Below are 56,179 nucleotides of genomic sequence, written 5' to 3'. Positions count from 1 at the left end.
GCTGGCCGGACGGCTCGGACTCGCGACCCGGATCGGCCTGGAGGACACGCTCCTCCTGCCGGACGGCCGGCGGGCTCTTTCCAACGGGCAGTTGGTGGCCGAGGCGCTGCGCCGGGACGAGCCCGGTCCATAGCAGGCGGAAATCCGCTGGCTCCACCCGTTTCGGGTCCGGACAGTGGGGGGCGATGAGACCCGTCTGAGACACCGGAAACCACCGGGGAGCCGCCATGTCGACGCTGCGCGTCACCGCCGAAGTGCTGACCGTCCACGAACACCCGAACGCCGACGCCCTCGAACTGGCCCAGGTGGGCCTGTACCGGGCCGTCGTCGCCAAGGGCGCCTACCGCACCGGCGAGGCCGCCGTGTACATCCCCGAGCAGGCCGTGCTCCCGGCCGCGCTGATCGAGGAGTTGGGGCTGACCGGCCGGCTCGCGGGCGGCAATGCCGACCGGGTCAGGGCGGTCCGGCTGCGCGGTGAGCTGTCGCAGGGCATCGTGTGCCGGCCGACGGCCCTCACGGACGTGGACCTGGCGCGGGCCGCGGCCGACGGCACCGACTTCGCGGGGCGGCTGGGCATCGTCAAGTGGGTGCCGCCGGTGCCGCCCACGATGAACGGTGAGGTCGAGTCCGCCCCCGATCTGCTGCCCTGGGTCGACATCGAGAACATCCAGCGCTATCCGGACATCTTCACTCCGGGCGAGCCGGTCGTGCTCACCGAGAAGCTGCACGGGTCGGCCTGTCTGCTGACCTACCACGCCGAGGAGGGCCGCGCGTACGTCTCCTCCAAGGGCTTCGGCGCCCGGTCGCTGGCCCTGAAGGAGGACCCGCGCAACCTGTACTGGCGGGCCGTGCGCGGCCACGGCGTCGCCGAGGCCTCGGCCCGCATCGCCGAACGGCTGGGCGCCCGCCGGGTGGGCGTCTTCGGCGAGGTGTACGGAGCGGGTGTGCAGGATCTGGCGTACGGCGCGAACGGCCGCGGCGACACACTGGGTTACGCGGCCTTCGACGTGTCCGCGGAGATCGACGGCGTGGTGCGCTGGCTGGACACGGCGGACCTGCTCGACGGGGAACTGCCCCTGGTTCCGCGGCTGTTCGAGGGGCCGTACGAGATCGGGCGGGTGCTGGAGGTGGCGAGCGGACGGGAGACCGTCTCGGGGCGCGCGCTGCATCTGCGGGAAGGGGTGGTGATCCGCCCGGTCACCGAGCGGCACAGCCCCGTGACCGGCGGACGGGCGATCGCCAAGGCGGTGAGCCCGGCGTACCTGACCCGCAAGGGAGGCACCGAGTACGAGTGAGGGGCGCGGGGCGGGTTCAGCGGCAGGCGTCCGGCCGCTGGACCCCCTTCGGGGAGGGCCGTTCCACCATCAGGCGCGAGCCCGCCCGCCGTTCGCCGAACGCGTCGTCCGGGTTGGACAGGACGCAGGACTCCAGGGAGAGACAGCCGCAGCCGATGCAGTCGGTGAGGTGGTCGCGCAGCCGGTTGAGCTGCCTGATCCGCTCGTCGAGTTCGGAGCGCCAGGTCTCGGAGAGGCGGGCCCAGTCCTCCCGGGTGGGGGTGCGTTCCTCCGGGAGTTCGGCGAGGGCCTCGCGGATCGTGGCCAGCGGGATGCCGACCCGCTGGGCGGCCCGGACGAAGGCGACCCGGCGCAGCGCGTCCCGGGTGTAGCGGCGCTGGTTGCCCGCGGTACGGCGGCTGCTGATCAGACCCTTGGACTCGTAGAAGTGCAGTGCGGAGACGGCGGCGCCGCTGCGGGCGGCGAGCTGGCCGACCGTGAGTTCATGGATCTTCTCGGGAATCTGGGGCACCTCTCGAAGCCTACCCATCCGGTCGCCGCGGCGGTCCGTTGACAGGGGCCTCCGACCCGAGCATGCTAAGCAGTTGCTTAGACATAAGCGCGAACATATCGCGACGCGAGAGGCCGGGACATGGCAGAGCCGAGGATCTTCACGTCAGCCGACGAGCTGAAGGCGGCGGTGGGCGAGCAACTGGGCTACACCGACTGGGTGGAGGTCGACCAGAAGCGTATCGACCTCTTCGCCGAGGCCACCGGTGACCACCAGTGGATCCACGTCGACCCGGAGCGGGCGGCCGCGGGACCCTTCGGCGCCACCATCGCGCACGGCTACATGACCCTCTCGCTGCTGCCGCTGTTCGGGCCGCAGCTGATCTCGGTCGAGCGCGTGAAGATGGGCCTCAACTACGGGACGAACAAGGTCCGTTTCCCCTCCCCGGTCCCCGTCGGCTCCCGGCTGCGCGCCACCGCCACCATCACCGGGGTCGACGACGTGCCCGGCGGTGTGCAGGTCTCCATCGCCTTCACCGTGGAGCGCGAGGGCGGCGACAAGCCGGCCTGCGTGGCCGAGTCGGTGTCGCGCTACTACCTCTGAGCCGCCGGGGGCTACTTCGCCCCCACCATCCGCAGCACGAGGTCGGCGTAGAGCGCGCCGACCTCGTCGGGGGTGCGGGGGCCGTCGACGTTGAACCAGCGGGCGACGTCGATGCACAGGGAGAGCACCGCGAGGGTGGTGCCCCGAACGTCCGGCACGTCGAACTCGCCGGTGGCCACGCCCTCTTCGATGATCCCGCGCACCTGGGCGTCGACCAGGCGGCGCAGGGCGAGGATCTCGGCGCGGGCGTCGGGGCCGAGCGAGTCCAGTTCGTACTGCACGACCCGGGCGGTGGTGCGTCCGCCGGCGTGCCAGCGCACGAAGGAGCTCACGGCGTCGGCGAGCCGCTCCGTGGCGCTGCCCTCGCCACGGGCCGCCGTGCGCAGGATCTCCAGCGCCTTGTCGTGGCCGATCCGGCTGATCCGGTGGAGGAGTTCTTCCTTGGTCTTGTAGTGGATGTAGAGGGCGGCCGGGCTCATCCCCGCGCGGCCCGCGATGTCGCGGGTCGTCGTCGCGTGGTAGCCGCGCTCGGCGAAGGCCTCCACGGCGGCCACCAGCAGCCGCCGGGCCGCGTCAGGCGTGACCTCGCCCCACGCCTCGGCCTCGCCGCCGGTCGTGTCCTCCGCCGTACTCATCGCTGGTTCGCCCCTCTCGGTACCGGAGGTACACCATACCGCCGAAGGTGAGCAACCGCTTAGCGTCGCCGCTCAGCGCTTTCGAAGGGGCTGTACATGCCGCCGGACGCGTCCTGCCGGTCCCGGATCACCTTGGCCAGCGTGAAGGCCGAGGTGACCAGATACAGGACGGCGATGGCCAGGAAGGCCCGCACCCAGGCGTCGGCGTTCAGTTTGAAGATGCCGATCGCGGTGGCCGCCATGGCGACGGCGAAGGACGCGACGGCCTGACCGTAGAAGGCGGCCGTGTTCTGCTTGACGGGTGTCTCGCTCATGGGACGAGCATCGGCGGACGCGGCCCGTGCCGCATCCGCCGACGTACTCAGGAACCCGCGGCAGGGATACTCAGAACGCCGAGACCCCCGTCAGCGCCCGGCCGATGACCAGCTTCTGGATCTGGCTGGTGCCCTCGTAGAGGGTCATCACGCGGGCGTCGCGCAGCAGCTTGCCGGCCGGGTACTCGTCGATGTAGCCGTAGCCGCCGAAGACCTGGAGGGCGTTGTTCGCGGCGCGCACGGCCGCCTCGGAGGCGAACAGCTTGGCCTTGGAGGACTCGGTGGCGAACGGCAGCCCGCGGTCGACCAGGTCGGCGACCCGCCAGGTCAGCAGCCGGGCCGCGTCCACGTCCACGGCGATGTCGCTGATCAGCTCCTGGACGAGCTGGTGGTGGGCGATGGTCCTGCCGAACTGCTCACGCTCGCCCGCGTGGCGCACCGCCACGTCCAGCGCCGCCTGGGCGATGCCCACGCAGCCCGCCGCGACCGACATCCGGCCCTTGGCGAGCGCGGACATGGCGACCGAGAAGCCCTTGCCCTCGGGCGCGAGCATCGCGGAGGCGGGGACACGGACGTTCTCCAGCACCAGTTCGGCGGTGGCCTGGCCGCGCAGGCCGAGCTTGCCGTGGATGGTGCGCCGGGTCAGCCCGGGGGTGTCGGTGGGCACCAGGAAGGCGGAGACGCCCCGGTGGCCGGGGGCGTCGGTGGAGCGGGCGAAGAGGAGCACGACATCGGCCCAGGTGCCGTTCGTGATGAACATCTTGGTGCCGTCGAGGACGTAGTCGTCGCCGTCGCGGACCGCGCGCGTGGTGAGGTTGCCCGCGTCGGAGCCGGTGCCGGGCTCGGTGAGGCCGAAGCAGCCGATGTACTCGCCGGAGGTGAGGCCGGGCAGCCAGCGCCGCTTCTGCTCCTCCGTGCCCCAGGCCGCGATCGACTTGGCGACCAGGCCCAGCGAGACCGAGACGATGCCGCGCACCGAGGAGTCACCACGGCCGAGCTCCTCGGTCACCAGGCAGTACGCGAGGTGGTCGCCGCCGGAGCCGCCGTACTCCTCGTCGACGGTCAGGCCCAGGAAGCCGACCTCGCCGAGCTTCTTCACGATGCCCCGGTCGACCTCCTCGGCCCGGTCCCAGGCGATGACGTGGGGGGCGATCTCGCGCTCCACGAAGTCCCGGGCGAGCTGTCGGACGGCGGTCTGCTCCTCGCTGAGCCCCAGGTTCATGCCGAGTCACTCCACATCACACGCGACGGATACGTCTCACCGGCCGGACCATGAGAGTCGGCCGTGAGAGCCGACCATGAGAGCCGTACCTTTAAATTAGCACTGCTAGTTTCTGGACGCAGCCCTACTATGTGCGCCATGGCCCGACCGCGCAAGCCCCTCCTGAGCACCGACCGGATCGTCGGAACGGCACGCACGCTGGTGGACGCGGAGGGCCTGGCGGCCGTCTCCACCCGCCGGCTCGCCGCCGAGCTGGGGGTGAGCGGACCCTCGCTGTACAACCACTTCCGCACGAAGGACGAGATCCTGGAGGCGGTCGCCGACTCGGTGAGCGCCCAGGTCGACCTGTCGATGTTCGAGGACGGCCGGGACTGGCGGACGGCGCTGCACGACTGGGCCGTCTCCTACCGGGCCGCCCTGCGCGCACACCCCCACATCGTCCCGGTGCTCGCCCACGGCCCCGGCCGCCGCCCGGCCGGCCTGCGGCTCGCGGACGCGGTCTACGGCGCGATGGTCGCGGCGGGCTGGCCGCCCCCGACGGCCACCTCGATCGGCGCGCTGATGCGGTACTTCGTCATGGGCTCCGCGCTCGGCTCGTTCGCCGGCGGGTTCGTGGACGACGCGAGCGCCTACGACCCCGCCGACTACCCCCACCTCGGACAGGCCCATCTCCTCGCCGAACAGCAGGAGAAGATCGACGAGCGGGCGTTCGAGACCGGGCTGACGGCGCTGCTGGACGGACTGGCGCAGCAGTACGTGCAGGTCCGGCGGAGCGCGTAGCGACACTTCGGTGGGCGCCGAACCGTCCGTGTCCCATGCTGGGACGCATGACCACCAGGGACCCCCGGGCCGCGCGGCTGGCCCGGCTCACCGCGCTGATCGCCGACGAGACCCGGGCCGCCTGTCTGCTGGCGCTGCTCGACGGGCGGGCGTGGACCGCCGGTGAGCTGGCGCGGCACGCGGGCGTCGCCGCGTCCACCCTGAGCGAGCACCTGAGCAGGCTCGTCGCGGGCGGGATGCTCACCGAGGAACGGCAGGGCAGGCACCGTTACGTGCGGCTGGCCGACCCGCGGGTGGCGCAGCTGGTGGAGGACCTGGCGGCCCAGATCGGCCCGGAGGAGACCGGGCGCCCGCGCACCCTGCGGGAGGCGAGCGCCGGGTCCGCGCTGGCCCGCGGGCGCACCTGCTACGACCATCTCGCCGGCCGCCTCGGCATCGCGGTCACCGACGCGCTGACCGCGCGTGGGCTGCTGCGTCAGGACACCGGGTTCGCGCTCACCGACGCGGGGGTGCGGTGGTTCGACGACGTGGGCATCGCGCTCGCCCCGCGGGGGCGGCGGCCGCTGGCCCGCGGCTGCCTCGACTGGACCGAGCGCCGCCCGCATCTCGCGGGCGTCGCGGGCGCGGCACTGTGCCGGCACGCCCTGGACGCGGGCTGGTGCGTACGCATCGGCTCCGAGCGGGCCGTGAAGGTGACGGCGACGGGCGAACGCGCCCTGTCCGAACTGCTCGGCGTCGAGACGGGGTCGCTGCGCTGAGCGGCGGCCACGGCGTCGGTGTACGGTCCGGAATCCGCCGGCGGCGGCCGGTCCTCCCTTTCTACGCTCAGGAGCATGATGAACACCTCGCCGTCCCGTCGTACGGGGCTGCTCGCGGCCGGTGCGACCGTCGTCACCGTCGTACTGTGGGCCTCCGCCTTCGTCTCGATCCGCAGCGCGGGCTCCGCGTACTCGCCCGGCGCGCTGGCGCTCGGCCGGCTGCTCGCCGGCACGGTGGCCCTCGGGGTGATCTGGGCGGTGCGGCGGGAGGGACTGCCGCCGCGGGCCGCCTGGCGCGGGACGGCGGTGTCCGGGGTGCTGTGGTTCGGCTTCTACATGGTGGTGCTCAACTGGGGCGAGCAGCAGGTCGACGCCGGTACGGCGGCCCTCGTCGTGAACATCGGGCCGCTCCTGATCGCGCTGCTCGGCGCCCGGCTGCTCGGCGACGTGATGCCGCCGCGGCTGCTGGCCGGGATGGCGGTGTCGTTCGCGGGCGCGGTGACCGTGGGGCTGTCGATGTCGGGCGGCGGCGGTTCCTCGCCACTCGGGGTGGCGCTCTGTCTGCTGGCCGCGGTCGCCTACGCCGCGGGGGTGGTGGCGCAGAAGCCGGCCCTGGGCCGGGCGAGCGCGCTCCAGGTGACGACGTTCGGGTGTCTCATCGGTACCGTGCTCTGTCTGCCGTTCGCCGGGCAACTGGTGCGGGAGGCGGGCGAGGCACCGCTGTCCGCCACGCTCAACATGGTCTACCTGGGTCTGTTCCCGACCGCGCTGGCCTTCACGACCTGGGCGTACGCCCTGGCCCGTACGACGGCCGGCCGCATGGGCGCGACGACGTACGCGGTCCCCGCCCTGGTGGTCCTGATGTCCTGGCTGGCGCTGGGCGAGGTGCCGGGGGCGTTCACGCTGGCGGGCGGCGCGCTGTGTCTGGCGGGGGTGGCGGTGTCGCGGTCCCGGTCACGCAGACCGGCCGTGCCCGCTCCGGCCGCCGCGCCACGGCCGGAGCAGGTCTCCTGAGGCTCAGAACACCACCAGTGCCCGTCCGCCCTTCCCCGCCAGCATGTTCTCGAAGGCGGCCGGGATGCCGTCCAGGGCGATCCGCTCCGTCACCAGGGCGCCCAGGTCCAGGCGGCCCGCCCGCACGTGGTCGGCCAGGACCGGCAGGTCCCGCGCCGGGACCGAGTCGCCGTAGACGCAGCCGGAGAGGGTGCGGCCCCAGTGGAAGAGTTCCAGTGCGTTGAAGGTGACCTGCTGGTCTTTGCCGCCGATGCCGACGACCGTGGTGCGGCCGCCGCGCCGGGTGGACTCCCAGGCCGCGCGGATGGTGACCGCGCGGCCCACGCACTCGACGGCGACGTCCACGCCCTGCTTGCCGGTGAGGGCGCGGATCTCGCGGGCGGTGGTGTCGGAGGCGACGACGTAGTCGGTGGCGCCCGCCGTGCGCGCCAGTTCCTCCTTCGCCGGGGAGACGTCGACGGCCACGATCCGGGAGGCGCCGGCGATGCGCGCCGCCTGGAGGGCGGCCAGGCCCACTCCCCCGGCGCCGAACACCGCCACCGTCTCGCCCTGGCGGACCCGCGCCGAGTGGTGGACGGCTCCGTATCCGGTGAGCACCGCGCAGCCGAGGAGGGCCGCGTCGGTGAGCGGGATGCCAGGCGGGGCCGGCAGGACGCAGGCCGCGGGCACCACCGTCTCCTCGGCGAACGCGGCGACGTTGAGGCCGGGGTGGAGGTCGGTGCCGTCCACGGTCCTGGCGTACACGTCGGCCGCGCCGTTGAGCGCGTTGGCGCACAGCCAGACCTCGCCGAGCGAGCAGGCGTGGCAGCTTCCGCAGGAGGGCGCCCAGTTGAGGACGACCTCGTCGCCGGCCGCGAGGCCGGACACCCCTTCGCCGACGGCCACCACCGTGCCCGCGCCCTCGTGGCCGAGGACCGCGGGCACCGGTACCCGCATGGTGCCGTCGGACAGGGACAGATCGGAGTGGCAGACCCCGGCCGCGGCGAGCCGGACACGGACCCGGCCGGGGCCGGGCTCCGGCAGGTCGATCTCGGTGATCTCCAGGGCGGAGCCGATGGCGGGCAGGACGGCGGCACGGACGGCCATGATGGACGACTCCCCTAGTACTGGAGGGACTTGGTCTGGAGGTACTCGGACAGGCCGTGCGCGCCGAGTTCGCGTCCCACGCCCGACTGCTTGTAACCGCCGAAGGGGGCGAGCGGGTTGAACCGGCCGCCGTTGATGTCGACCTGGCCGGTGTCCATCCGGCGGGCGAAGGCCGCCGCCTCCGCCGGATCCCCGGCCCAGACGGCGCCCGCGAGGCCGTACACCGTGCCGTTGGCGATGCGCAGCGCCTCCTCCTCGTCCTCGTAGCGCAGGATCGACAGGACCGGGCCGAAGATCTCCTCCTGGGCGATCGTCATGTCGGGGGTGACATCGGCGAAGACCGTGGGGGCGACGAAGTAGCCCTGCTCGCGGGGGGATTCGGGGCCGCCCGCGACGAGCCGCGCGCCCTCCGCCACTCCCTTGTCGATGTAACTCAGCACGCGAGCCCGCTGCTTGGCGTTGACCAGCGGTCCGATGCGGTCGCCGTACTTCGCGGCGGCCTCCGCGGCGAGGGCGACCGCCTCCTCGTAGCGCGTGGCGGGCACCAGCATGCGGGTCCAGGCACTGCACGTCTGGCCGGAGTTGGACATCACGTTGGCGACGCCGACGTTCACGGCCCTCGCGAGGTCGGCGCTCGGCAGGATGACGTTGGCGGACTTGCCGCCGAGCTCCAGGGCGACCTTCTTGACGGCGGCGCCGGCCGTGGCGCCGATCTGCCTGCCGACGGCCGTGGAGCCGGTGAAGGACACGAGGTCGACGCCGGGGTGCTCGGCGAGGGCCTGCCCGGCCACCGGGCCGAGACCGGTGACGAGGTTGAAGACGCCCGCGGGCAGCCCGGCCTCGTGCACCGCCTCGGCGAACAGCTGGGCGGTCAGCGGGGTGTCCTCGGCGGGCTTCAGGACGACCGTGCAGCCCGCCGCGAGGGCCGGGGCGACCTTGGCGACGATCTGGTGGAGGGGGTAGTTCCAGGGCGTGATCGCGCCGACCACGCCGATCGGCTCCTGGTGGACGACGGAGTTGCCGACCTTCTCCTCGAAGGGGTGGGTCGCGGCGAGTTCGGCGTACGAGCCCGCCACCGCGACGGGCAGGCCCGCGTGGACGGCCCGCGAGAACTCCGGTGGCGCGCCGAGTTCCGCGGTGACCGTGGCGGCGATCTCGTCCTTACGGGCGGCGAGGACGTCCCGCAGCGCGCCCAGGCGCGCGGCCCGCTCGGCCGGGGCGGTCGCGGCCCAGGCGGCGAGGGCGGCACGGGCGGCCCGCACGGCGGTGTCGACGTCCAGGGCGGTGCCCGCCGGGACCTGGGCGATGACCTGTTCGTCGGCCGGATTCACGACCTCGATCACGTCCTGGCCGGCGGCGGGGCGCCAGGCGCCGTCGATGTACATGCCGTCGTGTGCCTTCATCGTGCTTCCTCCCGGGCGGGGCCGCGACTCTGCGTCTTCCGGCTCACAAACTAGCGGTGTTAGTTTTTGCGCGCCAGACACTCCTCACCCTAGAAGTCCGGGCCGCCTCACTCCTCCAGGTCGGGCAGGCGGTCCGGTGCCGGGCAGATGCGGTCACCTTGTTGGTCGAACACGAACAGATGGGCCAGGTCGACGAGGAGGGGGATCTGCATGCCGTGCCGGAGGTCGAAGTCCGGGGTGGTCCGCACCACGAGATCGCCGGGGAGGCGGCCCTCGGGCGGGGCGGGTGCGGCGGGCGCCGCGTCGTCCAGGACGACCACCGGCCCGGCGCGCAGGGATCCCGCCCGGCCCCGCAGCCGGTCCAGGACCGTAACCTCGCGGCGCCTGCGGCGGACCGGCCGGGCGGCGAGGCGCGGGGCCTCCAGGTCCGGTACGACGGCCGGCCGCGAGCCGGTGTCGAAGTGGACCAGCACCTCGTGCCCCTGGAACTCCACGTGCTCCACCAGGCCGGTGAGCACCACCTCGCCGGGCCGGGCGTCGGCCCGCGCGGCGATGCGGACCGCCTCCGAACGCAGTCCGACGATCACCTCGCGGCCCTGCTGCACCCGCAGCAACTGGTGGTCCAGGCAGAGGGGTTCGGGCAGCCGGAGGTACTGCTTGCCCAGGCTGATGGTCATCGCCCCGTCGAGCGGGGCGCGGATCAGGCCGCGCAGCAGGTTGATGCGCGGGGTGCCGATGAAGGCGGCGACGAAGACGTTGCGGGGCAGCGCGTAGACCGAGCGCGGGGTGTCGACCTGCTGGAGCACCCCGCCGCGCAGCACGGCGACCCGGTCGCCGAGCGACATGGCCTCGGCCTGGTCGTGGGTGACGTACACCGTGGTGACGCCCAACTCCCGGGTGAGCCGGGAGATCTCGGCCCGTAAGTGGTTGCGGAGCTTGGCGTCGAGGTTGGACAGCGGTTCGTCCATGAGGAACGCGGACGGGTGCCGGGCGATGGCCCGGCCCATGGCGACGCGCTGGCGTTCGCCGCCGGAGAGCTGGCTGGGGAAGCGGTCGAGCAGGTCCTCGATGCCCAGCATGCGGGCGGTGGCGTCCACACGCGGGCGGGGGTCCGCGCCGGGTGTCTCGATCCGCAGCGGGAAGCCGATGTTGTCCCGGCTCGTCATGCTCGGGTAGAGGGCGAAGTTCTGGAAGACCATGGCGATGTCCCGCTGGGACGGCGGCAGGTCGTTGCCGTACTCGCCGTCGAACAGCAGCACACCGTCGTCGATGTCCTCCAGGCCGGCGATCATTCTGAGCACCGTGGACTTGCCGCAGCCGGAGGGTCCGAGCAGGACCAGGAACTCGCCGGGCGTGATGTCCAGCGAGAGCCGGTCCACCACGCGGACGCCTCGTGCGTAGGCCTTGCTGACGTCGTGCAGGGAGATGGCGCGTGTCATGAAAGTGTCCCCGGGGGCTCACTAGGGCGCTGGTGCTCCGCGGTCGATTGTCCCGTGCGGGTCGTACGGGGCTGTGAGTCACGGAAGTTAACGGACCGTGCGCGGCCTGGGGAAGACACCGGACGGGATCGTAGGGGTCCGGTCCACCGGCCGAGAAAACGGACGCCCAGGTTCAGGCCGAAGCCGGGCGACCGTCGGCCATCGTCACCGGCCCCTCCGGCGCCCATGGCCCGTCCGGGGTCACCGCACCGGCCCGATCACCGCCCTTCGCCATGCTCGGTCACGGGCCAGGTCACGAGCCTCCCGTGCGGGCGGTGACGGTCACGGGCACTCCGTTGAGGACCGCGTTGCCCGACAGCGGGTCGAGCAGGCTGCCGTCGAGGAGCTGGTTGACGTTGACGCCCGGAGCGGCGGCGGCGTGGCTCAGGCGGGTGCCGGGGCGGTCGTGGCCCCAGCCGTGCGGCAGGCTCACCACACCCGGCCGGACGCCGTCCGTGACCTCGGCGGGGGCGACCACCTCTCCCCCGGCGCCCTTCAGCCGTACGTCCGCCCCGTCACGCACCCCCAGCCGCTCCGCGTCCTCGGGATGGATGTGCACGGTGCAGCGGTTGGTGCCGCCGGTGAGGGCGGGCACGTTGTGCATCCAGCTGTTGTTGGAGCGCAGATGCCGGCGGCCGACCAGGACGAGCCCGTCGGGACGCTCCCGCAGGGCCTGCCGCAGCCGTGGCAGGTCGGCGGCGATCGGCTGCGGCAGCAGCTCGACCCGGCCGCTGCCGGTCTTCAGCGGCTGCGGCAGCCGGGGGCGCAGCGGGCCGAGATCGATGCCGTGCGGGTGGGCGAGCAGCCTGTCCAGGCTCAGCCCGTCGGGCCGTACGCCGAAGCCGTCGCCGTAGGGGCCAAGGCGCAGCATCATGTCCAGCCGCCGCTCGGGGCCGTTGACTCCGTTCAGCCGCGCGGCGAGTTCGCGCGGGTCGCGGCCGTGCACGGGCGAGTGCTCCTCGCGGACGGCCTTGCCGAGGGTCTGGTCGATCACCGTCGCGTCGACCGCGGACGGGTCGGCGCCGTGCAGTCCGGTCGCGGCGAGGATCAGCCGGGCCAGGATCTCGGTCTCGGCCATCCGGCCGGGTTCGAGCGGGACGGCGGGGCGGGTGTAGCGGACCTGGTTGCGTACGGCGAGCGTGTTGAAGGCGAAGTCGTGGTGCGGGCTCTGCGCGGGCGGGGGCGGCGGCAGCACGACGTCGGCGTGGCGGGCGGTCTCGTTGAGGTAGGGGTCGACGCTGACCATGAAGTCCAGTGATTCCAGCGCCTTGTCCAGCCGGTCGCCGTCGGGTGCGGACAGCACGGGGTTGGCGGCGACGGCCACGAGGGCGCGGATCGGCACGCCCTCCGGGGTGGCGGTGTCGATCTCCTCGGCGAGCGCGGAGAGCGGCAACTCCCCCTTCGCCTCGGGGTGCCGGCTGACGCGGGAGTGCCAGCGGCCGAGCGCGAAGCCGTGCCCGGGGCCGGCCGGGCGGGGGGTGCGGTCGGTGGCGGCCTGCGGGAAGAGGGCGCCGCCGGGGCGGTCGAGGTTGCCGGTGAGGATGTTGAGGACGTCGACGAGCCAGCTGGCGAGGGTGCCGTGCGGGACCGTGCAGCTGCCGATACGGCCGTACACGGCCGCGGTCGGGGCGGCGGCGAGCTCGCGGGCCAGGGCGCGGATCACGGGCGCCTCGACGTCGCAGGGTCCGGCGGCCGCCTCGGGCGTGAAGTCACCCAGGGCCGACCGGAGTTCCGCCACTCCCTGGACGTGCGGCGCGAGCTCCCCGAGGTCGGCCAGGCCCTCCTCGAACAGGGTGTGCGCCAGCGCGGCGAGCAACAGGGCGTCGGTGCCGGGCCGGATCGCGATGTGCCGGTCGGCGAGCGCGGCGGTGCGGGTGCGGCGGGGGTCGACGACGGTGAGGGTGCCGCCACGGGCCTTCAGTGCCTTGAGCCTGCCGGGGAAGTCCGGGGCGGTGCACAGACTCCCGTTGGACTCCATCGGGTTGGCGCCCAGGAGCAGCAGGTGGTCGGTGCGGTCCAGGTCGGGCACGGGGATGGCGTTGGCGTCGCCGTACAGCAGTCCGCTGGAGACGTGCTTGGGCATCTGGTCGACCGTGGAGGCGGTGAACAGGCTGCGGGTGCCGAGACCGGCGATCAGGACCGGCGGGTAGAGGGCGCCGGCCATGGTGTGGACGTTGGGGTTGCCGAGGACGACGCCGACGGCGTGCGGCCCGTACCGCTCGGCCACGGGCCGGAGGCCGGCGGCGACCGCGTCGAACGCCTCCTCCCAGCCGGCCTCGCGCAACTCCCCGTCCCGGCGCACCAGGGGGGTGCGCAGCCGGTCCGGGTCGCCGTCGACCGCGCCGAAGGCGGCGCCCTTGGGGCAGATGAACCCGCGGCTGAAGACGTCCTCACGGTCGCCTCGGGCCCCGGTCACCCGGGTCCCCTCGATGGTCAGGGTCAGGCCGCAGGTGGCCTCGCACAGGGGGCAGATACGCAGGGCGGTGCGGGACACGGGTCCTCCCGGGAGGGTGGCGGCGACGGACGCGTACGCGCCGAGCATACCGACCGGTATGAACGGAGGGGAGGGGCCGAGCGCATCGATCGGGGACCGGGGGCCGCCCCGACCCCCGTCAGTCCAACACCCGTACCAGATAGGCCCGGAGCATCTCCCGCGCCTCGCGGATGATCCTCTCGTCGCCTGCCGGGTCCACCCGGAAGGCGAGGTGGACGAGGGTGTCGGCGGTCTCCACGGCGACCAGGAAGACGCGGCGCAGGTCGTCGTCGGGGGTGCGGCCGAGGTAGCCCGAGAGCAGGTCGGTCAGGCGGTCGGCGACGCGGTGGTTGGGTTCGGCGTGGCGGGCGCCGACCGGTATCTGGTTGCCGAAGTCGACGAGGGAGAACCCGGGCGCGGTCCGCTTCATGGCCAGGTACTCGTCGAGTACGGCGTCCATGGCCGCGCGCCAGTCACCCCGCCGCGCCGCCTTCAGCCGCTCGACGATCCGCTCGGAGTACCGCTCGAGGTTGCGCTGGGCCAAGGCGTCGACCATCTGCCGCTTGTTGCCGAAGAAGCGGTAGACGGAGCCGATGGGGACGCCGGCGCGCACGGCGACGGCACGGGTGCTCAGGTCGTCGTAGCCGACCTCGTCGAGGAGGGCCGCGCAGGCGTCGAGGATCCTGGTCAGCCGTTCGGCACTGCGCCGCTGCACGGGGGCACGGCGAAGCGATGTCGCGTGGGGCACGGGCTTCATGATGCCTCTCCGCCGCGGTCCGGTGAACCTCGCCCCCCGGCACGCTGCCCGCCGCCCCCCGCGCTCCCCGTGGCGGAGCCGCTCACCCCGGGTGCCACCCCGGACGCCGACGCGGGCGCCGCCCCGGACGCCGACCTCGGCGCCGCCCCGGGCGCCGCTCCGGATGTCGCCCCGGACGCCGACCCGGATGTCGCCCGGGACGCCGACGCGGTGATGTCCGCCGTGCTCTCGACCGGCTCGCCGTCGACGGCCCAGACCGTGCCGTCGTCGGCGCAGAGGCGGGCGGTGACCTGGTGGGTGCCGTGCGGGAGGTAGCCGGCCGCGAGGCGGTGGCGGGGGCCGCGCAGGACGGCGACGGGCCGCCGGTCCACGAGCAGCAGGGCGACACCGCGCCCGGGGACGGCGCTCGGCCGCGTCCCGGCCGGCGAGAAGCGGAAGTCGCGCACGGTCAGGCGGACGTCCCAGCCGCCGCCGTCGTCGGGTTCCACCTCGATGCCGACCCGGGGTGCGCCCTTCTTCTCCACCTCACGGTAGTGCCGCCCTTCCTCGTCGGTGTCATCGAGGAGTCTGCCCGCCGGCGCGGCGGACTCACCTCTGTCCGGGCCCTTCTGCTCCCGCGCACCGCCGGTGCCGCAGCCCGCCGGTCCGGCCAGCAGCAGCACACAGACCGCGAGCGCGCCGAGAAGGCTGCGCGTCCACGACATGCCCGGGAGCGTAGAACAACGGTCCGCTTCCCGGATCCCCCTGAAGTCGGGTTCCCGCCGTCCGTGAACCGTCCTGACGACTACATCCGCAGATCCTCTTGCGCCGACGTGAACGCAATCCTACGGTGATGCATAGGAATGAGCTGCGAGGGAGCGATCATGAGCGGGGACGCACGGAAGACCGCCGAAGGGCTGTCCTATCTCTCCGGATTCGGCAACGAGCACAGCTCGGAGGCCGTACCGGGCACACTGCCCGAGGGCCGCAACTCGCCCCAGCGAGCACCCCTGGGCCTGTACGCGGAACAGCTCAGCGGCACGGCGTTCACCGAGCCCAGAGCCCACAATCGCCGCTCGTGGCTGTACCGGATCCACCCCTCGGCCGCCCACCCGGCGTTCACCCGCACCGACAACGGCGCGCTGCGCACCGGCCCCTTCACCGAGACCCCGCCCGACCCCAACCGGCTGCGCTGGGACCCGCTGCCCGAGCCCGCGGCCGGGACCGACTTCCTGGCGGGCCTGTGGACCCTGGGCGGCAACGGCGACGCGACCCAGCGCGCCGGCATGGCGGTGCACCTGTACCACGCCCGCTCCTCCATGGACCGCGTCTTCAGCGACGCCGACGGGGAACTGCTGATCGTCCCGGAGGACGGCGGACTGCTGCTGCACACGGAGTTCGGCATGCTGCACGCCGAGCCCGGACACGTGGCGCTGATCCCGCGCGGTGTCCGCTTCCGGGTGGAACTGCTGGACGCCTCCGCCCGGGGCTACGTCTGCGAGAACTACGGCGCTCCCTTCCGCCTCCCCGACCTGGGCCCCATCGGCGCCAACGGGCTCGCCAACGCCCGTGACTTCCGCGCGCCGACCGCCGCGTACGAGGAGGCCGAGGGGCCCGTGGAGGTGGTGAACAAGTTCTGCGGCAACCTGTGGACCGCCTCCTACGACCACTCCCCGCTCGACGTCGTCGCCTGGCACGGCAACCACGTGCCCTACGTCTACGACCTGCGCCGCTTCAATGTGATCGGCACGATCTCGTACGACCATCCCGACCCGTCGATCTTCACGGTGCTGACGTCGCCGTCGGACACCCCGGGCCTGGCGGGCGTCGACTTCGTGGTCTTCGCGCCGCGCTGGCTGGTGGGCGAGGACACCTTCCGGCCGCCGTACTTCCACCGGAACGTGATGAGCGAGTACATGGGCCTGATCGAGGGCGCCTACGACGCGAAGACGGCCGGGAAGGGGGGCTTCGTGCCGGGCGGCGGCTCGCTGCACAACATGATGTCGGCGCACGGTCCCGACCGGGAGACGTTCGACCGGGCCAGCGCCGCCGAACTGCGGCCGCAGAAGATCGACGACGGGCTGGCGTTCATGTTCGAGACCCGCTGGCCGGTGACGCTCACCCCGCACGCGGCGCGGGCGGAACACCTCCAGCGGCGCTACGACGACGTCTGGCAGGGCCTCGAACGTCACTTCCGCCCGTTGCACTGATCCTTCCCGACAGGTACGGATAGGCCCGTGACCCCCTTCGCCCCGGACTCGATCGTCCTGAACCGCAAGCTGCCGCTGTGGTACCAGGTGTCGCAGTCGCTCCGCGCCTCCATACTCGGCCGCTCACCCCGAGACCCGCTGCGCCTGCCCACCGAGGAGCAGTTGGCGGGGCACTACGGCGTGAGTGTGCTGACCATGCGGCAGGCGCTGAAGGAGCTGGAGGACGAGGGCCTCATCTCCCGTCACCGCCGGCGCGGCACGTTCATCGAGCCGGACGCCCGGCGGAGCACGCCGGTACGGCTGCTGGGCTCGGTGGACGCGATCGTGGCCCAGCAGTCCGGGATGACGACCGAACTGCTGGAGCACGGCCGGGCGCCGCTGCCGGCCGACGTCGCCGAGCACTTCCCGGACCTGGTGGAGACGGCGGCGTACCACCGGCTGCGCAGCGACGAGGCGACCGGCGAGCCGACCAACCACGCCCGCAACTACGTCCGTCCCGAGCTGGCCGACCGCATCGACCTGGCGGACCTGGTCCGCTGGCCGATGACGAAGGTGCTGCGGGACGTGGTGGGCGCGGACATCAGCCGCATCACGGACACGGTTCAGGCCCGGCTCGCCGACCCGGAGACGGCGAGACTGCTCCAGGTCCCGCTGCTGAGCCCGATCCTGCACTACACCGGCGTCACCTACGACACGGTCGGCCGGGTCCTGGACGTGGCGGTCATCCACTACCGGGGCGACCGCTTCTCCTTCACGGTGACCCTCGACGCCACCTGACCCGCCCCGCGCCGACCCGTCGTACGATGCCCAGCGTGACGCCCGACGACGCTCCGCCGCTGGCGGACCTCATGCCGTGGTCCGTCGCACCGCCGCGGCTCGGCCGGGGGTGGCCGACGGCCCCTGACCCGGCGTCCCTGAAAGCGCGCTGGGACGCCCTCCTGAAGGCCGAGGGACCCGACCGGGAGGCCCTGTTCGAGCCGACCCGCTCGCGCACCTCGCACTCGGCGGTGGGCCGGCTGCCCGGCCAGACCAGCGGCACGGAGAAGCTGGCCCGCGCCCACGGCCCCTGCCCGGAGCCGGTACGGGTGCTGCGCGCGCCCTTCGACGAGCAGTGGCTGATCCCCGACCACCGCCTGGTCGACGCGGCGCGGCCGGAGCTGTGGCGGGTGGCTGGCGCGCACCAGGTCTTCCTGGTGGAGACACCGGAGGCCCCGGGCCCCCGGCTGCTCGCCACCTCGCTCCTGCCCCTGCTGCGCCCGGGCCGGATCCGCCCGCTGTACCGCCGCCCGGACGGCACCGAACCGAACCTGGCCCCCGGCCTGCTGGAGTACCTCGGCGACCGGCTCGGCCTCTCCCCCGCCCCGGCGGACTTCCTGGCCTGGACCCTGGCGGTGGTACGCCCCGACCTCACCGTCCCCCTCACCGAGGACCCCGGCGTCTGGGCCCGGGGCGTGGAACTGGGCCGCCACGTCCTGTGGCTGACGCGCCGCGACGGCGACCGCCCCAAGCTCCCCGGCGGCCGCCGCCCCTACGTCCGCGCCCCCCTTCCCGCCCGGCCCCTGACCGTCCACTACGACCGCGACGAGGAAACCCTGCACCTCGACGAGGGCCGCGTCTCGCCGGTGCCGCCGCAGGCGTGGGACTTCGAGGCGGCCGGCGTCCGGGTCCTGGAGGCGTGGTTCACGGCCCGGACCGCCGAGGGCGAGCCGGGAACCCTGGCCGCGATCCGGCCGGCCACCTGGCAGCAGGCGTGGACGTCGGAACTGCTGGAACTGGTCACGGTGCTCACGCTGCTCGCGGAACTGGGCCCGCGGCGCGCGGAGCTGACGGTGACCGCGCCGGTCACGGCGGCGGAGCTGCGCGGGGCCGGGGTGTTCCCGGTCCCGGAGCCCGCCCGTCGTCCGGCGACGGTCCTCGACCACCACGAGGAGGGCCCCGAGGGACAGTTCGCGCTCATCTGACCCCGGGGCACACGCCCTCGTGCATGACAAAGGCGTCATGCGCGGGACATGATCCGGAACATGACGCCACTTCCCGCGCCCCTGGAGGGCATCACCGTCGTCGCCGTCGAACAGGCCGTCGCGGCCCCCTTCGCCACCCGGCAGCTCGCCGATCTCGGCGCCCGCGTGATCAAGGTGGAACGGATCGACGGCGGCGACTTCGCCCGTGGCTACGACACCGCCGCCGGCGGCCTCGCCTCGCACTTCGTGTGGTGCAACCGCGGCAAGGAGTCGATCGCCCTGGACCTGAAGGACGCACGGGGCCTCGACGTCGTACGTCGGCTGGTCGCCCGGGCCGACGTGTTCGTGCAGAACCTCGCGCAGGGCGCCGCCGCCCGGCTCGGCCTGGACGCGGCCACCCTGTGCGCGGCGCAGCCCGGGCTGATCGCCGTCGACATCTCGGGCTACGGGGCGTCCGGCCCGTACGCGGACAAGCGGGCGTACGACATGCTCGTGCAGTGCGAGGCGGGGCTGGTGTCGGTGACCGGGACACCGGAGCGGCCGGTGAAGGCGGGGATCCCGGCGGCCGACATCGCGGCCGCGATGTACGCGTTCTCCGGGGTGCTGGCGGCGCTCGTACGGCGGGGCACCACGGGGCGCGGCGGCCCGGTGGAGGTGTCGATGCTGGAGGCGCTCGCGGAGTGGATGGGGCATCCGCTGCATCATGCGATGCACGGAGGCACTCCCCCGGCGCGCACGGGACTCGCGCACGCCGTCATCGCCCCGTACGACGCCTACCCGACGGCGGACGGCGGGCGGGTACTGCTGTCGGTGCAGAACGACCGGGAGTGGCGACGGCTGGCCGAACTGGTTCTCGGGCAGCCCGGTCTGGGCACGGACCCGGCCTACGCGACGAACGCGGCCCGGGTCGCGAACCGGGACCGTACGGACGCGCACGTAACGAAGGCACTGGGCGCGCTGGACGCCGACGAGGCGGTCGCCCGGCTGGAGGACGCGGGCATCGCGTGCGCACGCCTGAGGGACCTGCACGAGGTGGCCGGGCATCCGCAGCTGGCGGCTCGGGACCGGTGGCGGGTGGTGGGGACGCCGGTCGGGCCGCTGCGGGCACTGCTGCCGCCGATCACGCTGCCGGGCGGAACGGAGGCGGGGATGGGGGACGTACCCGCGCTCGGGGAGCACACCGGGGCACTGCTGCACGCCGTGGGGATGACGGACGCGCAGATCGCAGCGCTGCGCCGGGACGGTGTGGCGGCCTGAGCGCGGGCCTCAGTTCCCGCCGAAGAGCGAACGGCGCAGCCGGCGCAGCGGCGCGAAGAGCGAGACGCGACGCACGCGCGCGACCCTGCTGGTGGTGTCGGGGTGGGTGTCACGTGCCGTCAGCTCGCGCATCAGCGAGGTCGCCTCGACCGTCTCCCGCTGCGGTATGGCGGGGCCCGCCAGTACCGAGAGGTGGCGGTCGAGACGCGAACTGGTCGCGCTGCTCCCGCAGGTGATCGCAGGGACCCTGGCCCTGCTGCGCACTGTTATCTGTTCCATGTCACTCCCCACCCGTACGAGTCCACCCGGCCCGGGCAGAGTAACCCTATCGCTCCCTTGGGGCACTCGTGTATCGCGGTCACAGGATTCACCTTCCCCGCAAGGGGGTTGACGACTACTCTCCGAATCCGAGCGATTTCAGGGCGAGTTGGACAACTGGCTGGCTGGTGGGCCGGACCGAGCCGCCGCCGGGCTCGACGGTCACAGCGAGTGACGTGGCGGATCTGTCGAGACCGGACGTGACCAAGGGCGTGTCGCCGTCGAAGAGACCGAGGGAGCGCGGCTGCGCGTCGGGACGCATGAGCCACAGCTGACGCACCCGCCCCTGCGACAGACCGCCGTATCCGCTCAAGGTGACGACCGCTCGCCCCTCCTCGGCGGACGCGACCACTCCGATACTTCGCCCCTGCGCGTCCCGGTCGGTGGTCGCACGGGCGTCCGGAGCCGCCAGAACGTGGGCGATCTCACGCGCCTGGGCACGCTCCGCGTTCAGCTGGTCCTGGGCGCGGTCGGCCTGGACGGCGAAGAGCGAGGCGACGACGAGGGCCGCGGCGGCCGTCGCCGTGGCGAACGGGACGAACAGGGGGCGCGGACGGGGCGCGCGCATCCGCGCGGGCGGCGGCTGCACGCCCCAGACATGCGGCGGCAACTGGGCCGCGTGCTCCCGTTCCACGACGGGCAGCTGAGGAGTCGTCCGTACGGCGGCCAGGACCCGTTCGCGCATCGCGGGCGGCGGCGGGGCGGCGGTGGACCAGGCGAGTTTCACGGCGTCCTCGGTCAGGGCGCGGACCTCGGCGGCGCACTGGTCGCAGCCCGCCAGGTGCCGCGCGAAGCGCGCCCGCTCGGCGGGCTCCAGCGCGTCGAGGGCGTAGGGGGCGGCGAGCGAGTGCGGGTCCTCGCGTCGGAACAGGCGGTCGAGGACGCTCATGCGACACCTCCCAGGCATTTGCGCAGCTGGGTGAGTCCGTCGCGCATCCGTGTCTTGACCGTGCCCAGCGGGAGGGACAGCCGCTCGGCGACCTCACGGTAGGTGTATCCGTCGTAGTAGGCGAGGGTGACGGACTGGCGTTGCAGTGCCGTCAGCCGGTCCAGGCAGGTGCGCACCCACTCGCGCTCCAAGCCCGCCTCGACCTCCTCGGTGACCTGGTCGAAGGCGGGGTGGTGGGCGCGGAGCGCCTCCCGCTGCTCGCGTTCCCCGGCCGCCCGGACGCTGCGCACCCGGTCGACGGCGCGGCGGTGGGCGAGGGTGAGGATCCAGGAGAGGGCGCTGCCCCGGCCGGGATCGAAGCGGGCGGCGGAGCGCCAGAGTTCGAGCAGCACCTCCTGGGACACCTCCTCCGACTGCGCCGGGTCCCGCACCACGCGTCGCACGAGCCCGAACACCGGTCCGGACACCAGTCCGTACAGTTTCTCGAATGCCTTCTGGTCGCCACCAGCCACGAGCACCAGAAGCTCGTCCGCCTCCACCCGGTCCCCCTCTCCTCGGCCGCAGCCGGCCCGTCCCGTCACACCAGGCATTCGCAACGAACGCACCTCCGGATGGGGTTACGGATCAGCGGGCCGAAAACGCGGGTCGAACAGGCAGAAAAGAAAATTCCCGAGGGACCAATCCGATCGGGGGCGTCGCGCCGTATACCCCTCCGTCAGACAAGTTGGCACTGAGGACGGACGGCATGACACCTATCTCCAAGAGCGGTACGGGACGCCGAAGCGTTGCGGCCCTCATATGTGGTGCGCTGGCCGCCGGGGGGCTCACAGCCGCCGGTGTGGCCATACTGGAACCTGGGGCGGCCTCCGCCTCCAGCCACCGCGAAGCCCCGTTGATCTCGGGGACACCGCAGTACGACAACACGGACGTGTACGCCTTCGTGAGCCCGGACAAGCCGGACACGACGACCATCGTCGCGAACTGGATCCCGTTCGAGGAGCCGGCCGGCGGACCGAACTTCTACACGTTCGCGGACGACGCCCAGTACGACATCCACATCGACAACAACGGTGACGCGCAGGGCGAGCTGCTCTTCCGCTACACCTTCAAGACCCACACCAAGAACAAGAACACGTTCCTCTACAACACGGGCGCGGTCGAGAGCCTCGACGACCCCGACCTCAACATCACGCAGACGTACGACATCGACCTGATCCGGCTGAAGAACCAGCACCAGGTGTCGAAGACGAAGATCGCGGACGACGTCCCGGTCGCGCCGTCGAACGTCGGCAAGGCGTCGATGCCGGACTACGGCAAGCTGCGCCGCCAGGCCATCCACAAGCTCGCCAGCGGCGCGCAGACGTTCGCGGGACAGGCGGACGACCCGTTCTTCCTGGACCTGCGCGTCTTCGACCTGCTGTACGGCGGGAACCTCTCCGAGGTCGGCCGGGACACCCTCAAGGGCTACAACGTCAACTCGATCGCCCTCCAGGTCCCGAACGACATGATCACCGAGTCGGCCCACCAGCCGATCGTGGGCGTCTGGTCGACGACCCAGCGCAGGACCGCGGGCGGCTACTACACGCAGGTCTCGCGGCTGGGCAACCCGCTCGTCAACGAGGTCGTCAACCCGCAGAAGGACAAGGACAAGTTCAACGCGTCCTCGCCCTGGGAGGACGGCCAGTTCCTGAAGAACGTCACCAACCCCGAGCTGCCGAAGCTCATCGAGGCGATCTACAAGATCAAGGCACCGGCCGAGCCGCGCAACGACCTGGTCGACGTCTTCCTGAAGGGCGTGAAGGGCCTCAACCAGCCGCCGCACGTGAAGCCGGCCGAGGAACTGCGCCTGAACACCTCGATCAAGCCGACCGCCAGCCCGAAGCGGCTGGGTGTGCTGGACGGTGACAACGCGGGCTTCCCGAACGGCCGTCGGCTCACCGACGACGTGATCGACGCCTCCCTCCAGGTCGTCGAGGGCGAACTGGTCGGCTCCAAGAACGACCTGGGTGACGCCGTCGACGCCAACGACCAGAAGTTCGGCCACTCCTTCCCGTACCTGGCCAACCCGACCTCGGGCTCGCGCGGCGCGCTCGCCAAGGGCACGACCAGCGGCGCGGACGTCCGCAGCCAGCTCGGCGACGCGCTCCAGCCGGCCGGTTCCGCGGGCGGCGGCGCCGACACCACGCTGATCGCCGCCTCCGCGGCCTCGGGCGCGGCCGGTGTCCTGCTGATCGGCCTGGGCCTGGCCTGGTGGCGTCGGCGCATGCAGCGGCCGTACTAGACCGCACCGCACCCCCACAGACCGGCGCGGCCCGCACATACATCCCCCACGGTGCGGGCCGCGCCGCCCCCGCACGACGCCGATCCGAGGAGAGGGCATGGCCCCGCGTACGAACGACAACGCACCACGGAGCGAGGCCGCCTCGCCCTCCGCCTCACCGGAGCCGGACGACAGGGGAACCGGCACCGCTGAGGTCACCGGCACTCCTGAGGTGACCGGCACTCCTGAGGTGACCGGCACCGCTCAAGTCACCGGCACCACCGATGTCTCCGCCGTCACCGATGTCTCCGCCGTCACCGATACCCCCACTGTCGCCGAGGTCACCGATCTCTCTGGTGCCTCCCCCGCCGACCCCCGCCTCGCCGCCGTGCGGCGCGTCGCCGCCGCCGGGCGGCGCGGGCGGCTCGGTCGGCTCGCCGGATGCGCGGCCCTGCTGGCCGTGGCGCTGACCAGCGGGGCGATCGCGGTCGGGGCCGTCAGGGACGGCCGGGAGGTCGCGGTAGCCGCGGCCCCCGCCGCCATGTCGCCCGCCCTGCTGGGCAGCGCGGACCTGGACGCGGCCATCACCGCGCTCCAGGCCCATCTGCGAAGCCAGCCGAAGGACTTCGGCGGCTGGGCGACGCTCGGACTGGCGTACGTCGAGCAGGCGCGCACCAAGGGCGACCCCTCCCGCTATCCGCAGGCCGAGCAGGCGTTGAGGCGCTCGCTCGCCCTGTCACCCGACAACGACCCGGCGCTGGCCGGCCGCGCCGCCCTCGCCGCCGCCCGGCACGACTTCGCGAACGCCCTGAAGTACGCCGACCAGGCGCTGCGGCAGAACCCCTACAGCGAACGCGCCCTGTGCTCGCGCATCGACGCCCTCGTCGAGCTCGGCCGCTACGAGGACGCGCAGAAGGCGGCCGACCTCGCCGACGCCCGGCGCCCCGGCGTCCCCGTCTTCACGCGCTACGCGTACGTGCACGAACTGCGCGGCGACGTGACCACGGCCCGCCGGGTCCTGGAACAGGCCCTGGACACCGCGACCTCCCGCGGCGACGTGGCCTACGTCTCCACCCAGCTCGCCCAACTCGCCTGGAACCAGGGTGAGTACAAGAGCGCGCTCGACCACTACGCCCGCGCCCTCGGCGCCGACGAGAACTACCTCCCCGCCCTGGAGGGCCGCGCCCGCGCCCGGTTCGCGAGCGGCGACCGGGCCGGAGCGCTCAAGGGAATGGAGGACGTCGTCTCCCGCTACCCGCTGCCCGGCCCCCTCGTCGAACTCGGCGAGCTGTACGAGGCCCGCGGCGCCGACGGCGACCGGGCCAAGGCCGGCGACCAGTACGCCCTCGTGGACGCCTGGACCGCCCTCGCCCGCGCCAACGGCGTCAACGCCGACCTCGACACCGCGCTCGCCGCCGCCGACCACGGCGACACGAAGTCCGCGTTGCGCGCCGCCCGCGCCGAGTGGGCCCGCCGGCACACCGTGCACACCGCGGACGCCCTCGCCTGGGCCCTGCACGCCGACGGCCGGGACGCGGAGGCACTCCCCTACGCCCGCCAGGCCACCGCCACCGGCTACCGCAACGCCTCCTTCCTCTACCACCGCGGCATGATCGAGCGGGCCACCGGCCACTCGAAGGACGCCCGCACCCACCTGGCCGCCGCCCTGAAGCTGAACCCCGGCTTCTCACCCCTCGGCGCCCGCGCGGCCAAGGCCGCGCTGAAGTCCCTGGAGGCGGCCCGGTGAAAGCACGTCGTCTGCTCGCCTCCGGCGCCGCCGTCCTGACGGCGGCCTGCGCGCTGGCGCTCGTCCCCGCCGCGGCCGCGAGCGCCCACCCCCTCGGCAACTTCACCGTCAACCGCTACGACGGCCTGGTCGCCGCCCCCGGCCGGCTCGCCGTCGACCACGTCGAGGACCTCGCCGAGATCCCGGCCACCCAGGCCAAGCCGGACCTCCGGCGGCTGGGCACGGCGCGGTGGGCCCGGCAGCGGTGCGAGCAGGCCGCCGAGGGCAGCGAGGTCACCGTCGACGGACGTGCCGTCGCCCTCTCCGTCGGCACCAGCCGTGCCCTGCTCCGGCCCGGCCAGGCGGGACTGGACACCCTGCGCGTCGAGTGCCGGCTGACCGCACCGTTGCCCGCGGGCGAGCCGGTCTCCCTGCGCTTCCACAGCGCGGGCGCGTCCACCGGCCCCGGCTGGCGGGAGATCACCGCGCGCGGCGACCGTACGACGCTGACCGCCACGGACGTGCCGAAGGACTCCATCTCGCACGAACTCACCACCTACCCGAAGGAGTTGCTCTCCTCCCCGGCCGACACCGCAGCGGCGTCCCTGAAGCTGCGGCCCGGCGGCCCGGCCCTCGTGGAGAACGACGGCCGTGACGCTCCCGCCGCCTCCGTACTCCCGCGCGGCGCCGACCGCTGGACCCAGGCCCTGGACGATCTGGTCGCCCGCCACGACCTCACCCTCGGCTTCGCCGCGCTGGCGCTGCTCATCGCGATCGCCCTGGGCGCGCTGCACGCGCTCGCCCCGGGCCACGGCAAGACCATCATGGCCGCGACGGCGGCGGCACGCGGCGGGAAGGCCCGCCTCAAGGACGTCCTGCCGCTGGCCGCGTCGGTGACCGTCACCCACACCCTGGGCGTGGTCGCCCTGGGCCTGCTGGTGACGGCCGGTTCGGCCGCGGCGCCCTCGGTGATCGCCTGGCTGGGCCTGGCGAGCGGTGCGCTGGTGCTGCTCGCGGGCGTCAGTCTCGTACGACGGGCATGGCGGAGCCGAAGCCACGGACACGGACACGGACACGGGCACAGCCACCCGCACACTCCGGTGACCGAGGAGGCCACGGAGCGTCCGCTCGCCCTCGTCGGCGCCCACGCCCAGGCCACCTCGACAGCCACCGCACCGTCGGACGCCCACCCGCACCGCCACGACCACGGGCACGGTCACGACCACGGGCATGACCACGGGCACGATCACAGCCACGAGAACGAGCACGGGCACAGTCACAGCCACGGGCTCGAACACACCCACAACGGCTTCACCCACACCCACCCCACCGCCCCCACCCTGCGCGGCACGATCCTCCTCGGCTTCGCCGGTGGGCTCGTGCCCAGTCCGTCGGCCGTCGTCGTGCTCGTGGGCGCCGCCGCGCTGGGCCAGGCCTGGTTCGGGCTGCTGCTCGTCGTCGCGTACGGCGTCGGACTCGCGCTCACGCTCACCGCGGCCGGGTTCGCCGTCGTCCGGCTGGGTAGCGGTATGACCCGGGTACTCGACCGAGGTCCCCGCTGGACGGCCCACCCGTTCGTCACCGCCGCACGCCGCACCACACCGCTGTGGTCGGCCCTGGTCGTGGTGGCCCTCGGGACCGGGCTGGTGCTCAAGGGGGCGGCATCCGTACTCGGCTGAGCTACTTTTGTGGAGGTATTCGCCTGGATGCGGAGGGGGCCACCGGTGTCCGAAGAACCGGGCAGTGAACGGTTGATCGCGGGTCGCTACCGGCTGCTGTCGCCACTCGGCGAGGGCGGCATGGGGACCGTGTGGCGGGCCCGTGACGAGGTGCTGCACCGCGAGGTCGCCGTCAAGGAGGTGCGCGCGCCGGCCGGTCTGCCGCGGTCCGAGGTCGAGCGGATGTACGCCCGGCTGGAGCGCGAGGCGTGGGCGGCCGCCCGGGTCTCCCACCGCAACGTGGTGACGGTGTACGACGTGGCCATGCAGGACGGCCGGCCCTGGATCGTGATGGAGCTGGTGCGCGGCGTCTCGCTCGCCGAACTCCTGGACGCCGAGGGCCCGATCACCCCGCAGCGCGCCGCGCAGATCGGCGCCGAGGTGCTGGCCGCGCTGCGCGCCGCGCAGGAGGCGGGGGTGCTGCACCGGGACGTGAAGCCGGCCAACGTCCTGCTGTCGAACGACGGCCGGGTGGTGCTCACCGACTTCGGTATCGCCATGGTCGAGGGCAGCTCCGCGCTGACCATGACCGGCGAGGTCATCGGCTCGCCCGAGTTCCTGCCGCCGGAACGGGCGCTCGGGCGCACCCCGGGACCGGAGTCGGACCTGTGGTCGCTCGGCGTGCTGCTGTACGCGGCGGTCGAGGGCAACTCCCCTTTCCGCCAGGCCACTCCGCTGAACACACTGCGCGCGATCGTCGAGGACGAACTGCCGCCGCCGTACCGGGCCGGGCCGCTGGCCCCCGTCATCGAGGGGCTGCTGCGCAAGGACCCGGCCGAGCGGCTGTCCGCCGGGCAGGCCGAGCGGGATCTACGGCTGATCGGCGCGGGGGGCGACCCGCGCGCGGACACCGTACGGTCGCCGTCGTACCCACCGACGGTCGCCGGCCCTCCGCAGGGGTCGCGCCAGGAACCGCCGCCGCCACCGTGGCCCGGCCCGGCGACCACGCCGGAGCCCGTCTCCGGCGCGACGGCCACCGCGGTCCGGCCGGCCGGCAACCGCCGTGCCGCCGTGGTGCTGATCGCCGGGCTGGCCGCTCTCGCGCTGGCCATCGCCGGACTGACGTACGCGCTGCTGAACGGCGACGACGACAAGGGGAACAAAGGGGGCGGCAGCGTCACCACCGAGAGCGGCGGCGGGATCTCGCCCTCCGCGAGCGAGCGGAGCTCCCCGGACGGCACACCGTCCTCGTCGGCCCACAGCGGCAGTCCCACGACGCACGCCCCGGCGCAGACGGTCGACGTCACGCTCACGGGCGCGCACACGCACTACGAGGGCGGTTGTCCGCCGCCGGACGCGGACGCGCCCGCGTTCACGGCGACGATCAGTGTGGGCAGGCTGCCGGCCGAGGTCACGTACCGCTGGGTGTCGAAGAACGGCCAGGTCTCGGACCCGGGCTGGAAGACGCTGTCGTTCGCCGCGGGCGGCGGGCGGTCCCGGCAGGACAAGGTGATCGTGACGACGTACTCGCAGACCGGCACGTTCACGAACGAGATCGGTGTGGAGGTGCGCGATCCGGTGCACGTGACGTCCGACGCGGTGCCGTTCTCGGTGACGTGCGTGAAGGAGACCCCGTCGGGCGAGGTCTCCCCCTCTCTCAGCGCGACTCCGTGAGAGTTCAGGCCGCGTTCGTCAGGACCGGCAGGTAGCCGCCCGAGTGCCCGGCCGCGGTCGGGTGGTAGGACACACCGATGTCCAGCCAGTTGAGGCTGTGCAGCCAGGAACTGCCGGAGCAGATCTCGTGGCCGGTGAACGTCGAGCGGACGTCGCCGAACGTGAAGCCGTGGGCGGCGGCGCGTCGCGCGACGGCCGCGTCGAGATAGTCGGCCGCGCCGTTGATCGCGGCGCGCTTGGTGTCGGAGAGGCCGATGCAGGTGGCGCCGATCTTGTAGAAGCGGGGGTAGCCGATCACGACCACGTGGGCGTTGGGGGCGTTCGCGCTGATCGCGTTGTAGACGGTGTCGAGTTTGCCGGGCAGCGTCGAGTCGACGTAGGCCTTGGCGGTGTTGATGCGGGAGACGCAGCCGCTGTCCGAGGAGAGCACACAGGTCGTCATGACGTCGGCGAAACCGGCGTCGTTGCCGCCGATGGTGATCGAGACGAGGCCGGTGGAGGCGTTGAGCCCGCCGAGCTGACTCGCCAGAACATCATCCGTTCGGGCACCCGAGCAGGCGGCGAAGGTGAACGACGACGGGGCGTGAGCGGCGTTCCAGAGGTAGGGGTACGCCTTCGTGCTGCGGTCGCAGTCGCCGCTGGAGCTGATGTAACTGCCGGCGCCGACCCCGGAGGAATAGGAGTCGCCGAGGGCCACGTAGCCGGTGGCGGCGGCGTTGTCGGACGCCTGCGCCATACCTGTCCCGGTGAGGGCGATACCGCCGGCGAGGAGGAGTGAGCTGACGAATGCCGTGATTCGGGAACGTCTCATGGAACCTCCCTTTAGCAGGATCTCTGCTTCAACTTTCGTAGCAACTACGCGTGTTGACAGGAAGTGTCCATGCCAAGATTTCTGGGCCCCGGGGACACCCGGCACCCCGGGCGTACCGGCCTCCCCGTCCCGGACGGCATCCGCGGCGCCCGAGTTGCGCACCTTGACGGCCCCCTTGGGGCTGCGCGACATTGAAGCCCGGCATCCGGCACTTCGGGGGGCAAAGTCGCCCATGCAGAACATAGGTATCCAGACAGCTTCGACAGCTTCGACGGAGGGCACCGAACAGTCACGGCCAGGACCGGGGAGGGACCTGTCGCCGCTGCTCGCGGGCGCCGCCACGGCAGTCGGGGCGATCGGCGCGCTGCTCGCGCTCACCGGCTCCGACTCGGCCCTGCGCGGCCCGTTCGCCCTGTTCTTCCTGCTCGTGGCCCCGGCGTCCGCCATCGCGGCCGCCCTGCGGGGGCTGGACCCATTCGGTCGCGTGCTCGCCTCGGTCGCGGGCGCGATCGCTCTGGACATGCTGGTGGCCCAGGGCATGCTCGCGGTGCACCGCTGGTCGGTGGCCGGCGGGATCACGGCGGTCACCGTGTTCAGCGCCCTGACTCTCCTGCTGGTTCCGGTGCGGCGACGGTTCGGCCGTACGGCGAGAAGACAGGGTTCCTGACGTGGACATCAGCGTGTACCGCCCGGGCGAGCTGAGCGCCGCCCACCGGGCGGCGTGGACGGCGATGCAGTCCAAGGCCCATCTGCACGACACTCCCGCTCTCGCGAATCCGTTCCTGTCGCCCGAGTTCACGCTCGCGACGGGCCGGGTCAGACGCGGCGTGCGGATCGCGGTCGTCCTGGAGGACGGGGAGCCGGCCGCGTACTTCCCCTTCCAGAGATCGGCCGCCGGTGTCGGCAGAGCCGTCGGCCTCGGCGTCTCCGACGCCCAGGGTCTGGTGCACCGGCCCGGGTTCGGCTGGGACGCCCGCGACCTGTTACGCGCCTGCGGGCTGGCGTTGTGGGAGTTCGACCATCTGGTGGAAGGCCAGCGGCCGTTCGAGGCGGGAGCCTCCGGCACCTTCCCGTCCCCGGTCATGGACGTCGACCAGGGCTACGAGACCTATCTGGACGGGCTGCGCGCCCGGTCGCCGAAGTTCGCCCGCACCACGCTCGCCAAGGACCGCAGGCTCGGCCGGGACGCCAAGGACGTGCGGTACGTCCATGACGAGCGCGATCCGGCCGCGCTGCACGCCCTGATGGCGTGGAAGTCCGCGCAGTACCGGCGCACCGGGCGCAGCGACCGCTTCGCGCACGAGTGGATCAGCCGGCTCGTGCGGCAGCTGTTCCACAGCCGCTCCGAGTCGTTCGCCGGCATCCTGTCGGTGCTGTACGCGGACGGCAGGCCGGTCGCCGCGCACTTCGGACTGCGCACCGAACGCGTACTGGCCTGCTGGTTCCCGGCGTACGACCCGGCGTACGCGAAGTACTCCCCGGGCCTGATCCTGCATCTGCGCATGGCCGAGGCGGCCGCCGCCGACGGCATCGCGTACCTCGATCTGGGACGGGGCCAGAAGGGATACAAGGACTCCCTCAAGACCCGCGAACTCAGCGTGTCCGAAGGGTGGGTGACACGTCGTCACCCGGTGGCGGTCGGACACCGGGCACGCCGTGCCCCGGTCCGGGCGCTGCGCAACGCGGTACTGGCCCGTCCGGAACTGTTCGAACCGGCGGACCGCCTGCTCAAACGGGTGGGTCATTTCCGTTCGAGTAGGTGAGCAACACCGCACAAAGTTGTGTAACGGCCAAACCAACAAAAAGGTGAGACTCGTTCCAGCTCTTGCCATACAGGTTCAATCGTCAATACCGTCGTACATCTCACTCGCATCGGTCCGTCGGCACACGGCTCAGGGGAGGGACCACAGGGCCACGGCGTACCGGCGCGGGGCGCGGTAGGGGGGTGCCGTGCTCGGTGGGCGCACTTGTCGCCGAGTCGTGCCGCGCGACCGGCCGTCGTCATCCGGCGGGCCGGCCAGCTTTGCCAGCTCATCCGCGTGCACGGAGAGCCATTTCGCCGTGCCGTGGAGGAGAAACCCCCCTTTCGAACCGGACACATAGCCGGGCCGCCCAGGGGCGGGCGGTCCACCGGACGAGAGGGACCAGAATCATGAGCTCAGTTCTGCGCCCGGCCACTTCGGGCCAGGATCCGACGACGGCCGGTCACTACCGGCCGATCTCCACTCATTTGGCCATCGCTCCACCGGTGAGCGTGGTGATACCCGCCATGAACGAGGCGGAGAACCTTCCGTACGTCTTCAAGACCCTTCCGGACTGGATCCACGAAGTGGTCCTGGTGGACGGCAACTCCACCGACGCCACCGTCGAGGTCGCCCGCGATCTGTGGCCCGGCGTCCGGGTCGTCGCACAGGACGGCAAGGGCAAGGGGGATGCCCTGATCACCGGGTTCGAGGCGTGCACCGGCGACATCATCGTGATGGTCGACGCGGACGGCTCGGCCGACGGCAACGAGATCGTGTCGTACGTCTCCGCCCTCGTCTCGGGCGCGGACTTCGCCAAGGGTTCCCGCTTCGCCAACGGCGGCGGCACCGACGACATGACCTTCATCCGCAAGCTCGGCAACTGGGCGCTGTGCACGGTCGTCAACCGCAAGTTCGGCGCCCGCTACACCGACCTGTGCTACGGGTACAACGCGTTCTGGCGGCACTGCCTGGACAAGATCGACCTCGACTGCACCGGCTTCGAGGTCGAGACGCTGATGAACATCCGGGTGGTCAAGGCCGGGCTGAAGGTGCAGGAGATCCCGAGCCACGAGTACCTCCGCATCCACGGCGCGAGCAATCTGCGGGCCGTGCGGGACGGGTTACGGGTGCTCAAGGTGATCCTCGGCGAGCGCTCGAACCGGCGTGAACTGCGCCGCCAGGCGCACCACTCCCCCATGCTCGACTCGGGCCGGGGAGAGGTGTCTTGAGCGGTCCCGACATCTCCGTCGTGATCTGCGTGTACACGGAGGACCGCTGGGAGGACATCCTCGCGGCGGTCGCCTCCGTGCGCGCGCAGTCCCGTCCGGCCCTTCAGACGCTGCTGGTCGTCGACCACAACGCGGCGCTCCTGGACCGCCTGACCAAGGAGTACAAGGAAGCTGACCAGGTGCTGGTCCTCGCCAACGCCGGTCCCCGCGGACTGTCCGCGGGCCGCAACACCGGCATCGCCGCCTCACGCGGCGAGGTCGTCGCCTTCCTCGACGACGACGCCGTGGCCGAGCGGGACTGGCTGCGCCGTTTCGCCGAGGGGTACGCCGACCCGCGCGTGATGGCGGTCGGCGGCCGCACGGTGCCGATCTGGGCCTCGGGGCGCAGGCCCGCCTGGTTCCCGGAGGAGTTCGACTGGGTGGTGGGCTGCACGTACCGGGGCCTGCCCCCGGGCCGGGTCCGGGTGCGCAACGTCCTGGGCGGCAACGCCTCGTTCCGTCGTACGGCGTTCGACGCGGCGGGCGGATTCGCCACCGGCATCGGCCGGGACGGCGACCGCCGCCCGCTGGGCTGCGAGGAGACGGAACTGTGCATCCGGCTCACCCGGGCCAGACCCGACGCGGTGCTGCTCATCGACGACCGCGCCGTGATCCACCACCGGGTGCCCGAGGCGCGCGAGCACTTCGGGTACTTCCGCACGCGCGCCTACGCGGAGGGTCTGTCCAAGGCGCTGGTGGCCCGCAGCGTCGGCGCCGGCAAGGGTCTTGAGTCCGAACGCCGGTACGCCACCCGCGTGTTGCCGACGGGTGTGGCCCGCGGTCTGCGCGACGCGCTGCTGGGCCGGCCGGGCGGCGCGGGCCGGGCCGGGGCGATCGTCGCGGGCGTACTCACGGCGGCCGGCGGGTATGTCGTGGGCCGTGCCCGGACACGCGGGGGCGGGGCCACCTTCTCGGTGGTACGGATCGAGGCGCCCCAGGACGGCCGGGCGAGCCGGCGGAGCACGGAGGAAGCACATGACTGAGCCCACCGTGCCGATCCTCATGTACCACGCGGTCGCGGCCGACCCCAACGACGCCACCCGGACCCTGTCGGTCGCCCCCGAGGCGTTCGCCGAACAGATGGCCCTGGTCGGCGATCTGGGCCTGACCCCGCTCACCACGGCCGACCTGGCGGCCCGCTGGCGGTCGGGCCGGCCGCTGCCCGCGCGCCCGGTCCTGATCACCTTCGACGACGGCTACGAGGGCGTGCACCGGCACGCCCTGCCGGTCCTCGTCAAACACGGTTTCGCGGGCACGCTGTTCGTGTCGACCGGGTGGATCCGGGGCGCGTACGACACCGGCGGCGGCCTGGACACCATGCTCGACTGGGACCAGGTGCGCGATCTCGCGGCGGGGGAGGTCGAGATCGGCGGCCACAGCCACAGCCATCCGCAGCTCGACCAGCTCGACGACGGTCCGCTGCGGCACGAGCTGACCCGCTGCCGGGACATCGTCGCCGACGAACTGGGGTCCCCGCCGGTGTCGTTCGCCTATCCCTACGGCTACTCCAGCCGCCGGGTGCGGCAGGCGGTGCGCGCGCACGGCTTCGCCCAGGCGCTCGCCGTCGGCAACGCTCTCGCCCGCCGCCGCCAGGGACCGTACGCCCTGCGACGCGTCACCGTGCGCCGGAGCACCGGGATCGAGGAGTTCGAGCGGCTCGTCCAGGGCCGCTCGATCACCCGGGACTTCGCCAGGGACCGTGCCCTGACCAAGGGGTACGCGATGGTCCGCAGAGCCCGACAGATCCGTCGGAAGGCCGGCCGTTCCCGTGTCTGACACGACGACCACAGCGCAGGACGCTTCGACCGTGACCGAGGCACCCGAGCGGACGCCGCGCCGGCTGCGCCTGCCCGGCCTGGGCCGGTCCGCCGGCGGCGGCAACCAACTGTTCCGCAACGCCTACGCCCTGATGCTCAACACCGGCATCTCCGCGGTGCTCGGCCTCGGCTTCTGGCTGGCCGCCGCCCGGTACTACTCCGAGTCGGCGGTCGGCCAGGGATCGGCCGCGATCGCCGCGATGAAGCTGCTCGCGGGTCTGACCGCGGTGACCCTGACGGGCGCGCTGGCCCGCTTCATACCGGTCGCCGGACGGGCCACCGGTCGCCTCATCTTCCGTACGTACGCGGGAAGTTCGGCGATCGTGGCGGTGGCCGCGGGCGTCTTCCTGCTGACCCTGGGCGTGTGGGGGCCGTCGTACCGGTTCCTGCACGGGCCGGTCAGCGGGCTCGGCTTCGTCGTGGCGGTCGTCGCCTGGAACCTGCTCACGCTCCAGGACGGGGTGCTGACGGGACTGCGCAGGGCGCTGTGGGTGCCGGTCGGCAACACCGTGTTCTCGGCCGTCAAGCTGGGGCTGCTGGTCGCGTTCGCGGTGGCGATCCCCGCCACGGGCGTCTTCGTGTCCTGGGTCGCCGCGATCGCCACCTCCGTGGTGCCGCTGGGCTGGCTGGTGTTCCGCCGGCTGGTGCCGCGGCACGTCAAGGCGACCGAGGACCAGGCGAAGCCGCCGACCCTGAAGGAGATCGGACGGTTCCTGGCCGGGGACTACACCGGTTCGCTGTTCTCCCTCGCCGTGGTCTACCTCGTCCCGGTGATCATCGCCTCGCAGGTCAGCTCCGAGGACAACGCGTACTTCTACATCACCACGACCATAGGCGGCACGGTCAACCTGCTCGCCATCAACATGGGCGCCTCGCTGACCGTCGAGGGCTCGCACGACCCGGCCCGGCTGGCCGCCAACACCCGGGCCGCGCTGAAGCGGATGTCCCGGATCATGCTGCCGGTCTGCGGGGTGCTGTTCGTCGGCGCGCCCTGGATCCTGGGCGTCTTCGGCTCGGGCTACGCGGACGCGGCCACGCCGCTGCTGCGCTGGTTCGCCGTCGGCGCGGTACTGCGGGTCGTGATGGAGACGTACTTCGCGGTCCTGCGCGCCCAGAGCCGCACCGGCGGACTCGCCTGGCTGCAAGGCCTGCTGTGCGTACTGGTGCTCGGCCTGACGCTGCTGCTCCTGCCGCGCATGGGCCTGGTCGGCGCGGGCGTCGCCGAGATCTCCAGCCTCGCGGTGATCGTGACGCTCGCCGCGCCGCGGCTGTACCGGACGGTCAGGGCCGTGCCGGCCGCGGCCGCCGAGACCGCGGCCCCCGACGGCGACCTCGCCGACCTGGGGGCGCGTGAGGTCCCCGCCCCGGGCGCCGCGCCCCGCAGGCGGGGGCCCGCCTGGGCGCTGGACTCCGACACCCTCGCCCTCGGCATCCACGTCGACTTCGACCACCAGGAACGCCGGCCGGACGTCCGGCCCGGTCCTGGCACCCCGCCCACCGGCACCCCCGTCGTCGACGCCGACCCGCGCCCGGCCCGGGAGCCGGAGCGGCAGCCGGGGTCGGAGGCGTCGCTCGGCCCGGCCGACGCCGCGCGCCGCGACGAGGCGGAGGTCGACGCCCCCTTCGGGGCCGAGTTCGGCACCGGCCTCGGCGCACGGGACCGGGAACTCGACACGGCCCGGGAGCGGGACGGAGAGGCGCGGGAGTCCCTCGTACGGCAGGACCCGTCCGGGGACGATCCCGTACGGGAGGATCCGCCCGCGTCCGAGGAACCGCCCGTACGCGGGCCCGTCGGGCCGACGTCCTGGCGCGAGCGGCTGCTGCCGACCCGCCCCGGTCTGGTCCTCGGCTGTCTGCTGATCGCCGCGCTGCTGCTGTACTGGGTGCCCGCGCTGCGTCTCGGCGAGGCCGACCTCGACGGGATGGGCGGGCTCGGGCTGGTCTCGGTGCTGCCGCTGCCGACGCTGGTCGGCGCCGCGCTGCTGATCGCGGTCTTCGCCTCGCTGCTCTGGCTGGGCCGCGAGCACAAGGGACTGCTGCTGGTCACGCTGCTGGCGACGGTCGTCTCGCTGCACGCGCTGCCCGCCGTCATCGAGGCCGAGCCGAGGTTCGCGACCGCCTGGCAGCACCTCGGTTTCCTCGACTACATCGACCGGACCGGTTCGGCCGTGCCCGACCTGGACGCGCGCTGGAGCTGGCCCGGCTTCTTCGCGGCGGCCACGTTCGTGCTCAAGGCCTGCGGGGTCACCGACTTCACCGAACTGATCCGCTGGTGGCCCCTGGCCGTCCAGCTCCTCTACCTGGCCCCGATGTTCCTGCTGGTGCGCTCGATACGGGCGAGCTGGCGGGCGAAGTGGACCGGCATCTGGATCTTCGTGCTCAGCGGCTGGGTCGGCCAGGACTACTTCTCCCCGCAGGGCTTCACCTACCTCCTCTACCTGGCCTTCGTGGCGATCCTGCTGGTCTGGTTCCGCGCCCCGCGCGTGCTCTGGACGAAGCGGCGGCCCGGCGAGGCGGAGGTCGAGCCGACGAACCGGCGTCAGCGGGCCGTGCTCCTGGGGGTGCTGGTCGGCCTGTTCGCGGCCACCGTCCCGGCTCACCAGCTCACCCCCTTCGTGATGCTGGGCGTGCTGGCGGTCCTGGTCGTCCTCGGCCGCTGCGAACTGCGCGGACTGCCGCTGCTGTTCGCCGTGATCGTGGCGAGCTGGGTCGGCTTCATGGCGGAGCCGTACTGGTCCGGCCACTTCGACGACCTGTTCGGCGGGGTCGGCGGCGTCGGCAGCAACGTCAGCACGTCCGTCTCCGGCCGTATCCAGGGCGGCAGTTCGACCCACAAACTGGTGCTCTACACCAGGGTGCTGCTGGCCGGCGGGCTGATGGCGTTCGCCTGCTGGGGCTGGTGGCGGCGGCGCGAGCACAGGTACCGCGAGGTGTCGCTGCTCGTCCTCACCTTCGTCCCGTTCCTGGGCTTCGGCATGCAGTCGTACGGCGGCGAGATGGCGCTGCGCGTCTTCATGTTCGCCCTGCCGGGCGCCGCCCTGCTCGCGGCCCTCGCACTGTTCCCGCGTACCGGGATCACCGCCGAGGAGCGCGACAGGGACCGGGTGAGCCTCGCCCCGCTGGCCGCGCTCATGGCGGGCCTGGTCCTCATGGGCGGCTTCCTGGTGGCCCGTTGGGGCAACGAGCCGTTCGAGCGGATCCGGCCCGGCGAGGTCACCGCCATGGAGTACGTCTACGCCCATGACGATCCGACCGTACGGCTGCTGTGGCTGAGCGATGACACCGTGAACAACGTGACCCCGGCGATGCCGTGGGGCGCGCGGGACATGGAGAAGGTGCAGTACGTGCCGACCCTGGCGCCCAGTGACCCGGTCCTGGTGTCGGGCCTGGTCAAGGCGCTGAAGGACGCGGGCCCCCAGTCGTATCTGATGGTCAACCGCAGCCAGGTGGTCTACCTCGAACTGGACGTGGGCTACTCGGCGACCTGGGAACCCCGGCTGCTGGAGAACCTGGACCGGCGGCCGGAGCTGACGAAGGTCCTCGTCAACGACGACGTGACCCTGTACGCGCTGCGCGAGCGGCCCACGGGCGCGGTGCCCAAGGCCGAACCGGGTCCGATCGGCCCGCAGATCACCTGGACGCCCTGGTCGGTGGTCGGCGCGCTGGCTGCCCTCGCGCTGATCGTGCTGCTGAGCGCGCGCGAGGTGGCCAGGGTCGCGATGCGGCCCAGCGTGCGGCAGCAACGCTGGTTGCAGAGCGGATTCTGGTTCGCGCTGCCGCTGCTGGCGGTGCTGTTCGCCGCGCTGGTGCAACGGTTCCTGACGATGAAGTGAGCGGCGAACGGGGTGCGGCGGCTCAGCGGTCGAGCCACTTCACCTCGTACGCCCGCATCGCGAACCGTCTGCCGTCGACCCGCGCGCTGATCGGCCGGTCGAGGGTGTTGACCACCAGGACGGCCCGGTCGGTGGCGAGGACCCGGACGTTGGACACGTCGTCCGGGGCGACGGGCACCGTCGCGTACCTCGTGCCGGGCCCGAAGGCCGCGCCGAACCGCGAGATCAGGTCGTACATGGGCATCTTCCCGCCGCCGCCCGACGTCTGCGTCGGCCGCCACAGGCAGCCCGGGCAGGCGGTGCCCTTCTCCTTCTCCGGATTCCAGTAGAAGCCGGAGGAGGCGCCGCCCTTGGCCATCGCGATCATTCCGGCGGCCTGCACGGCGACCCGGCGGGTCTCGGACCAGCCCTTGCGCTCGTCGTTGCCGTCCGCGGGCTCGACGTAGTACTCCGCCCACCACAGCGGCAGGTCACCGGTCTGCCGCCGTACCCACTGGCCGACGGCGGTCAGCTTCTCGGTGGCGCCGAACTCGTCGGGCAGCAGTTCGTCGTCCTTGGTGTAGCTGGAGCCGTCGACGACGACGAAGTCCGCGCCGGCCTTGTGCTCGTTCCAGTAGCCGAAGGCGTCCAGGACACGCTGGTCCATGGCGCCCCACGGCCCCTTGAAGGTCGTCGAGGCCTCTTCCGCGCGCGGGTCCACACTGTCCATCACCAGGTACGGGCCGCCGACCATGATGTCCTTGTCGACCTTCTTCAGGGCCTGGTGGACGAGGTTGTACATGCGGGTGTACCCCTCGTAGTCCCAGCGGCCCTCGGCGTCGTTCCAGAAGCCCTTGAACTCGTTCCAGACGATGAAGTGACGTACGTCGGGGTAGCGCTTGGCGACGGTCGCGGCGAGCGCGGCGAAGTCGGCGTAGTGCTTCGGCCGGGGGGCCGTCTCCAGGGCGGACTGGCTCCAGTCGGTGCTGTCGGCGCCGGCCTTGCCGCCCTTCATCCAGTCCGGTGAGCAGCACAGGGTGATGACCGGGGTGCCGCCCGACGCGCGGACGAAGTCGACCCGCCGGTCCAGCGCCGCGAAGTCGTAACGCCCCTTGACCGGCTCCGGGTTGTCGGCGCCCCAGCCCATGATGGCCTGGTTCTGCGGCAGGCCCCCGTCCTTGGACAGCAGCCCCTCGACCCGCCGGGTGGCGGCGGCGCCGCCCTGGTCGGCGCTGAACTGGGTGTGCGTGAAGCCCCAGCCCACGTCGGGTTCCGCCGCGCCCGTCGGGCCGACGGGGGTGCCGTGCACCTTGTCGCCGTCGGGCGTGGTGCCCACGGTGCTGCCACCGCCCCCGGGCAGCGTGTTGATCAGGGTCACGATCAGAGCGAGTGCGGCCACGCCCACGCCGAGCAGCGCGGTGAGCCGCCACCGCAGTGCCCCCGAATTCCACCCATGACGTCCCATCAAGGGCAACAGTAACGGCGCGTACGGCCGTTCGGGCAGGTGTCGTGAACGCACAGCCTCGTAACAGGAGGAGAACGCGGAAACGGAGGGGGCGGGACCGGCGAGGCGCGCGGAGGGGACGCGCCGGAAGTGGGGGAACAGCGATACACCGGAAGTGGGGAACACGGCCGACACTTCGCGCGCACCGCGGAAACCGGGTGCACCGGGCGCCCTCGTGACAGATCATGGCGACATGTCCGCGAACCCGCACGACGCGCTGCCGATCCGGCTCAACGTCGACGACTCCGACTCCCCGTCCGATGTCGTCGACGCGCTGTTCCTCGGCCGCTTCGCGACGGGCGAGCAGCCGTTCTCGCACGCGTCGAACATCGACCGCGTACGGTCCGGGGCGTCCCTGCTGCCGCCGGACGCCCGGGTGCTGCGCATCGCCCGCGACGACGACCGCAGCGCGACCCTGGCCGAGGGCGACGGCTGGACGCTCCTCGTCTCCCGCTGGAGCCGGGGCGCCGACGTCACGGTCACGGCGACCAGCGCCGAGCTCGCGGCGAAGGTCCTTGACCAGGCGACGGACGGCGCGACGGACGAGCCGGAACCCCAGCCGGAGAACGTCACGATGGGCTTCTGGTACGTGTCCCCCAGACGCGGACCGCACCGCACCACCCGGCAGATCTCGGCGGGCACGTGGGACGAGGTGCGGACCAACTACACGGCGCCGGTGGCCGACGCGATGGACCGCCTGATGAAGACGACCCCCGAGAACATCGCCGGCCGGCTGCTCCTGCTGCACGGGCCGCCCGGCACCGGCAAGACCTCGGCGCTGCGCACGCTGGCCCGTTCCTGGCGGGACTGGTGTCAGGTGGACTGCGTCCTGGACCCGGAGCGGCTCTTCAGCGACGTCGGCTATCTGATGGACATCGCGATCGGCGAGGAGGACTCGGCGGGCAAGGGCCGCTGGCGGCTGCTGCTCCTGGAGGACTGCGACGAACTGATCCGCGGCGAGGCCAAGCACACGGCCGGTCAGGCCCTGTCCCGGCTGCTGAACCTGACCGACGGCCTGCTCGGCCAGGGCCGCAACGTCCTGGTCGGCGTCACGACCAACGAGGACCTGGAGCGTCTGCACCCGGCCGTCGTCCGTCCCGGCCGCTGCCTGGCCCGCATCGAGGTCGGCAGGCTGACCCGCGCGGAGGCGGTGGACTGGCTGGGCGCGGAGGAAGGGGTCGGCCGGGAGGGGGCGACGCTGGCGGAGCTGTACGCGCTGCGCCGGGGGACGTCACCGGCGTCGGTGCCGGAGCCGCGGGGCGGGGCGGACGAGGGAGGGCTCTACCTCTAGCGGCCGTCGCGGACGCGGGGGTGTTCGCCCGGGCAGCGCGCGCGGCGGGGCTCACCCCGACGCGCACCCCACGGGACTCGCGGCAGAGCACCCACGGCTCAGCGAACCGCCGAGCCGTGACCCACGGATCCGGCGCCCCGCCGTGCCACCGCGCGGCTGTGCCGGCGAGCCACTGACCCGCCGAGCCGCTGGTCGTCATGCGTCGTAGGCCGCCCGCAGGGCGTCCCGGACCGCCGCCAGCGCGTCCGCCTCCGTGAGCCCGAGGCGCCGGGCCCGCTCCACGTACGTCTGCGCGGCAGCCGCCAGCTCCCGTTCCGCGGCCGCCCCGGCGGCCGCGACATACGTGCCGTTGCGCCCCCGCGTCTCGATCACGCCGTCCGCCTCCAGCGCCCGGTACGCCTTGGCCACCGTGTTCACCGCGAGGCCCAGCGACTCGGCCAGCCCGCGCACGGTCGGCAGCCGGTAGCCCACCGGCAGCACCCCCGACCGCGCCTGCGTGGAGATCTGCGTCCGTACCTGCTCGTACGGCGGAGCGCCGTCATCGATGTCGATCTTCAAGGTCACGGGACGATTGTCCCGCACCCGCCGCCGCCGCGCCCGAAAATGAGAGGCGTCCCGGCGGCGGCCCCCCGTAGCGTGCGGCGGCATGACTGTGATCGTGCGCGAGCTGCGTCCCGATGTCCGCCCGGATCTCGAGGCCTTCGCCCATGTCCGCCACCTGGCCCTTCCGTTCGTGCTGTGGACCCCGGACGCCGTCCGCCACCGACTCCTGCACACCCACCCGGACGCCCACTACCGCTGTCTCGTCGCCGAGCAGGACGGCGAGGTGATCGGCACGGCCCAGCTCGGCCTGGCGCAGGAGAGCCCGGAGCCGGGCCAGGGCTACCTCAACGTCTATGTACGCCCGGGCCGGATGCGCCGCGGCGCGGGCGGGCTCCTCGTCCGCACCGCCGAGGAGTACCTGGCGGGCCGGGGAGCGACCCGGCTGTTCGCCTGGGTCCTCGACGAACCGGCCCACCGCGCCTTCGCCGAGCGGCACGGCTACCGCCCCGGCCGCGGCGCGCACTTCCTCCGCCTGGATCTGGCGAACGGCGTGCTGCCGCCGCTCCAGGACCCGCCGCCCGGCGTCGAACTGCGCACGGCCGCCGACTTCGCGGACGACCCGCGTCCCCTGTTCGACCTGGACGCGGAGACGGCCTCGGACGAACCGAGCGACATCGGCACCGAGTTCACGGACTACGCGGCCTGGGTCGAGGAGAACTGGGAACACCCGCTCCTCGACCGCGACCTGACCAGCGTCGTGGTCGTCGACGGCCGCCCCGCCGCGTTCAGCGTGGCCCACACCGACGGAGCCGGCCGCTATTCCACCGCCATGACCGGCACCGCCCGCGCGTTCCGTGGCCGGGGCCTCGCCAAGCTCGCCAAGAACGCCTCCCTGCACCGCGCCCGCGCGGCCGGCTGCACCGAGGCGTTCACCGGCAACGACGACGCGAACGGCCCGATGCTCGCCGTCAACAAGTGGTTCGGTTACGAGATCTGCGCGTCGGAGGTGCGGTATGTCCGCGAACTCGGCTGACCCGGGCCGCCCGGTCGACGTCGTCCTGGTCAAGGCGGGCCGGACGAAGATCCGTTACCCCGCGGAGCTGCTCCGGGACGACGGCACCCGGATCGTCGTGCGCGCGCCCTTCGCGGGCGGGACCGTCCGCGACTTCGGCTTCGTGCGCTTCGAGCCGGGCGACGTCTTCACGGAGTACTACTGGCGGGACCGGTGGTACGCGGTGATGGAGGTGCGTGACTCCTCGGGCACGCTCAAGGGCTGGTACTGCGACATCGCCCGCCCCGCGGTGTTCTCCGGCACCGAACTCGTCGTGGAGGACCTCGACCTGGACCTGTGGCGCTCCGCCGACGGCGGTGACGTACGACGGCTGGACGAGGACGAGTTCGAGGAGAGCGGCCTCGCCCGGCGGGACCCGGAGGCCGCGTCCGCCGCCGTGGCCGCCCTCGACCACCTGGAGCGGCTGGCCCGCGAGGGCGGCTTCGACGAACTGCTCGGCTAGGGCGAGACACGCCCTGGGGTGATCGGCTCAGGTCGTCGCCACCAGCGCGTACCGCTCGTCCGTCACGTCCTTTCCCCAGAGTGGCGCGTCGTCCGACAGGCGCTCCAGGCGCACCTCGCCGGCCAGCGGGGTCACGAGGGCCATGAGCCGGGAGGCGGGCACACCGACCGGTGTGAGCGTGCCCCAGACGCCCTCGACCAGCACGAGCCGGCCTCCGGGGCGCAGCAGGTCCCGCCAGTGACGCAGGGCCCGGCCGGGGTCGGGCAGCGTCCACAGCAGGTGCCGGACGAGCACGGCGTCGAAGCGCTGCTCGCCGACCGGTGGTGCCACCGCGTCACCGACGAGGAACACGGCGTCCCGCCCGGCGAGCTTCTCGCGGGCGTGAGCGACCATGGCCGCGGACCGGTCGACTCCGGTCACGCGGTGTCCCTGTTCGGCCGCGAGGAGCGACAGGCTGCCGGTGCCGCAGCCGAGGTCGAGCACGTCCTGCGCCCGGCCGGGCAGCCAGGCGCTCAGCCGCCGGGCCCAGGCGTCCCGCACCCGGGGGTCGCGCAGGCCGTGGTCCGGCTCGTCGTCGAAGGTGGCCGCCTCCGCGTCCCAGTCCACGTCCGCCGAGGTCGGAGCGGTGTCGTGGGTGGTGTCGTCGGCGGTCTCGCCGGCCGCCCTGTCATCTGTTCCGTCCGTCATGCCCCGATCGTGACACCTGCCACTGACAATCGATTCGTGACTCCGGCCACTGACAGACGGCCGCCGATGAGGAACTCTCCCCGAAAGGGTCCACCTCCGTGACAACACGGATCCCGGTGGACACTCGAAGGAGGCAGCCATGCGCCGTTTGACAGTGCAGAAGCCCCTGAGGAAGTCGGACAGCCGCCGGCTCCGCGAGGACGCGGAGCAGCGCCCCGCCGGACGGCCGGAGGTCCGCAAGGACATCGCACGGACCTGGTGGCCGGACGGCTGACCGGACCGGCCCCCGCGCCGGTCGGACCAGTCGTCCGCGGTGGTGGACGCGGTCGTAGGGCCCGTCGACACGGTGTTCCACGACCTCGTCGCCGCACTGCGGGTAGATCATGCGGTGCTCCCGCATCATCGCGTGCGCGCAGAGCCTGATCTCGGGCAGGGCGAGCGCACGCGCGCGTGCGTCCACGCACTCCAGCGACCGCCGTCCCACCCCCGTGCCGTGCGCGTCGGGGTGGACGGCGACGCCGTCGAGGAAGAGACGGTCCCCGTACGCCTCCACTGCGACGAGACGGCGGGTCGGATCCGGTCGTGCGCCATGCCGTGCACGCCACCTACCTGATCCCAGCCTGAGCACTCCCTTAAGACGGTCCTAAGGATCTCCCCCGAACGCCTCCGACAGGCGATTTCACGGTTTCTCGGGGCTAGTTTGCTGAGCATCCCCCCACGGGATCCAGCCCGCCCGAAGGACCGTTGTCGAGGAGTTCCCGCATGCCCGCACGCCGCAAGCTCGCCGTCGCCGCCGCGCTGGGCACGGTCCCGCTCGCCCTGACCGCCCTCGCCGCCGCGCCCGCGTCGGCGCACGGCTCGATGGGCGACCCCGTCAGCCGGGTCGCGCAGTGCTACGCGGAGGGCCCCGAGAGCCCGAAGTCCGCCGCCTGCGAGGCGGCGGTCGCGGCCGGCGGCACCCAGGCGCTCTACGACTGGAACGGCATCCGGATCGGCGACGCGAACGGGCGGCACCAGACGCTCATCCCGGACGGCAAGCTGTGCAGCGCGAACAACGAGGAGTTCAAGGGGCTCGACCTGGCCCGCGCCGACTGGCCGGCGACCGGCGTGCGCAGTGGCGCGTACACCTTCAAGTACCGCGTGACCGCCCCGCACAAGGGCACGTTCAAGGTCTACCTCACCCAGGCCGGCTACGACCCCACGAAGCCACTGGCCTGGTCGGACCTGGATCTGCGGCACCCGGTGGCGACGGCCACGGACCCGGTCGCGGCGAACGGCTTCTACACGTTCTCCGGCACGCTCCCCGAGCGCTCGGGCAGGCACCTGTTGTATGCGGTCTGGCAGCGCTCGGACAGCCCGGAGGCGTTCTACTCCTGCTCGGACGTCACCTTCGGCGGCGGCTCCGGCGGCAACGGCGGCGGCGGCAGCGGCTCCTCGGCGGCCCCGGCTGCCTCCGCGCCCTCCGACGAGCAGATCGAGGACGGTAGCGACAAGTCGACGATCGAGCACCACGGTCACGGCGACGACGACGCCGGCACCTCGGCGGAGCCGACCTCGACGGCGACCACCGGCACGCACACCGGCACACACACGGGAACGCACACGGGGGCGAGCGCGACGCCGGCCGCCGAGGCGGAGGCGGCGGACGCCGAGGTCGCGAGCGCCGACGCGCCGAAGGCCGCCGGCGCCGCCGAGGACCTCGCCGAGACCGGCGCCGACTCCGGCACCCGGTATCTCGCCGTCGGCGGCGCGGCCGTGCTGGCGCTCGGGGCGGCGACCTTGTTCGCCTCGGTGCGGCGGCGTGCCGTGAGCGGTGGCCGGCACGGCCGCTGAACAGAACTCCGGGGCCTGACCGGCGGCTCAGGCCGGACAGGCCCCGGCGGGGCGATCGGGCGTCAGCTGAAGATGGACGCGCAGGTGGTCTGGGTGGCGCGGGCCGGGTCCAGGGCGTTCGCCACCTCGTGGAAGGCGATCCGGTCGGTCAGTCCGATGAGCGCGTGCTCGGACAGGTCGAGCGAACACAGGTCCTGGATCAGGACGTTCTTGACGTCCGGCCCGGTCAGGAACTGGGTGCGCCACGGCGTGACGACCTCGTCGTACCGGGTGGCGATGACCGTGTAGCGGACGCCGGGCACGGTGTCGCCGCCCTGGTTGAGCTTGGTCATGAAGTCGGACCCGGCGACCTGCTGGGCGAGTGCGGGGGTGGCCAGGTTGAGCAGGTCCTCGGCACCGGGGAAGTACGGCAGCAGGTTGGCGAACCCGCTGAGCGTGGTGCCGTGGTTGTTGGGCGCGATGCCGACCAGGGCGTTCACCTTGGCGGCTCCGCCGAGGAACTTCAGGTAGTAGCGGGGCATCATCCCGCCCTGCGAGTGGCCGACGAGGTCGGCCTTGGCGGCGCCGGTCGCGGTGAGCACCTTGTCGACGAAGGCGGACAGCTGCTCGGCCGACTTGTCGATGGGCCCGAGGGCGTGGAAGAAGGGGACGCCCGGCAACTGGCCGTAGTCGAGGGAGAAGACGCAGTAGTTGCGGTCCTCCAGGTACGGGGCGAGGGACAGCCAGTTGTCGACCGAGTTGGCGAGGGTGCCGTGGACGAGGACGACGGGGCGGGGATGGGCGGCTGACGGCTTGCAGGAGTAGTCGTTCCAGCCGCTGGTGGGCGCGGTGGACGCCTGTGCGGTGGCGGCGGGGATGGCGGCGACCACAGCGGTCAGCAGGAGCGCGACCAGCGGTCTGAGCGCTCGTTTCCAGGGCAGCATCGGGTGATCTCCTTGCGGCTCAAGGGAGGTGCGACGGCCTTACGCCCTGTGATCCGGATCACGAGGATGCTGTTCATTCGTCAAGTTACGGGCGAGTAGCTGACGTGTGAAGTTACGCGTCAGTAAAAACTTCCAGTGGTAGTCGGCCGGGGCGGGCGGGGCGGTACGGGCGACACGGACAAAGCATCACCAGGCGGGCCTGATGGGACCGTAGGGCGCGACACGCGCCAAGTGATCGCGCAACACGCCCACTTCACCCTCACCGAGCAACTCGACCCATCCCGCCACAGCCTCGGCCGCCGCCTCCTCCGCCGCCCGGCCGCCGCCTCCTCCGCCGCCCGGCCGCCGCCTCCTCCGCCGCCCGGACGCAGGCCCGCCCCCGCCCGGTCGACACCACGAGCCGAACCCGCGCGGTCTGGAGGCACGACTCGCCGACGGTACGCGGATCACTACCCCGTGGGCGCGCTGAACCCTACGCGGCCAGCGTCCCCGGCATCACCGCCCGCGGCCCGAACTTCGCCCGCGCGCGGTCCGCGACCTCCTCGATACGGCGCACCTTCTCGTCGACGGGGTCGAAGGTGAGCTGGTGGGAGGCCTGTTCGGCGGGGCCGAGCCCCTCCGCGCGCAGGCTGACCGCGCGGACCCGGGCCCGCTGGAGACCGAGTGCCTCGTACATGTCGTACGCCGCCCTCGTCAGCGCGACGGAGTGCGCGGTCGACTCCTTCAGGGTGCGGCTACGGGTCGTCGAGGAGCGGTCGGCGTAGCGCACGGTGAGGGCGAGGGCGCGGCAGACCTCACCCTGGACGCGCAGCCGGGCGCCCAGTTCCCCGGCGGCCGAGAGCAGGGCGCGGCGGTGCCGGTCCGGGTCGAGTTCGTCGCGCGTGAAGGGACGTTCGGCGGCGAGGGAGCGCGCGACGGCGTTCGGCACGACCCGGCCGCGGTCGACACCGCTCGCCTTCTCGCGCAGCGCGCGGCCGGCCTTGGCGCCCACCAGGCGCTGGAGCGTGGACAGGGGCGCGGCGGCGACCCGGCCCAGGGTGTCGAGACCGTACTCGCACAGGGTCCGGGCGGTCGCGGCACCCACGCCGGGCAGCGCGGCGACGGGCCGCCCGGCGAGGAACTCCGCGACGGCCGCCGGATCGCCGGGGACCACGCGCGTCACCCCGGCGGCGGCCTCGGCCAGCGCCATCCGGGCCAGCATGGGTCCGGGCCCGGCGCCGATCACACAGTCGACGCCGTAGTGGGCGAGGGCACGGACCCGGATCACCGACGCCAGCTCGACGGCATCGCGCCCGAAGTACCGTTCGGCGCCCCGCAGATCGACGAGCGCCCCGTCCGGGGGCAGCGCCTCGACGACGGGCGTGAACTCCTCCAGCAGCCCGAGCAGCCCCGGCAGGGCGGCCTCGTACATCGGCGGCAGCTGGAAACGTACGCAGAGGATGGTCATCCCGCACTCCCCGGACTCTGGTGCCACAACTTCCTTCCACCCGCCGGGCCTTCGCCCGCGGGACGCAGATCGGCCCAGGGGTGCATCTCGTACCCCGTGGACATACGGATCGTCCGGCCGGGCGCCGGACCGGCCCCCGCCTCCGGCCCTGTCCCCGCCTCAGCCTCAGCCCCAGCCTCCGCCCCCGCGTCAGCCTCCGTCTCCGTCTCCGTCTCCAGAAGCACGGGGGCGGCCAGCCGCGCCGCCACCACGTCGAGGCCGCCCTCGGCGCGCAGTTCGACCAGTTCGGCGAGGTTCCAGGCGGCGGCGCCCACCACACTGAGGCTGCGCGGGCCGCGCCGCTGCACCACCCCGCGCACCAGCAGCAGCCAGGAGTGGAAGACGGTGTGGGCGCAGGCCTCGTGGGAGTCGTCGAAGAAGGCGAGGTCGACCAGGCCCGTGCCGTCGTCCAGGGTGGTGAAGATGACCCGCTTGCCGGACCGGATCGGCGGGGTCTGGGTCGCCACCTTGGCGCCCGCGACCAGGACCGTCTCACCGTGCCGCGCCGCACGCAGCCGTCGCGCCGACACCACGCCCAGCTCGGCGAGGAACGCGCGGTGGTCGTCCATCAGGTTGCGCGAGGCGTCCATGGACAGCACGCCCAGCTCGGCACTGAGCCGCTCCGCGGCGGACAGGTCGGGCAGCCCGGCCGGAGCCGTCCTCCGCCCTCCCGCCAACGGGAGCTGACCGCCCCCCGCGCCCCGTCCGCCGCCCGCGCCCCGTCCGCCCCGGTGCAGCTCGGTCAGGTGCAGTTGCAGGTCACGGCGGTTGGCGCCGAACGCGTCCAGCGCGCCGACCTGGGCGAGCCGCCCGGCCAGCGGCCGGCTCGGCCGGCCCCGCTCCCAGAAGTCGAGCAGCGAGGCGTAGGGCTGTCCGGCCGCGATCCGGGCCGCCTCGGCCTCGCTGATGCCGTGCACGTCGGAGAGGGCCAGCCGGAGCCCCCACTTCGGCGATCCCACCGATCCAGGCACCGATCCAGGCATCGGTCCAGGCATCGGTCCAGACATCGGTCCCGACATTGATTCAAGCATCGGCCCCGACATTGATTCAGACACCAGTTCGATACGGTGAGCGACCGCCGACCGGTTCACGTCCAGCGGCAGGATCGGCACCCCGCGCCGCCGCGCGTCCGCCAGCAGCAGCCGCTTCGGGTACATCCCGGGGTCGTGCGTGAGCAGCCCGGCGTAGAAGGCGGCCGGGTGGTGCGCCTTCAGCCACGCCGACTGGTACGTCGGCACGGCGAAGGCGACGGCGTGCGCCTTGCAGAAGCCGTAGCTGCCGAAGGCCTCGACGATCCCCCAGGTCCGCTGAATCGTTTCTGCGTCGTATCCGTTCGCCGCCGCGTGCTGCGCGAACCAGAACCGGATCCGCCCCTGCGACTCCGGATCGGACAGCCCCCGCCGCACCCGGTCCGCCTCGCCGCGTCCGCACCCGGTCATGATGTCGACGATGTCGATGATCTGCTCGTGGAAGACGACGACCCCGTACGTGTCCTTCAGCGGCCGCTCCAGGTCCGGGTGCGGATACCGGATCGGCGCCCGCCCGTGCCGCGCCTCGATGAACGGCCGCACCATGTCGGCGGCGACCGGACCGGGGCGGAAGAGCGAGATGTCGACGACCAGGTCGTGGAAGGTGGCCGGCTGGAGCCGTCCGACCAGGTCCCGCTGTCCCGGTGACTCGATCTGGAAACAGCCCAGCGTCTCGGTGGAGCGGATGAGCCGATAGGTCGCCGGGTCGCCCGGCGGCACGGAGTCCAGGTCGACCCGCTCCCCCGTCGCCCGTTCCACCTCCGCCACCGCGTGCGCCATCGCCGACTGCATCCGCACCCCGAGCACGTCGAGCTTGAGCAGCCCGAGATCCTCGACGTCGTCCTTGTCGAACTGGGACATGGGCAGCCCCTCGCCGCTGGTCGGCATGACCGGCGTACGAGCGAGGAGGGAGGCGTCGGACAGGAGCACTCCGCAGGGGTGCATGGCGACTCCGCGCGGGAGGGCGTCGAGGGCCTCCACCAGCTCCCACAGCTTTCCGTACTTCCGCTCCTCCCCCGCCAGTTGTCTGAGCTCCGGCAGTTCCGCCAGTGCCGCGCGGGCGTCGCGGGCGCGGATGTGCGGGAAGGACTTGGCGATGCGGTCGATCTCGGCGGGGTCCATGGACAGGGCCGCCCCGACGTCCCGGACGGCGTGCCGCACCCGGTACGTCTCCGGCATGGCGACCGTCGCGACCCGCTCGGCGCCGAAGCGGCCGATGATCGCGCGGTAGACCTCCAGGCGGCGCGCGGACTCCACGTCGATGTCGATGTCGGGCAGGACCGGCCGCCGCTTGGACAGGAAGCGCTCCATCAGCAGCCCGTGCTCGAGGGGGTCGGCGTGCCCGATGCCGAGGAGGTGGTTGACGAGCGAGCCCGCCCCGGAGCCGCGCGCGGCCACCCGGATCCCCATGTCCCGTACGTCGTCGACGACTTGGGCGACCGTCAGAAAGTAGGAGGCGAAACCGTGGTGGGCGATGATGTCCAGCTCCTGGTGCATCCGCTCCCAGTAGGCGTGCCGGGTGTCGTAGCCGCGCAGCACCATCCCGGCCGCCGCCCGGGAGGCGAGCGCCCGCTGGGCGGTGCGGCGGCCGGCGCCGACGAGGTGCGGCTCGGGGAAGTGGACGGTGCCGATGCCGAGGTCGTCCTCGGGGTCCACCAGGCACTCGGCGGCGGTGGCCCGGGTCTGCTCCAGCAGTCGGTGGGCGGTGTCGCGCCGGTAGCCCGCGGCCTCCACGATCCGTTCCGCCGCGCCCAGCATGGCGTCGGCGTCCTTGAGCCAGGCCTCGCCGGAGTCCAGCTCCTTGGCGGGGTCGATCGGGACCAGCCGGCGGGCGGCGTCCAGGACGTCGGCGACCGGGCCCTGGCCGGGGTCGGCGTACCGGACGGCGTTGCTGAGCACGGGGCGTACGTGCTGCTCGGCGGCGAAGCCGACGGTACGGGCGGCCAGCCGCAGGGAGCCGGGACCGGTGCCCTGACGGCCGTGCCAGACGGCCTCCAGACGCAGGGCGTCACCGTAGGTCTCGCGCCAGGGGACGAGCAGCCGGGCCGCGCGGTCCGGGCGGCCCGCGGCGAGCGCGCGGCCGACGTCGGAGGCGGGGCCGAGCAGCACGGTCAGGCCGTCGCCGTGGTTGTCGGGCCGAGGCAGCAGCGGTGTCCCCTCGCCGGCCTGCGCCGCCGTGACCAGCCGGCAGAGATCGGCCCAGCCGGCCGCGCCGTTCCGGGCCAGGAAGGTGACCCTGGGTGTCGACTCGTCGATGAAGGCACCGCCGCGCACCGGGGCGCGGCGCCTCTCCGGCCGTCCGGACCCGCCCTCCCGTACCGGCCCGGACTCCTCGACCGCCAGATCCACGCCGAACAGCGGACGGACGCCCGCCTTCGCGCAGGCCTTGGCGAAGCGGACCGCGCCGGCGAGGGTGTCACGGTCGGTGAGGGCGAGGGCGTCCATGCCCCGCTCGGAGGCACGCCCGGCCAGCCGCTCCGGGTGCGAGGCGCCGTAGCGCAGGGAGAACCCGGAGACGGTGCGCAGATGCGTGAATCCCGGCACGCGCACCTCCCGCACTCGTGAGCCCGGCCAGCTCTCGAACATTAGTTCCCAACTGCCTCACCCCCACCATACCCTCATTCTCGAACATGTGTACGACGTCGATCAGATCCCCTCTCACCTGCGCAAACGCCGGACGGCCCGGCCCACCGGCCGCGCCGCCCTGACATCCGGACATACGGACGTCCCGCCCCTCGCGCGCGAGGCGGGACGTCCGTGGGGAGTGTTCGGTACCGTCAGCCGATCTGCGCGCCGAAGGCCGACAGCGCCTCGGTGACCGGCTGGAAGAAGGTCTCGCCGCCCGCGGTGCAGTCGCCGCTGCCGCCGGAGGTGAGGCCGATCGCCGCGTCGCCGTCGAAGAGCGCGCCGCCGCTGTCGCCGGGCTCGGCGCAGACGTCGGTCTGGATCAAGCCGTTGACGATGTCGCCGTTGCCGTAGTTCACGGTGGCGTCCAGGCCGGTGACCGTGCCGGAGTGCACCTGGGTCGTCGAGCCGCTGCGGGTCACCTTCTCGCCGACCGTGGCGTCGGCCGCCTTGGTGATGGCCTGCGCGGAGCCGTTGTACAGGTCGACCTCGCTCGGGTGGTCCACCTCCGCGGTGTACTTGACCAGGCCGAAGTCGTTGTCCGGGAAGCTGGACTGCTCGTTCTGGCCGATGGTGGTGCCGCTGGAGTCCGCCCAGCTGGAGATGGCCTGCGTGCAGTGGCCCGCGGTGATGAAGTACGGCTGGCCGCCCTTGACCACGTTGAAGCCGAGCGAGCAGCGGCCGCCGGCCCCGGTGATCGCGTCACCACCGGCGATGAAGGGCTTGAACTCCCCCTTGCTGCGCTTGAGTTCGGCCACCGATCCGAGCTTGTCGACGACCTTGCCGAGCTTGGTCCACTCGGCGTCGGAGACGGTGCGGTCGGCGGTGACGACGACCTGGTTGGTGCGCGGGTCGGTCACCCAGGAGGTGCCGGGGATGGTCGCGTCGTCCTTGAGGGCCGTACGGGCGCTCTTGAGCTCGGCGAGGGAGTTCTCGACGATTCTGGCCTTGGCGCCGGCCGCCTCGACCGTCTCGGCCGCGGCCTTGTCGAGCACGTTCACCACGAGAGCGCGGGTGTTCGCGTCGTAGTACGTTCCCGCCGCGTCGGCGCCGAGATCCTTGCCGAGCGTCGAGGCGAGGTTTCCGGCCGCCACGGCCGACAGGAGCCGAGGCGCGGAGGCCTTGGCGGGCTCACTGGCGTTCGCACTCTGGAAGGTGACTCCCGCGACGACCAGCGCGGCGATGCCCGCGCCCGCCACGGCCACCCTGCGCCTGGGTATGCGTCGGTGCTTCAACTCACGTCCTCCTGTGGGGGGATCGGTCCGAGGGGTGATGGGGACCCGACAGACCGGAAGGCTGGTTGACGGGCGCTAACTCTTCCGAACCTCACAGGGGGCACACAAGGTCGACTTCAGGACGCGCGTACGGCAAACTCCGCGCGCCCCCCTCACCCTGACCGCCTTCGTCCCCCCAGGCCGATTCGCACTGCAAACACTACGTGCGAGTAACTCATCAGCAGCCAGTGAGGTCTAGTCCTGTCTTGAATTCGACCCTTCGGTGGCCTCATTCAAGCGGGGCTCGGCTGAGGGAAGTTGCTCCTGCACCGATTGCTCGACGGATTGCCCGACCGGCTGCGGCACCGGTTGCGGCGCCACGGACTGCTGCTGCGGCACGGGTTGTGGCGTCACGGACTGCTGCTGCACCGGTTGCTGGGCCCTCTCCAAGAAGCGCAGGAGTTCCACCGGGAAGGGCAGGACGAGCGTGGAGTTCTTCTCGGCGGCGACCGCCACCACCGTCTCCAGCAGGCGCAGTTGCAGGGCGGCGGGGGTGTCCGCCATCTGCTGCGCGGCCTCGGCGAGCTTCTTCGACGCCTGGAGCTCGGCGTCGGCGTTGATGACCCGGGCCCGCCGCTCCCGGTCGGCCTCGGCCTGCCGGGCCATGGACCGCTTCATGGTCTCGGGCAGGGACACGTCCTTGATCTCGACCCGGTCGATCGAGACACCCCACTCCACGGCCGGGCTGTCGATCATCAGCTCCAGCCCCTGGTTGAGCTTCTCCCGGTTCGACAGCAGATCGTCCAGCTCGCTCTTGCCGATGATGGATCGCAGCGAGGTCTGCGCCATCTGCGCGACCGCGAACCGGTAGTCCTCGACCCGGACGACCGCCTCGGCCGGCCCGATCACCTTGAAGTAGACGACGGCGTCCACGCGCACGCTCACGTTGTCCCGGGTGATGCCCTCCTGGCCCGGCACCGGCATCGTGACGATCTGCATGTTGACCTTGCGGAGCTTGTCCACGAACGGCACGATCATCGTGAACCCGGGTTCGCGGACCTCCGGCCGGAGTCTGCCGAGCCGGAACACGACGCCCCGCTCGTACTGCTTGACGACCCGCGCGGCCGCCGTCACGTACACCACTCCGGCGGACGCGAGCGTCACTCCCGCCGCCACCAGCACCTCGACCATCACGGCCCCCAGGGTCCGACGTGGGCGTCTCGCACAGGGGATCACCGCCTGCCGTGCGCCACTTCGACGGTAACTCCGGCACCCGGACAAGGGCGAGCCCCCGCACGACAGTTGCGTGCGGGGGCCCACCGGATGCCGAGCCGAGGATCGGACGGAGTGTCAGCCGACCCTGACGCCGTAGTAGTTCAGTGCCTCGACGACCGGCTGGAAGAACGTCGTACCGCCGGAGCTGCAGTTGCCGCTGCCACCGGAGGTCAGACCGTAGGCCACGGAACCCGCGTAGAGCGCACCGCCGCTGTCGCCGCCCTCGGCGCAGACCGTCGTCTGGATCATCTGGTAGACGACGTCGCCGCCGCCGTAGTTGACCGTCGCGTTCAGTGCGGTGACCCGGCCGCTGTGCGTACCGGTGGTGGAGCCACGACGGTAGACGGTCGTGCCCACGCTCGGCGTGGCCGCGCTGCTGATGGTCTGGCTGCCGACCGTGCTCGGGTGCGAGGCCGAGCCGGTGTAGCGCACCAGCGCGAAGTCGTTGGTCGGGAAGCTGTAGCTGACGTTCGTGCCCAGCACCGTGCTCTGACCGGAGTTGGAGTACCAGGTGGAGGCGACCTCGCCGCAGTGGCCCGCGGTCAGGAAGTAGTAGGTGCTCCCACTGCGCACGTTGAAGCCGAGCGAACAGCGGTAGCCGCCGCCGTAGATGGCGTCGCCACCGCTGATCAGCCGCTTGAACTGGCCGGGGGTGTGCTTGATGGTGAGCGCGGAGGCGTTGGCGCCCGCGTCCTTCTTGATCTGCGCGATCTCGGTGTCGGAGACCGTGCTGTCGACGGTGACGACCACACGGTTCGTCTTGGCGTCGACGGCCCAGGCGGTGCCCGCAATGTCCGACTTGAGCACGGACTGGCTGACACTGCCGAGCTGGTTCGCGCTGAACGTCTGTACGTCGCTCGCGTTCGCGGTGGGGACGGCGAACGCGGCCGCGGCCACGAAACCGGTCGCCACGGCGATCAGCCGGGTCCGTCTCGCGAGTCCGCTTCGGGGGGTGGTGCGCTTGATCCTCACTTTTCGTTCCCTCCCAGGGGAATCCGGGGGCCCGCGTGGGGTCGAGGCCCGTGAGGCGCAGCCAGAGGGGCCGCCCGGGTTTCGGACGTACCGTGTCCCTGACAAGCGCTGTGGGGGAGTATTCGGCCGCGCGGCCAAGAGGCGCAAGGGCACCTTTCGGCCGTGCAGCCTTCAACTTACCGACCACTCCCGGGGGTTGCGCGGACCGTCACGCGAGGTGGCGCTCCCCCGCGGCGACGGCGACGTCCAGCCTGTTCCCGGGCGGCGGGAAGGGGCAGACGAAGTGGTCGGCGAAGGCGCACGGGGGCAGCAGCGCGCGGTTCAGGTCGACCGTCGTACGGCCCTCGGCGTCCGGTGCGGCCGGGCGCAGGAACCGGAAGCGGTAACTGCTCTCCCCGCTGGTGGCGTCGGCGAAGACCGCCCACAGCGAACCGTCGTCCTCGACCGAGACCTGGAGGGTGTGGTCCCGCCCGTCGAGGGTGAAGGCCAGTTCGCCGCCGAGGCCGAGTCCGCGCTCGCGCCCGTCCGCGTTCTCGACGCGCACGACGCGGTGCTCGCCGTACGGCGTGAAGCGTCCCGGCACCGACCAGCGCGGGTCGTACGGGGTGGCCTCGATGCCCCGGAACCGGCGGCGGGTCCCGGTGTCGGGGTCGAAGTCGCGTACCCCCCAGGCATCCTCGCGGACCAGGACGACCAGCCTGCGTCCGCCCAGCGCGACCCTGGCCGCGGCCGCCGGGCCGAGGTCGGCGGCCAGTCGTACCTCGCCGTCGAGCGGCTTGCCGTCCACGGTCAGCCCGTCCGTCTCGGCCGCGGTGAGCACCACCACGTCCCCGTCGGCCACCCAGCTCCCCGGGATGTCCGGAAGTCGACCCGCCGGATAGTCGTCCAGCCAGTGGCTGCCGGCCAGCGCGAGCGGCCCGTAGGGCGCCGAGACCGCCGTGGTGCGCTGCTCGTGCCACCGCTTCCAGTCGTCGGATGCGTCCGTCGTCATGTGTGTCAGCCCTTTCCTGCCGGGTCGGGAGACCCGAGGGGTGAGCGCGGGGCGCGGCCCCGGTATTCCGGGCGCCGGGCGCGGGGTCAGTCCCAGGTGCTCCCGGAGGGTGCTGCCCGGGTAGAAGGTGCGGAACAGGCCGCGGTGCTGGAGCAGCGCCACCGTGCCGTTGACCAGCCGCTCCAGGTCGCGGCGCGGTGCGACGGGGACGAGGTGGAAGCCGTCGACCGTGCCGTCGCGGTGCCAGGCGGCGATCAGTTCGGCGAGGTCCACGGGGCCGCCGCGGTAGAGCGGGCCGTGCGCGGTCTGCCGGGGACCGCCTCCGCCGTGACCGGGCCGGGCCGCGTGTTCACCGTCGCCGAGGTCGACGAGCAGGCTCGCCAGAACCCGCAGACCGTCGGGATCGCGGCCCGACTCGGCCGCCCTGCGGCGCAGTTCGTCCCGTAAGGCCGCCGCCTGGGCCGGGGTCGCGGCCCGTACCAGGGCGACATCGGCGTACCGGGCCGCGGTGTTCAGGGTGGAGTCGTCGAGGGCGTCGGCCACGCGCACCGGGTGGCCCTGCGGGGCCCGCGGCGCGGCCGGGGGACGGTGGGAGCCCCC

49 protein-coding genes and 3 pseudogenes (1 of these 52 cut by a window edge) are annotated in these 56,179 nt (G+C 72.7%); 25 read left to right on the top strand and 27 right to left on the bottom strand.

What is annotated here, in order from left to right:
- Together ACWCQK_RS30650 and ACWCQK_RS30645 are read left to right on the top strand one after the other, a co-directional pair.
- A protein-coding gene (locus ACWCQK_RS30650; protein WP_451160456.1) for a 3-keto-5-aminohexanoate cleavage protein crosses the window boundary here: on the top strand, positions 1 to 133 show its 3' portion. It extends 587 nt beyond the left edge of the window; only the last 133 of its 720 coding nucleotides appear in the window; the start codon falls outside the window, past its left edge; the stop codon is at positions 131 to 133.
- A 94-nt stretch (positions 134 to 227) separates the two neighbouring features.
- Positions 228 to 1,295, top strand: a complete 1,068-nt coding sequence (locus ACWCQK_RS30645; protein WP_451160454.1) for an RNA ligase (ATP) — start codon at positions 228 to 230, stop codon at positions 1,293 to 1,295.
- 16 nt (positions 1,296 to 1,311) lie between these two features.
- Here ACWCQK_RS30645 and soxR read toward each other — a convergent pair whose 3' ends face one another.
- Complete coding sequence (gene soxR / locus ACWCQK_RS30640; protein ID WP_451160452.1) at positions 1,312 to 1,806, bottom strand: redox-sensitive transcriptional activator SoxR; 495 nt, start codon at positions 1,804 to 1,806, stop codon at positions 1,312 to 1,314.
- Between the two features lie 120 nt (positions 1,807 to 1,926).
- Between soxR and ACWCQK_RS30635 the strand changes: the two genes are divergently transcribed.
- Positions 1,927 to 2,388: a MaoC family dehydratase gene (locus ACWCQK_RS30635; protein ID WP_451160450.1), complete on the top strand. Its 462-nt coding sequence runs from the start codon at positions 1,927 to 1,929 to the stop codon at positions 2,386 to 2,388.
- Positions 2,389 to 2,399: 11 nt separating this feature from the next.
- Here ACWCQK_RS30635 and ACWCQK_RS30630 read toward each other — a convergent pair whose 3' ends face one another.
- From ACWCQK_RS30630 to ACWCQK_RS30620, 3 genes are all read right to left on the bottom strand, one after another.
- Positions 2,400 to 3,023, bottom strand: a complete 624-nt coding sequence (locus tag ACWCQK_RS30630) for a TetR/AcrR family transcriptional regulator (protein ID WP_385779638.1) — start codon at positions 3,021 to 3,023, stop codon at positions 2,400 to 2,402.
- Between the two features lie 59 nt (positions 3,024 to 3,082).
- Positions 3,083 to 3,337 (bottom strand): YiaA/YiaB family inner membrane protein, encoded by a 255-nt coding sequence (locus ACWCQK_RS30625; RefSeq protein ID WP_451160448.1) that lies wholly within the window; start codon positions 3,335 to 3,337, stop codon positions 3,083 to 3,085.
- A gap of 70 nt (positions 3,338 to 3,407) precedes the next feature.
- Positions 3,408 to 4,559 carry an acyl-CoA dehydrogenase family protein gene (locus ACWCQK_RS30620; protein WP_451160446.1) on the bottom strand — a complete coding sequence of 384 codons (1,152 nt, stop codon included), beginning with the start codon at positions 4,557 to 4,559 and terminating at the stop codon, positions 3,408 to 3,410.
- 138 nt (positions 4,560 to 4,697) lie between these two features.
- On the opposite strand from ACWCQK_RS30620, the gene ACWCQK_RS30615 reads away from it, so the two are divergent.
- The 3 genes from ACWCQK_RS30615 to ACWCQK_RS30605 all read left to right on the top strand — a co-directional run bounded on the left by ACWCQK_RS30615 (position 4,698) and on the right by ACWCQK_RS30605 (position 7,111).
- Complete coding sequence (locus ACWCQK_RS30615; protein WP_451160444.1) at positions 4,698 to 5,339, top strand: TetR/AcrR family transcriptional regulator; 642 nt, start codon at positions 4,698 to 4,700, stop codon at positions 5,337 to 5,339.
- 35 nt (positions 5,340 to 5,374) lie between these two features.
- On the top strand, positions 5,375 to 6,097 hold the full coding sequence (locus ACWCQK_RS30610) for an ArsR/SmtB family transcription factor (RefSeq protein WP_451160442.1): 723 nt from the start codon (positions 5,375 to 5,377) through the stop codon (positions 6,095 to 6,097).
- A gap of 78 nt (positions 6,098 to 6,175) precedes the next feature.
- Positions 6,176 to 7,111: a DMT family transporter gene (locus ACWCQK_RS30605; protein WP_451160538.1), complete on the top strand. Its 936-nt coding sequence runs from the start codon at positions 6,176 to 6,178 to the stop codon at positions 7,109 to 7,111.
- 3 nt (positions 7,112 to 7,114) lie between these two features.
- On the opposite strand, the gene ACWCQK_RS30600 is transcribed toward ACWCQK_RS30605, so the two are convergent.
- From ACWCQK_RS30600 to ACWCQK_RS30575, 6 genes are all read right to left on the bottom strand, one after another.
- On the bottom strand, positions 7,115 to 8,197 hold the full coding sequence (locus tag ACWCQK_RS30600) for a Zn-dependent alcohol dehydrogenase (RefSeq protein ID WP_451160440.1): 1,083 nt from the start codon (positions 8,195 to 8,197) through the stop codon (positions 7,115 to 7,117).
- A gap of 14 nt (positions 8,198 to 8,211) precedes the next feature.
- Entirely contained in the window at positions 8,212 to 9,600 is a 1,389-nt protein-coding gene (locus ACWCQK_RS30595) for an aldehyde dehydrogenase family protein (protein ID WP_451160438.1), read from the bottom strand.
- A 107-nt stretch (positions 9,601 to 9,707) separates the two neighbouring features.
- Positions 9,708 to 11,039, bottom strand: coding sequence for an ABC transporter ATP-binding protein (locus tag ACWCQK_RS30590; RefSeq protein WP_451160436.1), 1,332 nt, complete (start codon positions 11,037 to 11,039; stop codon positions 9,708 to 9,710).
- Positions 11,040 to 11,331: 292 nt separating this feature from the next.
- Positions 11,332 to 13,572 carry a molybdopterin oxidoreductase family protein gene (locus tag ACWCQK_RS30585; RefSeq protein WP_451160434.1) on the bottom strand — a complete coding sequence of 747 codons (2,241 nt, stop codon included), beginning with the start codon at positions 13,570 to 13,572 and terminating at the stop codon, positions 11,332 to 11,334.
- A 118-nt stretch (positions 13,573 to 13,690) separates the two neighbouring features.
- A complete protein-coding gene (locus ACWCQK_RS30580) occupies positions 13,691 to 14,308 on the bottom strand; it encodes a TetR family transcriptional regulator (RefSeq protein WP_451160432.1) in 618 nt (205 codons plus the stop codon).
- Positions 14,305 to 15,012 (bottom strand): hypothetical protein, encoded by a 708-nt coding sequence (locus ACWCQK_RS30575; RefSeq protein ID WP_451160430.1) that lies wholly within the window; start codon positions 15,010 to 15,012, stop codon positions 14,305 to 14,307. The genes ACWCQK_RS30580 and ACWCQK_RS30575 overlap by 4 nt, the downstream gene beginning before the upstream one ends.
- Positions 15,013 to 15,171: 159 nt before the next feature.
- Between ACWCQK_RS30575 and hmgA the strand changes: the two genes are divergently transcribed.
- Genes hmgA through ACWCQK_RS30555 form a run of 4 tightly spaced genes read left to right on the top strand, consistent with a single transcriptional unit; the run spans position 15,172 to position 19,715 of the window.
- Entirely contained in the window at positions 15,172 to 16,497 is a 1,326-nt protein-coding gene (hmgA, locus tag ACWCQK_RS30570; RefSeq protein WP_451160428.1) for a homogentisate 1,2-dioxygenase, read from the top strand.
- Between the two features lie 27 nt (positions 16,498 to 16,524).
- Entirely contained in the window at positions 16,525 to 17,274 is a 750-nt protein-coding gene (locus tag ACWCQK_RS30565) for a GntR family transcriptional regulator (protein WP_451160426.1), read from the top strand.
- A gap of 26 nt (positions 17,275 to 17,300) precedes the next feature.
- Entirely contained in the window at positions 17,301 to 18,458 is a 1,158-nt protein-coding gene (locus tag ACWCQK_RS30560; RefSeq protein WP_451160424.1) for a type ISP restriction/modification enzyme, read from the top strand.
- A gap of 48 nt (positions 18,459 to 18,506) precedes the next feature.
- On the top strand, positions 18,507 to 19,715 hold the full coding sequence (locus tag ACWCQK_RS30555; protein WP_451160422.1) for a CaiB/BaiF CoA transferase family protein: 1,209 nt from the start codon (positions 18,507 to 18,509) through the stop codon (positions 19,713 to 19,715).
- 9 nt (positions 19,716 to 19,724) lie between these two features.
- On the opposite strand, the gene ACWCQK_RS30550 is transcribed toward ACWCQK_RS30555, so the two are convergent.
- The 3 genes from ACWCQK_RS30550 to ACWCQK_RS30540 all read right to left on the bottom strand — a co-directional run bounded on the left by ACWCQK_RS30550 (position 19,725) and on the right by ACWCQK_RS30540 (position 21,461).
- Positions 19,725 to 19,994: a hypothetical protein gene (locus ACWCQK_RS30550; protein ID WP_385779681.1), complete on the bottom strand. Its 270-nt coding sequence runs from the start codon at positions 19,992 to 19,994 to the stop codon at positions 19,725 to 19,727.
- 115 nt (positions 19,995 to 20,109) lie between these two features.
- Positions 20,110 to 20,922, bottom strand: a complete 813-nt coding sequence (locus ACWCQK_RS30545) for an anti-sigma factor (RefSeq protein WP_451160419.1) — start codon at positions 20,920 to 20,922, stop codon at positions 20,110 to 20,112.
- On the bottom strand, positions 20,919 to 21,461 hold the full coding sequence (locus tag ACWCQK_RS30540) for a sigma-70 family RNA polymerase sigma factor (protein ID WP_451160417.1): 543 nt from the start codon (positions 21,459 to 21,461) through the stop codon (positions 20,919 to 20,921). The genes ACWCQK_RS30545 and ACWCQK_RS30540 overlap by 4 nt, the downstream gene beginning before the upstream one ends.
- Positions 21,462 to 21,667: 206 nt before the next feature.
- Between ACWCQK_RS30540 and ACWCQK_RS30535 the strand changes: the two genes are divergently transcribed.
- The 4 genes from ACWCQK_RS30535 to ACWCQK_RS30520 all read left to right on the top strand — a co-directional run bounded on the left by ACWCQK_RS30535 (position 21,668) and on the right by ACWCQK_RS30520 (position 28,240).
- The gene (locus ACWCQK_RS30535) at positions 21,668 to 23,203 is read left to right on the top strand and encodes a DUF4331 domain-containing protein (protein ID WP_451160415.1); all 1,536 of its coding nucleotides are present in this window, start codon (positions 21,668 to 21,670) and stop codon (positions 23,201 to 23,203) included.
- A gap of 97 nt (positions 23,204 to 23,300) precedes the next feature.
- Positions 23,301 to 24,929, top strand: coding sequence for a tetratricopeptide repeat protein (locus ACWCQK_RS30530; RefSeq protein WP_451160413.1), 1,629 nt, complete (start codon positions 23,301 to 23,303; stop codon positions 24,927 to 24,929).
- Entirely contained in the window at positions 24,926 to 26,587 is a 1,662-nt protein-coding gene (locus ACWCQK_RS30525; protein WP_451160411.1) for an urease accessory protein UreH domain-containing protein, read from the top strand. The genes ACWCQK_RS30530 and ACWCQK_RS30525 overlap by 4 nt, the downstream gene beginning before the upstream one ends.
- Before the next feature lie 45 nt (positions 26,588 to 26,632).
- The gene (locus ACWCQK_RS30520) at positions 26,633 to 28,240 is read left to right on the top strand and encodes a serine/threonine-protein kinase (protein WP_451160409.1); all 1,608 of its coding nucleotides are present in this window, start codon (positions 26,633 to 26,635) and stop codon (positions 28,238 to 28,240) included.
- 4 nt (positions 28,241 to 28,244) lie between these two features.
- Here the strand turns inward: ACWCQK_RS30520 and ACWCQK_RS30515 are convergent, their stop codons facing one another.
- Positions 28,245 to 29,051 (bottom strand): SGNH/GDSL hydrolase family protein, encoded by an 807-nt coding sequence (locus ACWCQK_RS30515; protein WP_451160407.1) that lies wholly within the window; start codon positions 29,049 to 29,051, stop codon positions 28,245 to 28,247.
- Positions 29,052 to 29,283: 232 nt separating this feature from the next.
- Between ACWCQK_RS30515 and ACWCQK_RS30510 the strand changes: the two genes are divergently transcribed.
- The 6 genes from ACWCQK_RS30510 to ACWCQK_RS30485 all read left to right on the top strand — a co-directional run bounded on the left by ACWCQK_RS30510 (position 29,284) and on the right by ACWCQK_RS30485 (position 37,714).
- The gene (locus ACWCQK_RS30510) at positions 29,284 to 29,718 is read left to right on the top strand and encodes a hypothetical protein (RefSeq protein ID WP_451160405.1); all 435 of its coding nucleotides are present in this window, start codon (positions 29,284 to 29,286) and stop codon (positions 29,716 to 29,718) included.
- Between the two features lies 1 nt (position 29,719).
- The gene (locus tag ACWCQK_RS30505) at positions 29,720 to 30,814 is read left to right on the top strand and encodes a GNAT family N-acetyltransferase (RefSeq protein ID WP_451160403.1); all 1,095 of its coding nucleotides are present in this window, start codon (positions 29,720 to 29,722) and stop codon (positions 30,812 to 30,814) included.
- A 389-nt stretch (positions 30,815 to 31,203) separates the two neighbouring features.
- Positions 31,204 to 32,025, top strand: a complete 822-nt coding sequence (locus ACWCQK_RS30500) for a glycosyltransferase family 2 protein (RefSeq protein ID WP_451160401.1) — start codon at positions 31,204 to 31,206, stop codon at positions 32,023 to 32,025.
- Positions 32,022 to 33,047, top strand: a complete 1,026-nt coding sequence (locus tag ACWCQK_RS30495) for a glycosyltransferase (RefSeq protein ID WP_451160399.1) — start codon at positions 32,022 to 32,024, stop codon at positions 33,045 to 33,047. Before ACWCQK_RS30500 ends, ACWCQK_RS30495 begins: the two co-directional genes overlap by 4 nt.
- Entirely contained in the window at positions 33,040 to 33,840 is an 801-nt protein-coding gene (locus ACWCQK_RS30490; protein WP_451160397.1) for a polysaccharide deacetylase family protein, read from the top strand. Before ACWCQK_RS30495 ends, ACWCQK_RS30490 begins: the two co-directional genes overlap by 8 nt.
- Entirely contained in the window at positions 33,833 to 37,714 is a 3,882-nt protein-coding gene (locus tag ACWCQK_RS30485; protein ID WP_451160395.1) for a lipopolysaccharide biosynthesis protein, read from the top strand. Before ACWCQK_RS30490 ends, ACWCQK_RS30485 begins: the two co-directional genes overlap by 8 nt.
- A 22-nt stretch (positions 37,715 to 37,736) precedes the next feature.
- Here the strand turns inward: ACWCQK_RS30485 and ACWCQK_RS30480 are convergent, their stop codons facing one another.
- Positions 37,737 to 39,158, bottom strand: coding sequence for a GH39 family glycosyl hydrolase (locus ACWCQK_RS30480; protein ID WP_451160393.1), 1,422 nt, complete (start codon positions 39,156 to 39,158; stop codon positions 37,737 to 37,739).
- A gap of 232 nt (positions 39,159 to 39,390) precedes the next feature.
- On the opposite strand from ACWCQK_RS30480, the gene ACWCQK_RS30475 reads away from it, so the two are divergent.
- A complete protein-coding gene (locus tag ACWCQK_RS30475; RefSeq protein WP_451160391.1) occupies positions 39,391 to 40,488 on the top strand; it encodes a DUF5925 domain-containing protein in 1,098 nt (365 codons plus the stop codon).
- A 195-nt stretch (positions 40,489 to 40,683) separates the two neighbouring features.
- Here ACWCQK_RS30475 and ACWCQK_RS30470 read toward each other — a convergent pair whose 3' ends face one another.
- Complete coding sequence (locus ACWCQK_RS30470; protein ID WP_451160389.1) at positions 40,684 to 41,052, bottom strand: GntR family transcriptional regulator; 369 nt, start codon at positions 41,050 to 41,052, stop codon at positions 40,684 to 40,686.
- Positions 41,053 to 41,134: 82 nt separating this feature from the next.
- Between ACWCQK_RS30470 and ACWCQK_RS30465 the strand changes: the two genes are divergently transcribed.
- Together ACWCQK_RS30465 and ACWCQK_RS30460 are read left to right on the top strand one after the other, a co-directional pair.
- On the top strand, positions 41,135 to 42,064 hold the full coding sequence (locus tag ACWCQK_RS30465) for a GNAT family N-acetyltransferase (RefSeq protein WP_451160387.1): 930 nt from the start codon (positions 41,135 to 41,137) through the stop codon (positions 42,062 to 42,064).
- Positions 42,045 to 42,545 carry a DUF402 domain-containing protein gene (locus tag ACWCQK_RS30460; protein WP_451160385.1) on the top strand — a complete coding sequence of 167 codons (501 nt, stop codon included), beginning with the start codon at positions 42,045 to 42,047 and terminating at the stop codon, positions 42,543 to 42,545. Before ACWCQK_RS30465 ends, ACWCQK_RS30460 begins: the two co-directional genes overlap by 20 nt.
- Before the next feature lie 27 nt (positions 42,546 to 42,572).
- Here the strand turns inward: ACWCQK_RS30460 and ACWCQK_RS30455 are convergent, their stop codons facing one another.
- Entirely contained in the window at positions 42,573 to 43,232 is a 660-nt protein-coding gene (locus tag ACWCQK_RS30455) for a class I SAM-dependent methyltransferase (RefSeq protein ID WP_451160383.1), read from the bottom strand.
- Between the two features lie 139 nt (positions 43,233 to 43,371).
- Between ACWCQK_RS30455 and ACWCQK_RS30450 the strand changes: the two genes are divergently transcribed.
- Positions 43,372 to 43,506, top strand: coding sequence for a hypothetical protein (locus ACWCQK_RS30450; RefSeq protein ID WP_451160381.1), 135 nt, complete (start codon positions 43,372 to 43,374; stop codon positions 43,504 to 43,506).
- A gap of 24 nt (positions 43,507 to 43,530) precedes the next feature.
- Here ACWCQK_RS30450 and ACWCQK_RS30445 read toward each other — a convergent pair.
- Positions 43,531 to 43,809 (bottom strand): annotated as a pseudogene (locus ACWCQK_RS30445) (GNAT family N-acetyltransferase); the annotation flags it as partial.
- Between the two features lie 185 nt (positions 43,810 to 43,994).
- Between ACWCQK_RS30445 and ACWCQK_RS30440 the strand changes: the two are divergent.
- Positions 43,995 to 45,065, top strand: a complete 1,071-nt coding sequence (locus ACWCQK_RS30440; protein ID WP_451160379.1) for a lytic polysaccharide monooxygenase auxiliary activity family 9 protein — start codon at positions 43,995 to 43,997, stop codon at positions 45,063 to 45,065.
- Between the two features lie 62 nt (positions 45,066 to 45,127).
- Here ACWCQK_RS30440 and ACWCQK_RS30435 read toward each other — a convergent pair whose 3' ends face one another.
- The 9 genes and pseudogenes from ACWCQK_RS30435 to ACWCQK_RS30395 form a co-directional block, all read right to left on the bottom strand.
- Positions 45,128 to 45,988, bottom strand: coding sequence for an esterase/lipase family protein (locus ACWCQK_RS30435; protein WP_451160377.1), 861 nt, complete (start codon positions 45,986 to 45,988; stop codon positions 45,128 to 45,130).
- A 186-nt stretch (positions 45,989 to 46,174) separates the two neighbouring features.
- Positions 46,175 to 46,306, bottom strand: a pseudogene (locus ACWCQK_RS30430) (MarR family transcriptional regulator); the annotation flags it as partial.
- 154 nt (positions 46,307 to 46,460) lie between these two features.
- A complete protein-coding gene (locus ACWCQK_RS30425; protein WP_451160375.1) occupies positions 46,461 to 47,435 on the bottom strand; it encodes a DNA polymerase Y family protein in 975 nt (324 codons plus the stop codon).
- Entirely contained in the window at positions 47,432 to 51,046 is a 3,615-nt protein-coding gene (locus ACWCQK_RS30420) for a DNA polymerase III subunit alpha (RefSeq protein WP_451160373.1), read from the bottom strand. The genes ACWCQK_RS30425 and ACWCQK_RS30420 overlap by 4 nt, the downstream gene beginning before the upstream one ends.
- A 233-nt stretch (positions 51,047 to 51,279) precedes the next feature.
- Positions 51,280 to 52,362, bottom strand: a complete 1,083-nt coding sequence (locus tag ACWCQK_RS30415) for a S1 family peptidase (RefSeq protein ID WP_451160371.1) — start codon at positions 52,360 to 52,362, stop codon at positions 51,280 to 51,282.
- A 234-nt stretch (positions 52,363 to 52,596) separates the two neighbouring features.
- A complete protein-coding gene (locus ACWCQK_RS30410) occupies positions 52,597 to 53,532 on the bottom strand; it encodes an SPFH domain-containing protein (protein ID WP_451160536.1) in 936 nt (311 codons plus the stop codon).
- 159 nt (positions 53,533 to 53,691) lie between these two features.
- Positions 53,692 to 54,588, bottom strand: a complete 897-nt coding sequence (locus ACWCQK_RS30405) for a S1 family peptidase (protein ID WP_451160369.1) — start codon at positions 54,586 to 54,588, stop codon at positions 53,692 to 53,694.
- 208 nt (positions 54,589 to 54,796) lie between these two features.
- Complete coding sequence (locus tag ACWCQK_RS30400; protein ID WP_451160534.1) at positions 54,797 to 55,579, bottom strand: DUF1684 domain-containing protein; 783 nt, start codon at positions 55,577 to 55,579, stop codon at positions 54,797 to 54,799.
- A gap of 72 nt (positions 55,580 to 55,651) precedes the next feature.
- Positions 55,652 to 56,179 (bottom strand): annotated as a pseudogene (locus tag ACWCQK_RS30395) (LLM class flavin-dependent oxidoreductase); the annotation flags it as partial.

The sequence above is a fragment of the Streptomyces sp. NPDC002306 genome (genome assembly GCF_053593435.1).
Note: the sequence above shows the minus strand (reverse complement) of the source record. Positions and strands in the feature narration are given on the sequence as shown.

What these genes read in the sequence shown, in the direction of transcription:
- ACWCQK_RS30645 (WP_451160454.1), top strand. Translation starts at nt 228, where the DNA reads ATGTCGACGCTGCGCGTCACCGCCGAAGTGCTGACCGTCCACGAACAC.
- ACWCQK_RS30635 (WP_451160450.1), top strand. Translation starts at nt 1,927, where the DNA reads ATGGCAGAGCCGAGGATCTTCACGTCAGCCGACGAGCTGAAGGCGGCG.
- ACWCQK_RS30630 (WP_385779638.1), bottom strand. Translation starts at nt 3,023, where the DNA reads ATGAGTACGGCGGAGGACACGACCGGCGGCGAGGCCGAGGCGTGGGGC.
- ACWCQK_RS30625 (WP_451160448.1), bottom strand. Translation starts at nt 3,337, where the DNA reads ATGAGCGAGACACCCGTCAAGCAGAACACGGCCGCCTTCTACGGTCAG.
- ACWCQK_RS30620 (WP_451160446.1), bottom strand. Translation starts at nt 4,559, where the DNA reads ATGAACCTGGGGCTCAGCGAGGAGCAGACCGCCGTCCGACAGCTCGCC.
- ACWCQK_RS30615 (WP_451160444.1), top strand. Translation starts at nt 4,698, where the DNA reads ATGGCCCGACCGCGCAAGCCCCTCCTGAGCACCGACCGGATCGTCGGA.
- ACWCQK_RS30610 (WP_451160442.1), top strand. Translation starts at nt 5,375, where the DNA reads ATGCTGGGACGCATGACCACCAGGGACCCCCGGGCCGCGCGGCTGGCC.
- ACWCQK_RS30605 (WP_451160538.1), top strand. Translation starts at nt 6,176, where the DNA reads ATGAACACCTCGCCGTCCCGTCGTACGGGGCTGCTCGCGGCCGGTGCG.
- ACWCQK_RS30600 (WP_451160440.1), bottom strand. Translation starts at nt 8,197, where the DNA reads ATGGCCGTCCGTGCCGCCGTCCTGCCCGCCATCGGCTCCGCCCTGGAG.
- ACWCQK_RS30595 (WP_451160438.1), bottom strand. Translation starts at nt 9,600, where the DNA reads ATGAAGGCACACGACGGCATGTACATCGACGGCGCCTGGCGCCCCGCC.
- ACWCQK_RS30590 (WP_451160436.1), bottom strand. Translation starts at nt 11,039, where the DNA reads ATGACACGCGCCATCTCCCTGCACGACGTCAGCAAGGCCTACGCACGA.
- ACWCQK_RS30580 (WP_451160432.1), bottom strand. Translation starts at nt 14,308, where the DNA reads ATGAAGCCCGTGCCCCACGCGACATCGCTTCGCCGTGCCCCCGTGCAG.
- ACWCQK_RS30575 (WP_451160430.1), bottom strand. Translation starts at nt 15,012, where the DNA reads ATGTCGTGGACGCGCAGCCTTCTCGGCGCGCTCGCGGTCTGTGTGCTG.
- hmgA (WP_451160428.1), top strand. Translation starts at nt 15,172, where the DNA reads ATGAGCGGGGACGCACGGAAGACCGCCGAAGGGCTGTCCTATCTCTCC.
- ACWCQK_RS30560 (WP_451160424.1), top strand. Translation starts at nt 17,301, where the DNA reads ATGCCCAGCGTGACGCCCGACGACGCTCCGCCGCTGGCGGACCTCATG.
- ACWCQK_RS30555 (WP_451160422.1), top strand. Translation starts at nt 18,507, where the DNA reads ATGATCCGGAACATGACGCCACTTCCCGCGCCCCTGGAGGGCATCACC.
- ACWCQK_RS30550 (WP_385779681.1), bottom strand. Translation starts at nt 19,994, where the DNA reads ATGGAACAGATAACAGTGCGCAGCAGGGCCAGGGTCCCTGCGATCACC.
- ACWCQK_RS30545 (WP_451160419.1), bottom strand. Translation starts at nt 20,922, where the DNA reads ATGAGCGTCCTCGACCGCCTGTTCCGACGCGAGGACCCGCACTCGCTC.
- ACWCQK_RS30535 (WP_451160415.1), top strand. Translation starts at nt 21,668, where the DNA reads ATGACACCTATCTCCAAGAGCGGTACGGGACGCCGAAGCGTTGCGGCC.
- ACWCQK_RS30530 (WP_451160413.1), top strand. Translation starts at nt 23,301, where the DNA reads ATGGCCCCGCGTACGAACGACAACGCACCACGGAGCGAGGCCGCCTCG.
- ACWCQK_RS30515 (WP_451160407.1), bottom strand. Translation starts at nt 29,051, where the DNA reads ATGAGACGTTCCCGAATCACGGCATTCGTCAGCTCACTCCTCCTCGCC.
- ACWCQK_RS30510 (WP_451160405.1), top strand. Translation starts at nt 29,284, where the DNA reads ATGCAGAACATAGGTATCCAGACAGCTTCGACAGCTTCGACGGAGGGC.
- ACWCQK_RS30500 (WP_451160401.1), top strand. Translation starts at nt 31,204, where the DNA reads ATGAGCTCAGTTCTGCGCCCGGCCACTTCGGGCCAGGATCCGACGACG.
- ACWCQK_RS30490 (WP_451160397.1), top strand. Translation starts at nt 33,040, where the DNA reads ATGACTGAGCCCACCGTGCCGATCCTCATGTACCACGCGGTCGCGGCC.
- ACWCQK_RS30480 (WP_451160393.1), bottom strand. Translation starts at nt 39,158, where the DNA reads ATGGGACGTCATGGGTGGAATTCGGGGGCACTGCGGTGGCGGCTCACC.
- ACWCQK_RS30475 (WP_451160391.1), top strand. Translation starts at nt 39,391, where the DNA reads ATGTCCGCGAACCCGCACGACGCGCTGCCGATCCGGCTCAACGTCGAC.
- ACWCQK_RS30465 (WP_451160387.1), top strand. Translation starts at nt 41,135, where the DNA reads ATGACTGTGATCGTGCGCGAGCTGCGTCCCGATGTCCGCCCGGATCTC.
- ACWCQK_RS30460 (WP_451160385.1), top strand. Translation starts at nt 42,045, where the DNA reads ATGTCCGCGAACTCGGCTGACCCGGGCCGCCCGGTCGACGTCGTCCTG.
- ACWCQK_RS30455 (WP_451160383.1), bottom strand. Translation starts at nt 43,232, where the DNA reads ATGACGGACGGAACAGATGACAGGGCGGCCGGCGAGACCGCCGACGAC.
- ACWCQK_RS30450 (WP_451160381.1), top strand. Translation starts at nt 43,372, where the DNA reads ATGCGCCGTTTGACAGTGCAGAAGCCCCTGAGGAAGTCGGACAGCCGC.
- ACWCQK_RS30440 (WP_451160379.1), top strand. Translation starts at nt 43,995, where the DNA reads ATGCCCGCACGCCGCAAGCTCGCCGTCGCCGCCGCGCTGGGCACGGTC.
- ACWCQK_RS30435 (WP_451160377.1), bottom strand. Translation starts at nt 45,988, where the DNA reads ATGCTGCCCTGGAAACGAGCGCTCAGACCGCTGGTCGCGCTCCTGCTG.
- ACWCQK_RS30425 (WP_451160375.1), bottom strand. Translation starts at nt 47,435, where the DNA reads ATGACCATCCTCTGCGTACGTTTCCAGCTGCCGCCGATGTACGAGGCC.
- ACWCQK_RS30410 (WP_451160536.1), bottom strand. Translation starts at nt 53,532, where the DNA reads ATGGTCGAGGTGCTGGTGGCGGCGGGAGTGACGCTCGCGTCCGCCGGA.
- ACWCQK_RS30400 (WP_451160534.1), bottom strand. Translation starts at nt 55,579, where the DNA reads ATGACGACGGACGCATCCGACGACTGGAAGCGGTGGCACGAGCAGCGC.